The organism is Microcoleus sp. A003_D6, assembly GCF_036702825.1.
GTDB lineage: Bacteria > Cyanobacteriota > Cyanobacteriia > Cyanobacteriales > Microcoleaceae > Microcoleus.
The window spans coordinates 1-57,671 of record NZ_JAUBWA010000014.1 but is presented as its reverse complement, the minus strand read 5'-3'; the positions used below and the strand labels follow the sequence as shown (position 1 = coordinate 57,671).

Genomic DNA, 57,671 nt, shown 5'->3' with positions numbered 1-57,671 from the left:
ACCTTGTACAGTTAATTGTAGATTTTATGTTGATATCAAGTTAATCCACTTAAGAGGATAATCTTAAATTGGATTGCCCCTAAAAATGTTACTGAAAATAACCGATCGCGGGGAAGTCCGTCAGGATAAAAAAAATTTAATAATTGTGTTAAGATTTATGCGCCAGAAGCCCCCTAACCCATGAAAACGGTGGATGGTTGAAATTTTGACCCAGCCCGGGAGACGGCGCTCACGTCCGGTTAATGGCACGATATTCTTAGGGACTCCAGCCACATCGGCCCGCATCTCTACCTAACGCTGCAAGTTGATTTAACCTGAGATGTTCCACCATTGTCAATCATTGTCAATAAGCTTTTTATGAACAGGTAAGATGCCTGTTCCACAAGAAAATCTACTCTTTGTGGAACAGGCATCTTGCCTGTTCTTGAGAATGGTGCAAGATGTGAGTTTAACCGGATTTGATATGAGGGCGATCGCCCGCCACTCCTAAAATTAACTTTTAGGGCCGATTCTCTGTTTGTACAAGCCGACAATCCGATCGATAACTTCGGCAACAGTCAGATTATCTGTTTGAATGGACACAGCATCTGCGGCTTTGCGCAAAGGTGCAACCTCGCGGGTGCTGTCCTTTTCATCTCGCAGGGCGATGTCTTGTTCTAATTGTGCCAAGCTAATATTAGCCCGATCGGTATCTTTAAGTTCTAACAGCCGCCTGCGCGATCGCTCTTGTACCGAAGCCGTCAAAAAAATCTTCAGTTCCGCATCGGGAAACACGTTAGTGCCGATATCGCGGCCTTCTGCTATAATTCCGCCTTTTATGCCGCAGCGCCGCTGTTCCTCCACCAAAAACTGCCGCACGGCGGGAATTGCCGCCATTTCCGAGACGCGGGATGTCACTTCCAAACTGCGAATTGCCTCGGTTACGTCTTCGCCGTTAATCTTCAACATCTTGGATGCGGGATCGAGGTTGTATTCCAAATAGCTGGAACTGATTAATTCGGCGATCGCGCATTCGTCGGAAATCGGCGTGTCTGTTTTCAATGCCAGCCAAGTCAGCGCCCGATACATCGCGCCGGTATCGAGATAAAACAAGTTTAAAGCTGTTGCTGCAAGGCGAGTTACGGTAGATTTGCCTGCTCCCGCCGGGCCGTCGATCGCCACAATTGGTCGGCGGTTGCTGAGAATTATATTGTCAATCAAACGAGTAGAGCCGACTCTGGCTGCTACGGCTAAAAGTCCCGCAGTTTCCACAACCTGCAAAGGGGTCAAAGTGTCGGGATCGACGAGTTCGGCGTATTCGAGCTTGACTGCCGGCTCTCCTGCGACTGCTGCGCGCGCGGCAGCAAGTGCGGCCGCTGCGGTGCGATCCCCTGAAGAAAAAGTTTCCGAGGCTTGTTGCAGGGCGCGGTAGAGTACGGAGGCTTGCTGTTTTTGCTCTGCTGTTAAATACTGATTGCGAGAACTCATTGCCAGTCCCGACTCTTCGCGGACGATCGGACAAGCGACAATCTCTACAGGCAAGTTAAAATCAAAAGCCAGCTTGCGGATAATTGCTAGCTGCTGCGCGTCTTTCTGACCGAAATAAGCTTTTGTCGGCTGCACCAAACTCAAAAGTTTAGTCACAATTGCCGCGACGCCCTGAAAATGACCGGGCCTCGACTTGCCGCACAAAACCGATGTCATCGCCGGCGGCGGCACTACTTGAGTTAATGATGAAAGGTGAATCTCTATCTGTTTTTGGGCGGTTTGCTCTGTTTCTGTACGCGCGGCGAAGCCATCCCGTTGGGAATCGACTGCTTGGTTGCCGAACATTTCCGTTGCTGAGGGAGCAAATATGGCATCAACCCCAGCTTGTTCGCACAACAGCCGATCGTGCTCGAAATTCCGAGGATAATCTTGAAAATCTTCTGTCGGCCCAAATTGCAGCGGGTTGACAAAAATGCTGACCAGGGCGATCGCATTTTCTTGCCTTGCCCGCTGGATCAAGCTCAGATGCCCTGCGTGCAAAGCTCCCATCGTCGGCACTAAACCGACTGTCAAATTAGGTGCAGCAGACTTTTGTAAATTTAAGTAGCAGCGAAGTGCTGCAATGGTAGTAAACAGGCGCACCGATCAACTCTCCTGAAGGCATCCGGCAGAATACAGAATTTATTTGTCAGAATTTGTTCTATCTGACATCTTGCACCACCGTCCAGAACAGGCAAGATGCCTGTTCCACAAAGAATGGTGCAAGATATCAGTTTTATTCTAGAGCGGTTCTCAAGAAAGTAAGGTACTGATTCATTTACGCGCTCACACATCTCAACACTGCTGAGCAATGATGAATGTGTAACGATAGCTTTGCCGCAAGCGGTAAAGGAGGAATCCCTCAAAGTTATAGGCAATAGCCTATAACGCTTTAAACACCTATTTTCACGTCTTGGTTTTGACGCTGGTTTGTCTTAATTGAGTGGTCGATATATCACCACTCAAACGAACCAGACACGGTGCAATACCGATCTCTTTGATTTTACCAAAACGTGATAACCAAGCGCGATTATTTCTATTGTGCGGATAATCACCGTAAAATTCAGCAAATCAATCGACAGGACTAAACTCTTCCAATGCCCTGCGCGGGCCAATGCCCAATGCCCAATGCCCAATGCCCAATGCCCAATGCCCAAGAACACCTCATATTACTGAGAAAGGCTATACTTTCTGCCTTCTACACTTGGGATAAGTTTTGTATTCTGCCTTACCAGAAAGAATTGGTTTAAAGCCGCAACCCTTGTAGGGAGAAATTAGACCTCTTGCAAAAATAACTAGGACGGGCTCTCCGGCCCATCCCACAAAATTTTTTTTCTTGTGGAACGGGCATCTTGCCCGTTCCAGAATTTGATTAAAAGGATTTTTGCAAGAGGTCTATTAAAAGCAGACTATTCATGACTCGAATCTTCTTCCTTCTTTTGTCAAGTGCTGTCAACAGTCAACAGTCAACAGTCAACAGTCAACAGTCAACAGTCAACAGTCAACAGTCAACTGCCAACTGCCAACTGCCAACTGCCAACAGTCAACAGTCAACAGTCAACAGTCAACAGTCAACTGTCAACTGCCAACTGCCAACTGTCAACGTCCACCAGTTGTTTGCTGCGGCCGTTCGATCACTTCGATTTCCACTCTCGCAACGCCGCTGCTCATCATTCCCAGCACGCTGGCGGCGCCGGCGGACAAGTCAATGAGCCGATCGCCCACATAGGGGCCTCGGTCGTTAATGCGGACGACTACGGTGCGGCCGTTGTCGAGATTTCTCACCATGACTCTAGTTCCGAAGGGCAAATTGCGGTGCGCTGCCGTCATATCATTTTGGTTGAAACGCTCGCCGCTGGCGCTGAGGTTGCCGTCAAATCCCGGGCCGTACCAGGAAGCCCAGCCGTTGAGGCGCAATTGAACTGGGCCCATAGACAGGACGGGGGGTTCTGGTTGGGGTTGGCCTGCGACTTCTTCCAGGGGTGGGGCGTTGCCCAGAAGCCTGCGGAGGCGATTTGTTGCTTGGAGGGCGTCTCGGCTAAAGTCGCTGGTGGTGTCTGGGAGGATGGTTTCGGCGTTGATGTTTACCAAGTCCTCGCCGTTTGCCTGGATAATGTAGCGATCGCCTTTTTCCCACTTAACGGTAATGCTGTTCGGATCGATGTTGTTGCGGGCTAGCTGGTTGAGTCTTGCTGCTAAGCTTGATGCCCGCCATACTGGATCGGGTTCTTGATTGCTTGAGTTGCTGGCAATGTTTCCGACTTTGGGATTTTCTTTCTGGCCCGCTACTTTCAACTGACTGCTAGCACGGGCTTGGCTGTCGCCGGTTTCTCCGAAAGGCGTGTTTGTTTCGGGACTTGTGTTGAGAAAGGTGATGACTGGAATGTTTCGCACGTAGACTGTCGCTGCTTGTCGCCCGCCTAAGTCGTGGGGCTGAATTTTGGCGATCGAGTCTCGGTCAATTTCAGCTCTTGCTTGATACTGATACTGTCCGACTTTTTGTGCTTCGACCCGAGTAGCGCTTAACTGCGGGGACGGTTGGGTGGCAATTACTTGCTTGTAAGCCTGAGAGTTTTGCTTGCCGGCACCTGTTGCTTGTGCGTGACAAGATGATGCCGTTCCTACCACAGGAACTAACAGGGCAGCGAGTAGACCACCAACAAATTTTTCCTTCATACGTCCATTTTTGTGAATAGCCATTGCCAACCGAGATTGGAGAATTGGCCGAGAGGCTGGGGCGTCAAGGATTTCTCGAAAAGCCCTTCGCCATTCCCCCGCGAGTCAAAGCAAGGTATCGGGGTGCGTTTTTGCTTTAATGCTTCAGCCCCAAAAATATTTGGCGGAAACTTCCCTGATACTTGACAACTCATAGTCGATCGGCAATTTGTGTTTTGTTCGCGAACTGCAACAGACTACCACAAACTTTTGCGGTTGGGGATCGCTCACAGCACGAAATTTACCCAAAATCGAGCGAATCTTCACAGATATCTGTCTGAGATAATGCTTTGATTTCAGTGCTTACAGCCGTTTTAACGATTCCCGAAAAATTTACAAAAATTTACAAAAATTTAGTGTATTCTGTGGGCGGCCGTTGGGCTAGTGTTAAAAAAGCTGTTTGTCAACTGTTATCGGCATAAACTAAAAATTAGAAATCGATTTGGCGGACTTATGGATTATCGACAAGCAGGTGTGGATGTTGAGGCGGGCAGAGCTTTTGTCTCGCGGATCGGGAGTATGGTCAAAAGCACGCACCGATCGGGTGTTTTGGGCGGATTCGGCGGGTTTAGCGGGTTTTTCAGCGTCCCGGAGGGTTTAAAAGAGCCGGTGATGGTTTCGGGTACTGACGGCGTTGGGACTAAGTTGAAATTGGCCCACGATCTCGATCGGCACGACACGGTAGGTATCGACTTGGTGGCGATGTGCGTCAACGACGTGCTGACATCCGGGGCAGAACCCCTCTTTTTTCTGGATTATTTAGCGACAGGAAAGTTAAATCCCGAACAATTAGCTGCGGTGGTAGCCGGGATTGCTGACGGTTGCAAGCAAGCGGGCTGTGCTTTGTTGGGCGGGGAAACGGCAGAAATGCCCGGTTTTTACTCTTCGGGTGAGTACGATTTGGCGGGGTTTTGCGTGGGAATTGTCGAAAAGAGCAAATTGTTGGACGGTTCGCGGGTGCAGGTGGGAGATGTGGCTGTGGGGCTGGCAAGTTCGGGCGTGCACAGCAACGGTTTTAGTTTGGTGAGAAAAATTGCGGGCGATTTAGGTTTTGATTGGCATTCCCAACCCGAAAAGTTAGGCGGCAAAAGTTTAGGAGAAGTGCTGCTAACTCCGACTAAAATTTATGTTAAACCAGTCCTCGAAGCAATTAAGAGCGGTTTAGAAATTCACGGCATGGCTCACATTACGGGCGGTGGTTTGCCGGAAAATTTGCCCCGCTGTTTGGGAGCAAATCAATCCGTAAAAATTGACAGCAATAGCTGGGAAAAATTGGCAATCTTTGACTGGATTGCTGAAGCGGGCCAAGTTGCTGATTCAGATATGTTCAATACTTTTAATATGGGGATTGGCTTTGTGCTGTTGGTCGCCCCCAGGGAAGTAGAACAGGCTGTTAAATGGTTTGAATCTCAGGGAATTGGTGCTTGGGCGATCGGAGCAGTTATTGACGGTAACGGAGAATTAGTGATGGGGTAAAATTAAATTTTATTGATTGGATTAAAAAAAAACGCCATTTTTTTTAGGGTTAAAGGGTTGACTTTGAAAGTCCGATAGAGTACAATCTAATAATGGGAGTGGTGGCAAAAAAAATATTTTTTCCACCACTCCCATTATCTAAAATATACCACAAAAAATCACGCAAAGTCAATAGGTAATCCTTCTTTTTAGGGCAGATTTTTTAACAAGATTTGATTTTAAAATTAAAGTATTAGTAAAAATAAATATTTGACCAAGAATTTCTTGATGGTACCCGCTACGTGATTTATCCGTGGAATCAATCCAAAATCTAAAATCTAAAATCCTCAAGCCCCCGAATTTATCCGTGGGGTCGCCTCCAAAATCTAAAATCTAAAATCTAAAATCGAATGACGCTCCTGTTAATCGCGGATCGTCTAATCGAGATGTTCGCAAATCCTGAAATGGTTGCTATAGCTGCTTGCCTGGGGAATCTGGGTTAAAAACTATCAAATTTGACAGAATAAAATTCCTAATGCCAGTAAGATTCATTTATTAACGCTCGGTTTAGCCTTATCTTCAAAATCAAATTCAATCCTCTTAAGCAGTAATTGCTGCTCGATCGCACCCCATTCCCGATCCGTTTGAGGCGAATTTAGGTTTGCACTTAACAGCCGGGACTGCAAGCAACCAACCGGATTGGATATCTAACAATCTCCATTGGCAATGTCGGTTTCGCGAGCTACGAAATGCACTTAATCAGAGATGTGAGGAGCAACAATGTCAAAAGTTTTTGGGGAATGTTTCTTGTTTTGCCTAGCTTTATTTGCCAACCTCTTGCTGGTAGAAAGCACAGTTTTTGCAGCAGAAACAACTGCGGCGCCCGTGCAAATTCCTGATGCTGAAAATGCGATCGCCCTTGCGGAACCGCAGCATCAACTTCCCGAACCAACAGACGCCCAAACTCCAGCAGCATCAATTCCCGCGCCGCCGGAAACTCTCGCCTCTGGCGCTACACCGGAAACCTCGGAAAGCGATTTAACCGCAGCATCAGATTCCGCAGCGCCCGCTTCAGTCATTGCTAGCGAGTTAAAGCAATCGGAAATCCCGGAAACTCTGTCAGACAAAAATTCGTCTCAGCAGCCGCAATCGCCATCCCAACCGCTCGATGCCGGCTCTATGAGTCAAGTGACATCAGTATCTCAACTATCCGACGTACAACCTACAGATTGGGCATTTCAAGCCCTGCAATCCCTAGTAGAAAGATACGGCTGCATCGCGGGATATCCAGACGGAACCTATCGCGGCAACCGAGCGTTAACTCGATACGAGTTTGCCGCTGGATTAAACGCTTGCTTAGACCAAGTTACCAAGCTAATTTCTGGAGGAACGGGCAACTTTGTCACCAAAGAAGACTTAGCCGTACTGCAACGATTGCAAGAAGAATTTGCCGCCGAATTGGCTGCTTTGCGGGGTCGAGTCGATGCTTTAGAAGCCCGCACCAGCGAACTCGAAGCCAATCAGTTTTCGACAACTACTAAACTGAATGCAGAGACTATTTTGGCGGTGGGCGATACCTTTGGCGACGGTGCTGTCGGTGAAGATAAAACTAATGCCAACTTTGGCTACCGAGTGCGGTTGAATTTCGATACGAGCTTTACCGGCTCTGACCGCTTGAGAACTCGGTTGCAAGCTAGAAATAGTGCTAGGTACGATCGCACTACCGGTACTCCCATGACTCGCACCAACTTTGACGGGGATAACGGATCGCAAATCATTCTGGATAAAGTCAGCTATCAGTTTACCGTTGGCCGCACCACTGTTGAAATAGGGGCAAAAGGACTTACTTCCGATGATGTTGCTCCGTTAATTAACCCTTATTTTGATAGTGCCGCTCAAGGCGCTGTTTCTCGCTTCGGAGCATTCAACCCCGCTATCTACAATACGCCTGGAGAAACGGGAATTGCCATCAATCACCTATTGACCGACAAACTGAATTTAACTTTGACTTATCTTGCCAATACCGCTGCTGATTCTACAGAGGGCAACGGACTTTTTAACGGTAGCTACGGGGCGATCGCTCAACTTACTTACTCGCCAAGTTCCGAGATCGATTTAGCATTGAGTTACGTGCGAAGCTACTCCCGCAGAGATGATGTTGACCTTTCTCTCGGCACCGGCAGCAATAATGCCAATCAACCCTTCAATCAAAGCGCGACAAGAGGGAATCATTTTGGGGTTGAAGCAAGTTGGCGGCTTTCGCCTCGATTTGCTGTGTCAGGGTGGGGCGGATATGTAGACGCTCAGCAGTTGTCTGACGGGGATGCAAAGGCAGATATTTGGAATGGTGGAGTGACTTTTGCATTCCCTGATTTGTTTGGTGAAGGCAATGTCGGTGGCATTATTGTCGGCATCCCGCCAAAGGTGACTCGCAACGATATTAAAGAAAACAAGGACAATGCTACTTCTATTCACGTAGAAGCTTTGTATCGGATTCAGGTCAGCGATTTTATCAGCGTTACTCCTGGGGTTTATGTGATTACCAATACAGATCACAACAAGGATAACGGTACAACATGGGTGGGAGTTCTGCGGACGAGTTTTAATTTCTAAAATGTTATAGAAAAAGGAAGGCACAACACTGATTTTGACACGGATACACGGATTAATTATTGAGCGTGAGTTACTTTAAGAAGGGTGCGTCAGTTAGCATTATTTTTGCTACAAACCGACAATCTCACAACTGACGCACCGCTGAACAAGTGGTGCGTCAGAATCATACTTTCTGTGCAGATTAAAAATCTCAAACCAAACGCATCCTACCACTGTTATCTATCTTTAGACTGGTGACATAATTGTGAACAATCAAATATTTTGTTGGCGAGGGGATTTTTTAGGAAAATGCTAGAAATGAAACGTTTAAAATTAAAATCAGTGCTGGCGGTGGCGATCGCGATCGCCTTTTGCTTGATTGCGATCGCCAGCCACGCCCAAGCCAACAAGACTTTAACACTGGCGACTTCCCCTGACTACCCGCCCTATGAATTTAAAGATACGGCTGTTAGTGGCAATGAAATTATCGGTTTTGACATCGATATTGCCAAATATATTACTAAAGAATTGGGCTACGAACTTAAAGTAATTGGCATGGACTTTAACGGCTTAATTCCGGCTTTGCAGGCGGGGCGAGCCGATATCGTGATGGCTGGAATGACTCCCACAGCCGAACGGAAAAAAAATGTTGATTTTTCTGACCTTTACTACGAAGCTCAAAATACAATTGTCGCCAATAAAGGCAGCAACCTCACCAAAGCTGAAGATTTAGCCGGGAAAAAAGTAGGCGTTCAACTCGGAAGTATTCAGCAGGAAGCGGTAAAGAAAATGGCTGGGGTGCAGGTGGCTCCTCTGAATAAAATTCCTGACATTATTCAAGAAATTAAATCAAATCGGCTCGCTGCGGGGGTGATCGAAGATACTGTGGCGACGGGTTATGCAGCAGCTAACCCGGACTTGGAATTTAACACAATCCCGAATACTGAAGAAAGCGGTTCGGCGATCGCCTTTCCGAAAGGTTCGAGATTAGTTCCAGAATTCAACCGAGTCCTCCAGCAAATGAAGGACAGCGGTCAAATTAAGGAACTAGCTGCTAAGTGGTTTTCTCGACCGATCGCCCAAGAAACAGCTCAAGCAAATCAGCCTGCGGCACCTGCAAAATTCGGGTTGGATTTTGGCAAAATTGCGCCGAATTTACCTTATATTTTAGGCGGAATCTGGGTAACGCTCACCTTTACCTTGCTGTCGGCATTTCTCGGCTTTCTCTGGGGAATCGTGCTGTCTCTGTTTAAAATTTCTAGCATTAAACCGCTGTTCTGGTTTGCTACTGCTTACACCTCGATTTTTAGAGGAACCCCGCTAATTTTGCAGTTGACTTTAGTTTATTTTGCAACGCCGCAGCTTACGGGCTATAATATATCTGCGCTGCAAGCTGGCGTGATTACTTTTTTCCTGAATTCTGGGGCTTATATTTCCGAAACAATCCGCGCCGGAATTCAAGCCGTAGATAAAGGTCAAAAAGAAGCGGCCGAATCCCTTGGGGTTCCCTACAAACAAATGATGGGCGATATTATCTTGCCACAAGCGTTGAAAAATATTTTGCCTGCATTGGTGAATGAAAGTATTGCTTTGCTGAAGGATTCAGCTTTGGTTTCAGTAATTGGCGTAGAAGATTTGCTGCGCCGCGCTACAATTGTGGGAGCAGAAAAGTATATTTACTTTGAACCTTTGATATTTGTCGGCGCAATTTATTATTTAATGGTACTTAGTTTAACTTGGGGGGCCAATGTACTCGAACGCAGACTCCAAAGTAGCAGTTAAGGTCGATCGCCTGTATAAATCTTTTGGCAATCTGAAGGTTTTGCGGGAGATAACTACTGAGATTCACAAAGGAGAAGTGATTGCCATTATCGGCCCTTCGGGGTGCGGCAAGTCTACTTTTTTGCGGTGTTTGAATTTACTGGAAATTCCGACTTCTGGGCATATATACATTGACGAAGTAGATATTACTTTGCCGAAAACAGATATTATGAAAATCCGCCAGAAAGTAGGGATGGTTTTTCAGCATTTCCACTTGTTCCCGCACATGACTGTGCTGCAAAATGTGACCTATGCGCCTCTAAAGGTGAAGCATATTGCTAAGGCTGAAGCGCGTCTGAAGGGATTGGAATTGTTAGAAAAAGTCGGTTTGTCAGATAAGGCGGATGTTTATCCTTCTAAGCTGTCGGGGGGACAAAAACAGCGGGTGGCGATCGCCCGCTGCTTGGCTATGGAACCGGAGATTTTGTTGATGGACGAACCGACTTCTGCACTAGATCCGGAAATGGTTAAGGAAGTGTTAGATGTGATGAAAGCTTTGGCGCAAACGGGAATTACAATGGCAATTGTGACTCACGAAATGGGTTTTGCGCGGGAAGTCGCCCACCGGATTTTGTTTCTGGATGGGGGAAAGGTGGCGGAAGATGTACCGCCGATCGAGTTTTTTGCTAACCCGAAGTGCGATCGGGCGAAGCAATTTCTGGAAAAGATGCTGTAATTCATGTAAGAATTAGAGTTTTTTACCGCAGAGGACACAGAGGACGCAGAGTTAGAGGAGAAAGAGAAAGTTGCGGTAGGGTGCGTCAGTTTGGAGATGCTCGATCGGCACAAAAAGTATAATACTGACGCACCGTTTGTTGCGTGGTGCGTCAGTTGTAAGATAGTTAGTTTGTGATGAAAATAATGCGAGCTGACGCACCCTACTTCATTGTTACTTGTTGAGGTAGGGTGCGTCAGTTTGAGATGCTCGGATCGGCACAAAAAGTATAATACTGACGCACCATTTATTGGGTGGTGCGTCAGTTGTGAGATTGTTAGTTTGTGATGAAAATAATGCGAGCTGACGCACCCTACTTCATTGTTACTTGTTGAGGTAGGGTGCGTCAGTTTGAGATGCTCGGATCGGCACAAAAAGTATAATACTGACGCACCATTTATTGGGTGGTGCGTCAGTTGTGAGATTGTTAGTTGCGGTAGGGTGCGTCAGGTTTGAGATGTTCGATCGGCACAAAAAGTATAATACTGACGCACCGTTTGTTGCGTGGTGCGTCAGCTTTGAGCCTATTTAAATTAAGCTGAAATTGGCGGCGCTGATTCTGCTAGCAGAAACTCCGTTTAAAGCAGCAATAATTTCTCCTGTTTCCGCAAACTGAATTAAAGTTGTACCGCTGTTTTCATTAACACTTAATTGATCGAATGTCAAGCTATCAGCGAGCATCAGCAAATCTTTTCCAACTTCAAAATCGGAAATAATATCGATACCGGAATTGGTGGAGAGTAAAAATCGATCTATCCCATTTCCGCCAATTAAACTATCATTTCCCGCACCTCCAATCAAACTGTCATCACCGCGATTTCCAAACAAGATATCTGCGCCGTCACTGCCGAGTAAAACATCGCTGCCTTTACCTCCGTAAACGGTATCTGCGCCGCTGTTGCCGTCGATGAAATCGCTGCCGCGTTTGGCCATGAAAATATCGCTGCCACTGCTGCCGATCAGGTTGTCGGCATCGTTTGTACCTTCGATCGCATTTGGAGAATCGCTAACAATTTCTGTTTCCCCCGTTACAACTGGAACTGCTGGCGAACTCAGTGGCTTTGCACTTTGAATTTGAGCGGTTAATGCTGTTTCGGTATTTTCAGCAACAGCCAGATCGATGCTTTTAATTCCCGCAGTGACTGCTTTTAAATCTTGCGAAGTTTCCCCTAATGCTACTTTTTGAACGCGGGCAATTTCGCTGGGAATTTCTGTCGGCTTAAAGTTAGAAACAACCGAGTCAACTCGCTGATTGGCTGCTGCCATAACTGCGGCTGCTTGCTGGGAAATTGGCAAGATTTTTTGCAAGTCCAAATTTGGATCGATCGCCCGCATTTTCCCTGCTGCTTGTTCGATAATTTGCTTTAAAGTATTGGCATTGCTGAAATTGAGAGCGCTGTTAGATTGAATGCGATCGCCAATTGCCTTCACAACTTCCTGAGTAATTGCTGCCATCGAAGCTGTGGAAGCACCGGCAATCAAATTAGCAGTTTGAGTGATGAAGTTTTGCACTTTTACCATTGCTGCCAAAACTTCAACTCCGCCCGGTTGTTGGCTGTTTGTCGCAGCTATAGGGTCGAAATTTAAAAGGTCGATATTAGCAGGCAAAGCCAGGGCCGATCGCACTCGATCGAGCGCAATTTCCGGGTCAGTTCCCCGATCTCTCAAATCTGCAACTAAACTGGTTAATAAGGTGACAACGGTAGCATCCGTGGGGGCTGTTACCGGAGTTTCTAAAGGCAAGCCGGTAGCTGTATCCGTACCGCCGATCGCGACTAAATTTCCTTCACTCGGATCGAGTTCGCCGTTTTTGTTGGTGTCGAATATTTCAAAGGGAATGTCGAGTTCAAATTCACCGCTACTTCCCGTAGTTGTAAATGGTTCGTTAGCGTCGAGAATGCTATTTTTATTGGCATCCAAAAACAGCGTTGCCCCGGCAATGTAACTGTCAATTAACACACCGCTAGGAGTGACATTCAACAAGATTGTATCGCTGGCACTCGCACCAGCTCGATCGGTGGCAGTTAGTTTAATATTCAGCGATTGTAATGTCGAAGTTGTACCGCTGAAAAGGCGGATGTTGGGGTTAAAATTGAGCCAACTCGGTAAGGGTTTACCGTTTTCTAGGGTGGCGGAATAAGTGAGGGTGTCTCCGAGATCGCGATCGACAAAAGCATCATACGGAACTTGATATTCAAACCACGATGAATTGCCTTTGCGCAAGGTGAAATAGTGCCACGGAGTCGTACTCGGCCCTCTGTTGAGTATTGGTGGATTGTTGGGGAGATTTGAGGGCGTTGGTGTAGGTGAAATTAAGGGTGGGGGTGTGGGTGTAATATCGGGTGTTGGTGTCGGGGAATTTGACGGGGTTGGTGTCGGGGAATTTGATGGTGTTGGTGTCGGAGAATTTGATGGTGTTGGTGTCGGGGAATTTGACGGTGTTGGTGTCGGGGAATTTGATGGTGTTGGCGTCGAAGAATTTGACGGTGTTGGTGTTGGTGTCGGGGAATTTGATGGGGTTGGTGTTGGCGTCGGGGAATTTGACGGTGTTGGTGTTGGTGTCGGGGAATTTGATGGTGTTGGTGTCGGGGAATTTGATGGTGTTGGTGTCGGGGAATTTGACGGTGTTGGTGTTGGTGTAATATCCGGTGTTGGTGTCGGGGAATTTGATGGTGTTGGTGTTGGATCGGGTGTTGGCGTAGGGGAATTTGACGGCGTTGGCGTCGGTGTCGGATCGGGAGTTGGTGTAGGAGAATTTGACGCAGTACCCGCATCTAAAATTCGCAGCGTTGCCGTATTTTGGGAACTTATATTTGCATTGAAATCACCCGTGATTCCGAAGGTCAATTCTTCGGTATTTTCTGGCAAGTTATCCGGTAAAATATTAACGGTAAAAGTTTTGCGGGTTTCGCCAGTATTGAAGGTAACAACAGGTGAAAAGTTGGGGGGAAGGTTCCAATCTGTACCCCAAGTTGCCGAACCAGTTGGATAAGTTATTTGTACTTCAGAAGAATTGCTGAGATTGCCGCTGCGAGTCAAACTAATAGTTGCTGGAACGATCGACAATCTGCTTTCATTTACTGAGTAAATCGGTTGGGAAAAACTGACGATCGCACTTTCGTTATTGGGCGTCGGTGTTGGTGTCGCAGGTGTCGGAGTCGGTGTGGGTGTCGCAGGCGTTGGCGTCGGTGTCGCGGGCGTTGGTGTCGGTGTCGGTGTCGCGGGTGTCGGTGTCGGCGCAGGAGTTGGAGTCGGTGTCGGTGTGGGAGTTGGCGCGGTGTCGTTATCGGTAATTGCCACGCTAACAGGCGCGATCGCCATTCCGCTATATTGAGGATCGGTACTGGTGACTGTATGGGCGATCGAACCCCTATGCGCGCCTTCGACAACCGCGTCATCTTTCGCAGTCGCAGTCACGGTTTGAGGCTGATTCCAGTTGGTGCTGTCAAAGACAATTGGGGCGATCGCATCGATTTGATTTCCCGTATTAAAACTAACTGTAACAGGTGCGATCGGCTGCGAATTTAACTGAAGGCTGTAACTTCCCGCCGCACCGCCTTCTGTCGCTGTCGTGGAGGTGCTGCTGATGCTAGCGCCTGCGGTATCGTTGTCGGTATTGGTGAGGCTGACATCGGGAGAATTGAGATTGCTGTAATTGCTGTCGGTACTGGTAGCGGCGGCAGTGATAATTTGATAAGTGCCAGATCCGTCAGCAACGCGATCGTCAACACCGGTGACTGTCACTATTTGCGGTAAATTCCAGTTTGCGGGAGTGAAGCTCAAACTATTAGTAGAAAGCGTTCCTTCGGCGGTATTGTCACTGGTTAAGTCGATGGTGACTGGCGCAGTTGGTAGAGTATTCAAAACTACGCTGAAATTAGCAGTACCGCCCGCTTCTGTTGTCACTAATCCCTCTGTTGGATTGACGGTAATGCCTGCTGTTTCGTTGTCGGCGTTGGTTATAGTGACATCATCCGCATTTAGGTTGTTGTAATCGGTGTCTGTGCTGACAGCAGGGGCAGTGATAATAGTGTAAGTTTGAATGCTGTCTGCTGCGCTGTCATCAACGCCGGTGACTGTTACTGTTTGCGGAATACTCCAGTTAGTTGGATCGAAGGTTAAACTATTAGTAGAAACGGTTCCTTCGGCGGTATTGGAACTGGTTAAACCGATGGTAACTGGTGCAGTGGGAGGCGAGTTGAGGGCGACGGTAAAAGTTGCCGTTCCTCCGGCTTCTGTGGTGTTCAATCCGGCGATCGGATTGACGTTAATGCCTGGGTTATAGTCGTCGTTAAGAATTGTCAGCGTATAGCTAGCAACATAAATTACAGAATCGGGGGCGGCAACAGGACTTGTAATGCGGGGATTTGATATGGTGATAGTAATAGTTTCATCAGGTTCGATCGAAGTATCTCCGATAATATTGATGGGTATCTCCTTATATACTTCACCGGGAAGGAAGCTGAGAGTACCGGAAGTGACGCCAGTGTAGTCCGTAATGCTATCAGCCGTTCCTGTAATGGCATAGTCAACGGTACTGGTGAAGCCATTGTCATTGAATGGGCCGTGACCAACCCTGAAGCCAGCGTAAGCATAGCCTGTGTTGCCTTCAGGTATTGAATAGGTACCGCCAACTCCGTAGGATAAGGTGCCGTTAGCTGGAATCGTCAGCGTAGTTTGTGAAATTGTCCCCGCACCTGCACCTTGCATTGTATCAAATTCGAGAACAATAGTTTCATCTGTTTCAGCTAAATTATCGTTATAAACCTGAAATGGAATATATCTAGTGAGGTCAGTCGTTCCTGCTGGGAAACTAACAAAATTGTTTAAATAATAGTCAGCACCTTCAATAGCGGCGACACTGCCGCCAGGTGTAGCACCACGCTTGATATTTACAAACACGTCCTCAGTTGGAACACCGCTGAGAGTGACAGAAAGATTCAGAAGTGGCATTCCGTCCTGTTCATTAATGGTGTAATTGGAAGCCCCGAAATTTAAAGATGGCCTACTATAAAGAACTGAGACGGAGAAATTGCCCGTCATAACTAAATCGGCGAAAGCATCGCTATTAAAGTTGCCCACTGCAACTGAGAATGGATTTTGCCCCGCATCATAGTTAGTAGCAGGATTAAAGTTACCCGTACCGTTTCCCAGCAAAATAGAGACGTTGTTGGAGTTAGAATTTGCTATAACCAAGTCGGGAAATGAATCTTGATTGAAACTCCCCACTGCAACTGAGGTGGGATTTGACCCCACGTTGTAGTTGGTAGGAGGACTAAAGCTACCCGTACCATTTCCGAGCAAAACAGAGACGTTGTTGGAGTTAGAATTTGCCGTAACCAAGTCTGGGAATGAATCTTGATTGAAATTCCCCACTGCAACTGAAGTGGGATTTGACCCCGTGTCATAGTAGGCAGTAGGAGTAAAGCTACCAATACCATTTCCCAGGAAAATTGAGACATTGTTGGAGCCATAACTCGCCACAGCCAAGTCAGGGAAACTATCGTTATTAAAGTCAGTGACTACAACTGAGCTCGAATTTGACCCCGGGCCATAGCTGGTAGCAGGACTAAAGCTACCCGTACCATTTCCCAGCAAAATTGAAAAGCTGCTGGAACTCTGATTCGCCACAGCCAAGTCGGGAAATGAATCTTGATTGAAATCGCCCACTGCAACTGAGATGGGATAAACGGAGGTGTAATAAGTCCCCACGTCATAGTTGGTAGCAGAACTAAAACTACCCGTACCATTTCCCAGCAAAATTGAAATGTTGTTGGAACTGTGATTCGCCACAGCCAAGTCAGGGAAAGAATCTTGATTGAAATCGCTCACTGCAATCGATCTCGGATTTGACCCTACGTCATAGGTGGTAGGAGGACTAAAGCTACCTGCACCATTGCCCAGCAAAATTGAAATGTTGTTGGAAAAATCATTCGCCAGAGCCAAGTCGGGGAAGGTGTCACCATTAAGGTCACTGATGGTAACGAATACAGAAGAGCCTCCTGTCGGATAGTTTCTGGGTGGCAAGAAGGAATTAAAAATGTGGCTGTAAGCTGCCATTATTTCTGACTCAAAAGCTTTAGCCGCTGTTATTTCCCCGGTTTTTACTTCTAATTCCCAGTCTCCACCTAATTCTTTGCTACCCGTAAAATTGGCTGAAGCGGCAATTTTTGCTGCGGTTAACTCGCTCAATCTTTCCACGAACGATCGCCCGATCGCCCCTGCACCCACCCTGCACCCGTAAATCAAAATCTCCGCATTTGCTGCGAGCTCGCGCCCCCACGTTTCGATTTGCCCTTTCAGCCCGCCCAAACTTTCCCAACTCAACCGAGTATTTCCTAATTGCAAGCACCCCGGCGTCCCGTGGGAAATAATATGCACCTCTGCAAAAGTGCGATCGCGCAATTTTAAACTAATTTGTTCTATCCCGTCCGCTGCGGTATCTAGCAATACAACTTCCGTTCCCGAAATTGCACCGGCAGCCAAGATTTGATAGTCAGATACACTCTTGTCAATAAACGCGATCGCTTTCATATTCTTTCTGATGGTTAAAAATTCTTTAGGTAAGCTTATGCTTTGGGGTGCAGTTTTAGCAAGCGTGGAAATGTTGAGTTTTTTGCTTTAAGAAGCGGCTGTTTCTTCCGTAAAATTACTGAATAAGCAATCTAAATTTATGAATAATTTAAGAAAAAATCGGTATAATTAGCGCGGTACAGAGCCTGTCCGGTAGCATCGGTTGTCTGTGTACGCAGCGTTTCATGTCGCGCAGCGAAACGAAAGTCGAGTCAAGCAATCCCTGGGGAAAGAGATTGCTTCGCTTGGAGTTAGCTATGACACCTTACAGAATACAAATTCATCTATTTTTTATTCCCCGATCGCGCTGCCGATCGAGCTTTGCCAAAACAGCACCCGAAACATCCGCCAGAATGCTAATTATCCGATACAAAGCCACCGCACTCAGAATTATACCCGTAGAAAAGCGATCGGACAGCAGGGCGATCGCCGTTGCTTCAAATACTCCCATTCCCCCCGGTGCTCCCGGTACGACTAAACCGACAACAAACGCAAAACAAAAAGCACCGAACAAGTTGGGAATATTGCTAAAGTTCACCGGAGTTAAAGCCGTTACAGTTAGCAAAAAACCGCAGCCCCGCAATCCCATAAAACACATTTGTCCGATTAACGGCACTAAAGGATAGCGTTTAATTGGCAAATTAATTTGGCGGCGGGACTTGACAAGCAATGTTTTTTTCGCTATATTTGAGGTAGACTCTGTACGAAAATTGAGTGCCTCGCCCGCAGCCTCCTCAGTCTTTGAATTTTCTCCATTATTCTTTGATAATTTCAACCGCTCTACAAAGAGAACGATCGGATTTAAAATTCGGGGATGAATCGCCGTTAAAATAGCAGCAAAACCGACAATCCGCAAAAACCAATTGAATTTGTCAAAACAAATCAACCCAATCAAAACGCCGGCAGAAGCCATCAGCAGCGGTTCCAGCAATACGCTGAGAGTAGCAGCTTTCGGGAAAATTCCTGCCTTTTTGGCTTCCAATATTCGACCCCAAAAATGCCAAATATTCCCCGGCAAATACTTGGCAATATTAGTTTTGAGAAAAACTTGAATCGCCCAGGCGGCATTTACAGGTTGGCGGAATTCCCGCAAAATCAACATCCACACCCAGCCGACAAAAATTAGAGAAAATAAAGTGACGCCGAGGGCGATCGCCAGCAACGGAAAACTTTCGGCTCGAATTTGGATATTCGCGACTTCTCGCCAGTGAGTTAAAAAAGCTTTGGCAATAAATAAAAACGTCCCGCCCAAAATCAAATAGCGCAAATAAGGCTTTAAATGCGATTTCGCGAGGTTGAAAAATTTCTGAATTCGATGCAAGTGTTGTTTTCCCATTTTCCGATCCCGATTTTGAATTTGGGATTATTGATTTCTTAACCACAATTTCATGTTTTAAATCTAAAATTTAGATCCATCGTAATTATACGGAGTACATTTCTATGCCCGGCCCGAGCCCTGACGGTCTTTCCTATCTTTTAGATAATAGCCCCAACAGTTTCGCCTTGACTCCTGGCTTTTTGACTCCTTATCCTAACGGACTTTTTGCCCTGGGAGGTAACGATTTTATTGTCGGTTCGTCGGATGCCGAGATACTTAGCGGTGATGACGGTAACGACAGACTCCTGGGCGGCAGCAATTCCGATACCCTGTTCGGGGGTGTCGGCAATGATTTGCTAAACGGCGGTGTCAACAGCGACATCCTGTTTGGCGATGGCGGCAGCGATACCTTGCAGGGAGGTAAGGGAGGGGACGCCCTCGACGGCGGCGGCGGTAGCGACGTTTTAGTGGGCGATGCGGGCAAAGATACGCTGACAGGGGGTTTGGGCCCAGATACCTTTGTCCTCCGCAGCGATTCAGCAGTCTCCGATCCGGCGGCAGCAGACATTATTACTGACTTTAACAGTTTTGTGGATTCGATCGGACTGACTGACAATCTAACCGAAGCTGACTTGATTCTCGAAGAAATCTCGATCGCCCCCGGTATTTCCAATACATTAATTAAAATTCGCCAATCCAATGCTATTTTAGGCTTGGTAGCCAACGCATCTCCACAAGACCTCGCCTCTACATTCATCTCTGCAACTACCGTATTGGGCAACCAACTCGATCGAGCTCGCGATTTAGGCGTTTTGGGCGGCACTCAAACGATCGCAGACTCGGTTAGCAACGCCCGGCCAGACAGTCTTTACCGCTTTACTTTGCCTGCAACTAGCGACTTTAAATTAACTGTCAGCGGTTTGACGGCAGATGTTGATGTTGCTCTAATTAAAGATATTAACGGCGACAATTCTATTGACTTCACCGATATTATTGCTTCTTCTCAAGAACCGGATTTATCGCCGGAGTCGATCGACCTCAACGCTTTGGCAGCAGGAACTTACTTTGTCCGAGTTTATCAATTCCAAAACAGTACAAACTTTACCCTAAATCTGTCTGCAACCCCTGCAACTGTTTCTGATAACAATGCGAGCAACTTGCCGGGTTTTGACTCTCGTTTCGGCTTTGGTTTGGTGAATGCCGCCGCCGCAGTTGCTAAAGCTGAGGGTGTTGCAACTTTTCCTGACGTTCCCGACTTGGGCGGCGACGAGTGGGGCAGAGATTTAATTAAAGCTCCAGAAGTTTGGGCCCGGGGCTTGACTGGAGACGGCATTGTGGTGGCAGTTATCGACAGCGGAGTTGACTACAATCACCCGGATTTGACCGGGAATATTTGGAGCAATGCGGGGGAAACCGGTGTTGATGCGATCGGTCGCAATAAAGCTAGCAACGGGGTTGATGATGACAACAATGGCTTTGTGGACGATTTTCGGGGATGGGATTTTGTCAACAGCGATAATGACCCGATGGACGATAACAATCACGGCACTCATATATCGGGTTTAGTTGCTGCGAAAAAAGATGGGGTTGGGATTACTGGAACGGCTCCGACTGCGAAGATTATGGCTTTGAAAATACTCGATAGTGCGGGAGTAGGGAAAATTAGGGATGAAATTAATGCGATTAATTATGCGGTGGCAAATGGAGCTAAAATAATTAATGTGAGTTTGGGCGGTCTACAGTTGAACGAGCAAGAATTGAATGTTATTCGAGCCGCTGAAGCTCAAGGCGCGATCGTGATTTCGGCGGCGGGAAATGATGCTCGCCCGCAAGTAGATTATCCGGCTCGGTTTGCTGGGGAGGTAGGAATTGCTGTCGGTGGTGTCACCCGAAATGGCTTGTTTGCCGATTATTCTAACCGCGCGGGAACTGAAGTAATCGACTATTTTGTTGCTCCGGGCGGCGACGGTGGCAGGGCGGATTCTGGTGACGTTTATTCAACTGTGCCGCTTTCTGAACCGGGGATTCCTTATCGATATTTTGCGGGTACTTCAATGGCAGTGCCGCACGTAGCCGGGGTAATAGCTTTGATGTTGCAGGCTAATCCAAATCTGACTCCTGCCCAAATTAAGAGGATTCTTGCAGAAACTGCCAATCGAGCTGTTTGAATTAATTGATATCTTGCACCATTGTCAAGAACGGGTTCTCCGGCCCGTTCCACAAAGAATGAGTTTTCTTGTGGAACAGGCCGAAAAGCCTGTTCCTAATACCAATTTTAAAAAAGAATGCAACAGTATTCTACAAGCCCAATTAAAAATTGGCGGCGTAAGTTAAGTCAAATTGGCGGCACAGGGTGATGCAGCAGTAGTTTGGTCGATCGAATACTAACTCGTAATTCATCTGGCCGTCTATTTTGGTGATGGGCTGCTTTAAGGGGATGCCGTGAATGTCGTATTGGCGGCGTTCTAAGGCACTCCAGTCGATAATTTTGAAGTCGATTTGGTTCTGCAACTCAGTTGCGATCAGATATAGTTCCATCTTGTCTTGAACTTTCCCAGTTAGAGGGATTTTGATTGACACTGACTGGGTGACGAGGGGTTTTTGGTCGTTGGGATGCTTCTGGGTGTGGCAGCTTTTGAGTTCTATATCGTAAGGTTCTACCTTGAATTTCTCTCCGTTGGCGATCGCAGACGAGTGCAAGTCTTTCAGGGACTTTTCTAGGTGAGGGATCAGCCCTAAGTCTGGATCGCACAGCAGTCTGCGAATGTTGGAGGTTTCAGTGACTGTCATTTGAGATTTTTGATGTTATTTTTTGATTCGACCTCTTGCAAAAGTCCTTTTAATCAAATTTTGGAACGGGCTCTCCGGCCCATTCCACAAGAAAAAAACTTTTTGTGGGATGGGCATCTTGCCCGTCCCAGCTATTTTTGCAAGAGGTCTATTCTTAACTTCTAGCTTACCCCGAAAAGCAACCCTATTGAACTATACTCGCGACATACTCCCAAAAAACCCGTTTCTGGGCAGTATGTCGCGGCGAACAAGACTTTTTTTGCCTTAATTTTTTAGATTACTTTTTGGTAATTTTCCAGAGATTGAGCTCAACATTAGCGTCGGCCGGATCTATTTGATAGTTTTGCTGCTGAATTGCCGATCGCAAAGCTGAGGACGGTCTGTATAAAAACAACTCGCCCAAATTGCCGGGAATTTTCGGGGCTTGCGGTTTTTTCAGTGCCAATTCTCGATTTTTATAGCAAGAAGTGTAACAGCGGGGTTCTATTAGCAGTTTGACTTTTGGTTCCAGGTGATAACTCAAAGGCATGATATATGCGATATTGGCATCGCTGATAATTAGGGGATTGCTGGCTTGATTGACAGTCTCAGCTACTTCCAATTCGGCCCGCAGCCAACCGCTGCCTTTATTCCACCAACTATCGGCCCCAGAACTAATTCCAGCAGATATGGTGCCTACAGAAAACAGTGTAACTATAACGATTTTCCACAGTTTTTGCTGTTTGAAGTTATCAAAATTGTTGCTAATTTTGGCAGACAGCAGGTAAGCTACTGCTAGCTGAATTCCCACATAACAAGGAACTAAATATCGCGGATTTGCCGATCGCCTCCCGCCTTTAAGTATATCGGGTACGGCTAAAAATATAGCGGTTGTTGCAATTAATAACAATATCAATAACCACACCCGTTTTGGTGTATGTCGGCACAGGAAATAAAGGGCATAGCCGACTAAAGCTAGAATCGTTATGCCGACGGGAATTAGCAAGGCTAGTTGTGTGGCGTTGGCAGTTCCATCAATCCCTATATCAAAAAAGGCTATGCTGAGGGAACCCACCCACCTGCTGACTAATCTTAAGAGATTTGTCTGTTCTGACCATACTGTTGTGCTTCTAACTTGATTGAAGTTTTCTACAGTATTTACGAAGGAAGGCATGAAGGCGATCCAAGCGATAAAAGCTGCTATATAATAAGCAATAAATGTTTTCACATCGCGCCAGTTGGCAATGATTGCGACGTAGATTGCGTGGGCTGCGGCGACGCAGACAAATAACAAGTGGGTGTAAAATCCCAGTGTTGCTGTGACTGCGTAAAGCGCCCAGGAAATAACGAGGGCGAGAGGATTTTGATTTTCGTCAGGGCGCATTGCTCGCAGCAAGGCTGCACTGGATAAAATAGTAGTTACTGTCCACAAACTGTACTGTCTCGCTTCTTGGGCAAACAAAATGTGATAGGGAGAAATTGCGAAAATTGCGATCGCCATCCACGCTACTGCGGTCGATTCAAATAACTCCCAAGCCAGCCAATAAATGGCAGGAAATACTAACAAGCTAATGACGGCGGCCAAACTTCTCATTGCGGCAACGGAACTGCCGAACCACTGCGCCCAATATCGCGCTAGTACGTAATACAGCGGCGGGTGTTGGGGGTCTTCTGTTGCTAAAGAATTTAGGGTATCGCTTAAAGTTTTTTCGGAATTTATCTGCTGATATTTTTGTAAATCCGAGGGCGAGGTTATTTTTTGGTAGGAAATTTGTTTGATGATTTCGGCTTCGGTGTAGCCAGAAACTCTCAAAGAAGTATATGTTTCGTCAATCCAGTAAAATTTGCGATCGAGATTTGCGAACCGAAAAAATATACCAATAACTAATACAGCGATTATCAGAAAACCCAACCATTTTCGGGCAACATTAAAACGTATTTTTCCAACCATACTTCACTTTTTTTGCAATTTACTCAAAATTATATCTTGATTTTTTAGAGTGTAAATAGTTGGGATTTCATAAGGAGTATTTTTTTCTATTTCAGTTTTTAATTCTGGGGAAGGGACGTACACAAAAATCTCGTTAAAATTTGGGGGAATTTCAACAATTTTAGGCGGCAATACTAAAAATTTAGCTTGGGAATTGATTAAGTAACTCAGACCGAGTAAATTGCCGATCGTATCTACACTGTACACCCACAAGTCTGTTATGAGTAACGGCCGAGAAGCTGAGTTGATTGTGCGGGCGATCGGGATGTTAATATACGATCGGTCTTTATTCCACCAAGAGTCTGATGACAAATAAATGCTACAGGAGATAATTCCAATAGAAAGCAAAGCAGCCACAGCCAGCCTCCACAGCTTTTGGAATTGGACTTTCACTGTAGGAGACGTAATTTTTTCAGCCAGCAGGTAAGCAACAGATATCTGCATTCCTAAATAACAGGGAATCATGTAACGAGTGTTGATAGACCGAATCCCTCCCACAATTAAGTCTGCTGGTAAGAAAATCGCTACTGTCACCGACATCAATGTCACAACAAACAACCAAACACGCATTGGTGTCTGATTTAAAAGCAAATAAAAAGAATACCCAACACTTATTAAAATCATTAAAATAACAGGCAGTGTCAATATCAAATATAACTGCGGCAAATCCGAGTAAAATCCCACATCTAAAAATTGACGACTAATGTTCAAACCCCAGTTTTTTATTAAGTCTAATAGTGGCATTCTTAGAGACTGCCATACTGTTTTTTGACTGGCATTGTCCGAGTTTTTTATAAAAACTACAGTCCAGGGAGATAGAGCAATAAATCCAGCAATTGATGCTAGCAAATAGCCAATAACTGTTTTGTTAAACCGCAATTTTTCTATAATTCCTACATAGATTCCATGCCCTAGCGCCACCATTGCAAATAATAGGTGAGAATAAAATCCCAGTGCTACTGTTGCTGCATAAAGCGCCCAACTGCTGTTAGTTTTTAGCCGCATCCCCCGCAGCAAAGTTGCGCTTGAGAGTAAAACTACTAATACAAACAAGCTGTAAGGTCGAGCTTCTTGAGCGTAAACTATTTGAAAAGGCGATACAGCTAGTAATGAAACTGCCAGCCAAGCTGTCAGCGAGGACTCAAATAATTCTAAGCACAGCCAATACATACAAGGCAATGCGAGCAAACTAAAAACTGCCGACATACTTCTAGTTACAGCCACTGAATCGCCGAACAGTTGCACCCAAAATCTCGTCGCTACAAAATACAGCGGGGCGAGTTGAGGTTCTTCTAATGCTAATCCTTTTACAGTATCGACTACGCTTTTTTCTGAATTAGTCCGCTGATACTTTTGTAAGTATTTAATGTCCCGAATTTCACCGTCAACTACTTGCTGAATAAATTCAGCTTCTGTATAGCCCGAAATCCGCAGGGATGTGTAAGCTTCGTCTATCCAGTAAACTTTATTTCCGAGATTTGCGAAACGAAAAAATATACCTATGACTAATACAACTATAATTAAAAATCGCAGCCACTTGTCAAGTGAATGGTTTTGAGAATTTTGCCGATCGCGATCTTTAGTAGATTCCATTTTATAACTAGCTAATATCGCAGATTTTTTTTCTTTTACCCCAGCGTAAGGTGCGCATTGCGCACCCTACAAACTTAACAGCCAGAGAGAGGACTGAAGTCCTAACTGCCAACAAAGAAATGATTAATCATCCACTCCTTCAATCGGTGCAAAACCCTGCCGCTGAATATTTTCAGTTATGGTGCGGGGTTCGAGGAATTGCAGCAAATAATCCGGGCCGCCTGCTTTGGAACCAACTCCCGAAAGTTTGAATCCTCCGAAGGGTTGCCGCGATACCACAGCGCCGGTGATTCCGCGATTGATGTACAGGTTTCCGACTTCAAAATCAGATGCGGCGCGATCGATATGTGAAGGCGTGCGAGAATACAATCCGCCGGTTAAAGCAAAATTCGTGCCGTTAGCAATGGCGATCGCTTCGGTGAAATTCTTTGCCCGAATCACCGACAAAACCGGGCCGAAAATTTCTTCTTGGGCGAGAGTTGCAGTCGGCGATACTTCCGTAACAATTACTGGGCCGACAAAATAACCTGTTTCCGGTGCAGGCATTTCTAAGGCTATCTTAGCTTCGGCGCGGCCTGTTTCAATGTATTCGCGGATGCGCGACTGGGCGGTGGCATCGATTACAGGGCCGACTTGAGTGCCCGGATTTTCTGCTGCGCCGACATTGAGCGATCGCGTGGCTTCTACCAATCTTGCCACAAAATTATCGTACACCGATTCGACCACAATTACTCGCGAACAAGCGGAACATTTTTGACCGCTATATCCAAATGCGGAATAAACAACGCCTGCAACTGCTTGGTCTAAATCCGCACTTTCATCGACAATAATTGCATTCTTGCCGCCCATTTCAGCAATTACTCGTTTCAGGTGTTTCTGCCCCGGCTGCAAAATCGCGGCATCGGCATAAATCCGACAGCCAACTTCTTGAGAACCGGTGAAAGTAATCATGTGAACGTCGGGATGTTTCACCATGTAAGCGCCCACCGTTGAACCTTTGCACGGCACGTATTGAAATACGCCTTTGGGAATTCCGGCTTCTAGCAAAATTTCTGTGATTTTTGCGGCAATTACTGAGGAAAATTCCGCAGGTTTGAGCAAAGTACAATTACCTGCCACCAGCGAGGCAACTGTCATGCCGACAGGAATTGCTAGGGGGAAATTCCAAGGGGAAATGATTAAAGAAATGCCGCGCGGCTGATAGCTGTAGCGGTTGGTTTCTCCGGCTATGTCGTAATTTTGCCCTTGTTCCAACCGTTCCATTTCGTCGGCGTAGTAGCGGCAAAAATCAATAGCTTCCGAAACTTCGGCGTCGCATTCTCTGACTGGTTTGCCGACTTCAAACACCATCCAAGCTGACAGTTCGTGCCGTCTTTTTTCCATCAATTCTGCGGCTTTTCGCAGGACGCCGGCGCGCTGTCTGACGGGGGTTTTTCGCCAACCGAGAGAGGCATCTTTGGCGGATTGCAGGGCAAGTTTTGCTTGTTCTTCGGAAAGCAATCCGATTTTGCCCACTACTTCTGCGGGGTTGGAAGGGTTGAGGGAATTGACTGTGGTTTCGGTATTTTGATATTCGCCGTTAATTAGGGGTAAATAGGTTTGTCCTAAGATTCCCCGTACTGATTTGATGGCTGCTTCTGCTTGTTTCCGCAATTCGGTATTGGCGTAGTCGGTATCGGCGACGTTGGGAAATACTTTGCTGTAAACTAGCTGGTCATTGACCTTAGCTACTGGCGCGGCTAACAATTGGTCGATCGGCATTTCTTCGGAACTTTGCCGGATAAAGGAACTGTTGGCGGTATTTTCCAGCAAGCGGCGGATCAAATAAGCCATTCCCGGCAGCAAATCGCCGTAGGGGCAGTAGACTCGGACGCGATAACCCCGATCGACTAAAAGTTTAGCCAATTTGTCGCCCATGCCGTACAGTACCTGCATTTCAAAGCGGCGGCGCGGTATGTTGAGAGTTTCGGCAATGGCGATCGCCCTGGCTTGCGATCGTACGTTGTGGCTGGCAATTGCGGCATACAAATATTCGTGATTTTCTAGCAGCAACTGCGTCATTTCTTCAAAGTTGGCATCCGTAGCTGCTTTGTCATTGTAGACAGGCTGCGGCCAATCTTTCTGCATCGCTTTGATAGTTTCCTGATCCCAGTAAGCGCCTTTTACCAGACGCACTGTTAGCGGATTTCCGCGCAATTTTGCCCAGGTAACAATATCTTGCAAATCTTGTTTGCTGTCGCGCAAATATGCTTGCATGGTAATTCCGACATCCGTGCGATCGCGAAACTCTTCCTCTAACAATAACTCTTTGAGAATGCTGAGAGTTAAACTCTTGTAGGCGTACTGTTCCATGTCAAAATGAACGGCGGCACCCAACTCCTTCGCGCGGCGCAGTAAAATGCGAATTCTCTCGCTGACTTTCTCCTCGCTGCCTTTAGCATCCAACGGGTCAAACTGAGAATAAAAAGCGGTTAATTTGACAGATACTTGCACTCGCGGCAAAGTTTCACCGTCAGCTTTGTCAATGGCATCTACCTGCGACCAATTCTTCGCTGCACTGCTCAATTCCGCCATCAATTCCAAATAGCGGTTAAGATAAATTTGCGCCTCAGTTTCAGTAATCACAGCTTCCCCCAAAAGGTCAACTGTAAAACCCATTTTATCTTTGCGAAGCCGTTCTAAGGTTTTAATTACCTGCTTGATATTTTCCCCAGAAATATACTTGTGCGCCAAAGTTTCCACAGCAGGCGCAACCGTTGTCGCCGCCAATTGTCCGGGAATCGAATCAGCGTTAGTAAAACTGAGCAATTTTTTCAAAGCTTCGGGCAATTCTACCTCTTGGGCGGTCAGGTATTCTTGCAAGTGGCGGGCAATTTCCGGCTTGCTGCGGAGGGCGGGCAAACAGTCAATAAATCTAAACAATTGCACCCGCAGTCCGGGGCTGGCCATTGCCCAATCCATCAGTTTGTCGTCCCAGCGCATTTGGTCTTGCAGTTGGCCGAAAAAAGAGCGCTTTTTGTCTTGAGTTGCCTTCAGGATTTCTTTGGCAATTTCTTGGGTTTTTGCTTCGTAGATGCTTGGAGATACTTGTGCGATCATTGGTAATTAGTAATGGGTAATTTGTAATTGGCAACCAGGGCGAGTTGATGTATTTTGTAACTGCCCCCTGATACAATTATACTTGCTATTTAACTTCAATTCTAACACCGTAGTTTGCTTGGCGATCGCCTGAAATTTCAATAGTATAATCGCCGCTGCTGGCTAGTTGACCTTGCCACTGACTTGTGCTATTTGCAGTCCCCACTTTTTCACCGTTAGGAGCAATAATTGCGGCGCTAACATCACCTTCTTGAACCTTTACTGTCATGCTTTGGCCGCTATTGCATTCTAGCAAGTAGCGCTTGGATATGTTGGCTCGCAAACTATTGCTCAGAGTAGTTCCCGTAGCACCGGCTTGAAAGTTTACTCGCTCAGTTACAGGAGTTTCAACCGCAGCGGGAGAAGGAGAAGGCAGCGGCGACGGCGAAGCAAGTTGCCCAAGCGCAGACAGGGAGGGTATTTGAGTGGGAGTGGGCGACGGGGCGGTTGCTGATGGCCGTGCCGTGCCTGGTGCTGGACCCACTCCGGGCAGGCGGTTGGCGGGCGCTGCTGCCACAGGCGGAGGGCTTTGGGGGAGGGGTACGTCCGCAGGCAGTCTGATTTGAATGTTCGCTCTTTCCTGATACATTCTCCACGCTAGCAAACTGCCGAGACTGAGCACGGAACCGACTAACATTCCGCTGAGAAAAACTGCCAAGATTTGCCAAATTCGAGCTGGTTTCGGTTCGTGACTCGCCGTTTGAATTATTGGAGGCGGATAACTTGCAGGTTGAGTTGTTTCCGGCGCGATATCGGCGGCAATTGGAATTGTTTCTGCTTCATCCATTGCAGTTGAAATATCTTCGGGGGCGGCAATTTCAACCGGAGTTTCTGCGGGTTCGGAAGTTGAATCAGCGCTGACAATTTCAGTGCGATCGAGCTCATCGCTGGTAGGAGAAATTGTTTCCGGTTGCTGAGTCAAAATTTGATTTTTTTCCTGTTCGTCGCTCATGGGGCTAAATTTATTTTAGAAAGACCGCTTTTAGATATTTTACGTTACTGGTGCGATCGGCTGCACTGAAATTATCTAGCAGGAGGAAGAAGGCACGAAACGGATTTTGACACGGATACACGGATTAATTATCAAGCGTTAAGCAAAAGTTAGAATGAAAATTGTTCATCTGCATACAAACCTGCCATGATATTAGTCTATATCGTTCAACTTAATTGCTGCTTCAATCTCGTCAGGAAATGCTTCAGCATAAGCCCAGGAATTTTTCAAGTCGCTAGCACTAAGATGCGGATAATCTTCTAAAAGTTGAGCATCAGTTGCACCTAATCGACGAGACTCTACCAATCCCCAAACAGAAATTCTAGTCCCGGCAATCCTGGCATTACCGCCAACTGTACCGGGAGTTTTTTCAATTCCCTGCCAGGTGTTGGCTAAACTTTGAGCTAATATCTGTATTGCTTGAGCTTTCTCAGGCGGAGTCAGGGAAAGCAGTTGCGGTTCTAATTCTTTTAGTGTCATAGTTAATTAGGGGGTTGACTGCTGGGAATATCGTATCTATATTTTAGCGCTTAATCTATTTACTAATAAGAATAAACAAGTGAATTAATTTCCTCTAAAGCTAAGGCTAATGCGGGGTTGGTACATCGAAATCGTTAAACGATAGAACATTATAAGATGTGCCCGCTAAAGCTCTGACTAGCTTTTGGTCGAGAGTTAGCAAAGGCGCGTCAACTTGCTGTGAAAGAGCAACGTAACTGCCATCATAAGCAGAAATTCCATAATTTAAGGCGATATTTGTTGCATCTAAAATCAGTTCAGCAGTAGATACTGCACGCAAGGATAAAGCTCTAAGATTAGCTAAATCTGTTGGAACATCGGCAGCAGCGTAAATTCCAGCACGGACATACTTCCAGATAATATTTGCACACTCAATGTAAAACAGATCGGGTACAAATATTTCAGTCTGTGGAATTTCAAGATGGGTAAACAATAAAACGACTTTAGATGACAGCGGATCGGGGATAAATTGCTTAATTCCCACGCTAGCATCGACTACGCACCTCACAGGATGGGTCATCTGTCGCGATCCTCTCTAATTAAAGCGGTACTATCTAATATCATCCCCATATTCGCCGGACGAGACTCGCGACGGCGGCTGATTTCTGCCAAGAGTTCTGTTACAGACTTTTTACGTTTTCCTGAGAGGGGTTTTGTCTCTGTTGACAACTCTGCTTCTAAAATGGCGATCGCAAACGCGCTAATCGAGCGGTTTTGAGCTGCGGCTAACTCTTGCAGTCTCGCGTACAATTCCTCTGGTATATTTTCTATTTGCAGGGTAGCCATCTGTTAAACTCCTAGCATAGTTTGGCTAAATATTAGCATAGGGAGGCGGGTTTAGGAGGTATCTTGCGATTTACTGTTGGGTGGGGGCGGGTTTACGAGATTGTTCGTTACAGGCGAGTATTGTTGGTGAACCCGCCCCTACAAATTCCTGATTCACGATTCCCGATTCCCCATTCCCCATTCCCGATTCCCAATTAGTAATTATTAGGCAAAGACTGCCAAAAAGGTGGCTCTTCAGGCTTCCTCACAGTATTCGTCGCCGACTGCACGTTTCCTTTCAATTCTTGATAATACCTGTCATCCAGAAAACTAACGCTGACCCCAGCAGGAAGCAGCAGTTGGCGCAATCTTTCCTGAGTGTAATCTACACCCTCAATCATTGGCCCGCGCGGATTTGAAACTAACAACTTGCCGTTAACTGGCACCGAATTGACCATATTGGGCCACCAAGCATAACCGCTGTAGCCAAACATCACCGGAACTTGAATAATTTGGTCGTCTCCGAGTAAAAACTCTCTTTTCAACTTCTCTATAATGGGATTAAGTTTCTGATTTTGCAAATAGAGATTGTGTTGGATTAAAGCCCGATTTTGCAAGGCGGCGCTGACAGTTGTTTGAGTGCTCAAACCGCGATTGATCGTCACATCGCCGTAACCTCTTCCCTCCAATTCTTCCAACAGCTTAACTCCGGCTTCGGGACTGGCGATCGCCATTATATATTTTCCGGGAGTTTGAGTGGGAATAAAATTGATAATTTCATCGACTTGGCGAGTCAAAAGCCAAGAAGTATCAATATCCACTGGCGGCCCTTGAATTCTCTGAGCTTGAATAAAATCAAGTACCTCTGGATTAAAACTAGCATTTCCCGAATTCCCGTAATAAACTCGACCCATTGGGTGTCCGGGAATCGGCGGTGTCACCTGCAAATTGCCGTATCCGTCAGACCACTGACTTACAGGGTCTAAAGAGCGAGGATTGCCAATGTTAAATACTTTCAAATCAGGGTTTTGAGTTGATTTAACAGGCGGGTTTTTCTCTGGATCGCTATTGCTTTTTAGGGCGACATTAAACTGGCGTATTTCGGATTTTTCGGGGAGTTGAACGTAGCCGTTTTTCTGGGTATCTTGCATCCAAGTGCGATCGCCCTGGATAATTTTTACTTGAGCGCCCGTGGGTTCTACGGCTTGTTTGAGTTGGGAGATAAATTCGCTGTTTGCCGAGCCTCTGTCGCTGACTTGAACTTCGGTTACTGGTGCTGTATTGGGCGCTATCATCCAAGGACTAACGCCCATTTGAATAGTTGTGGAAGCGATTTCTTGACCGTTGTTTTGGGCAGTTGCTTTAAGATTAACTTTACCGTTCCAGTTGCGATCGGCAAATTGTTTGGCTTCGACACCTAAAACAATCTCCGTGCTGAAAACTAGGGGTTGAGCACCGGATATATCTACAGGTTGCCAGCCGTCGCCCGTTTTCTGAAAAACGCTGATGTGAGGGCTAGCAATGCTGTCAGCCGTGATAAATAATTGAGAGGTTTTGAAGTTTTCCGACAGTGTTAAGTTAACTTGAGAAAGCATTGCTGCACGGCGGGGAGCGATAACTTTGGTTTGTTGCCAAGTCGGTATCTTGCCGCGATCGTTATTGCGATCGTTAAATAAAATGAGTGCGCCGCTGGACAATGACCATTGTTCTTTTCCGGCGTCATCTTGCTCGTTAATTTGGCCGTCTCTGTTGGTATCTCCCGCAAAGAAAAAGTTCGACGGGGACGCGGCGGGCGTAATTGGGGCGGGAGTTGGTGTTGCAGTTGATTCGGGAGTTGCTGTTGCGGTTGATTCAGGAGTTGGTTGAGGAGTTGCTGGTTGATTGAGTTCTAATTGTTGTCTTTGTTGTTCTTTTAGGGCTAGTTCTTGCTTTTCTAATTCTTGTCTGGTGAGTTCTTTTAGTGCTAATTCTTGCCTTTCTTTTGCTTGGCGGGCGAGTTCTTGTTTTTCTTGTTCTTTTCGGACTAATTCTTGCCTTGCAAATTCTTGTCTTTCTAGTTCTCTGCGGGCTTGTTCTTTTTTCTCTTGTTCTTTTCTCTCTATTTCGCGGCGAGCAAATTCTATTTTTTCTTGTTCTTTGCGGGCGATTTCTTTTACCTGTTCTTCCTCGGCTCTAATTTTCTGTGCAGACCGTGCTAATTGCCATTCGTAGGTAGCGAGAGTGAGATTTCCTTGATATTCGATGGTTTTGTCGATCGCCCGCTCAGCTAAAAAAGAACCGCGAGGAATGAGTCGCAGGTTATTGATAGCAATCTGCCAAAGGCGTTGGGACTCTTCCCAAGTAGCAGGATCGGCTTTAGAAGTGCGTCCGATTACGACTGCTTCGGAGGCTATTTTAGCAGCATAGTCCCAGTTATTTTTGGCTTGTTTTTCTATTTCAATCTGATTTTGAACGTTTTGGAGTTGCTGCGTCAGAGTTTGGGATTGCTGGCGGGGGCTTTCTGGTTGCCAATATTCAGGGGAAAACAGGCTGCTGTCGGGAGTTTTGGCAAGGTTATCTAATTGTACTTTGAGGCGATCGCGCAATTTGTAGAGTTCCGGGAGCGATTGCGGAGTTTCGCCGTCTGGCTGTCGCGCAGAGAGTGCGAGTTGGTAGTTTAGGGAAGGTTGAGCCACTGTTGCGGGGACTGCAACCCAAATAATACCGATGACGACACCGAAAGCATTGATAATGGCGATCGTAATATATTTAACCAAGCGCATATAGTTAATCCTCTGACACCCAGATAATTTTACCTAATCTTGGTGCATTTAGTAAGATTTTACGGTAATTTGGGCGATTCTTGCTCGGGATAGCTACGCTTCACAGCTTTTTTTCACTGCGGCGGGCGGTTGACTCGAATCAATTTACCACTCAATGTTTCTTCAGCAGAAATAGCATCATTAATTCGCCTCGCTAACCTTTGAAAATTTGGGTCTTCCGTGCAAACAACAATACCATTATGGTCAGAATTTTCAATGTGCAATCGCATAAAATGACGGCGATTGCGCGTCAAAACTGTTCGATAATTGCTCGCAGCAAAAGCTAACACATCCTCATCAGGAATTTGAAGGTTTGCATTCCCTGCTTCCCTTGCTGTTAATACATCGTGACCCAAAGCCCGCAGTAATTCCACAACGGCTAGCGGGAAGTTTTCATCTGTGTAAAAGCGTGCCAAATTTTAATAAACCTCGCTTTCTTCCATAACTTCATCGTTTTCTTTGATTGCTTGTTCAATTTCTTCTGGGTAAGCATCAGCATAAGCCCACGCATTTACCAAGTCAGCGGCGGTTAGATCGGGAAATGATTCTAGGATGATACCATCGGAAGCACCTAAACGTCGATCGCACACCAGCGACCAAACGGGTATGCGAGTATTGCCGATACAAGCATCGCCTCCGCACACACCAGGAGTTTTTTTAATGCCTAGAGAACCGTTGCTTAAGGAGGCGAGTAAAATTTCTATAACGGCTGCTTTATCGACGGCTGTTAAAGATGCCCAATCGATTTTTGATTCGGTGAGGGTCATAGTTCATTCCTATTTTTTGGGGAATATATGTTTAATATTTTAGCTTAAATCGGGTTTGGGCGATTCCCTACGGGATAGCTACACTTCAGGGCTTTTTTCACTGCGGCGGGCGGTTGACTCGAATCAATTTACTTGTGAGATTTTCTTCCGCAGAAATAGCATCATTAATTCGGGTCGCCTGTCTTTCCCAGTTGCTATCTTGAGTACAAATGATAATACCAGCATGGTTGGGTTGTGAGCGATGCAGTCGAATGAAATCCCCTCGATTGAGAGTCAAAACTGCTCGCTCATTACTCACTGCAAAAGCCAATACATCCTCATCAGGAATCCCTAATCCTGCATTTCCGGCTTCTTGAACTGTTAATACATCGTGACCTAAAGGTCGAAGAAACTCAACTACTGGCAACGGATACTGTTCGTCTGCATAAAGTCGCGCCATGTTTTAGGCTTCCTCATTTTCTTTGATTGCTTGTTCAATTTCTTCTGGGTAAGCATCAGCATAAGCCCAAGCATTGACTAAATCAGCCGCCGTCAAATGGGGATAGCACTTAAAAAGTTCCGCATCGCTGCATCCGAGACGGCGATAACCCACCAGTACCCAAACTTGTATGCGAGTATTGCCAACACAGGCATCGCCACCACACACGCCGGGAGTCTTTTTAATGCCTAAAGAACCGTTGGTTAAAGTTTGAGTTAGGATGCTGATTAGTTTAGCTTTATCTGCCGGATTTAAGGTTAAGACTTGAGTTTCTAATTCTTGTATAGTCATAAGTGCGATCGTTCGGATTTGATATTAGTTAGATTATAGCAAATTTCCGCCATGTTTTAGGGTTCCTCATTTCTAGCGATCGCTGCTTCAATTTATTCGTTGATTCGCGATCGAATAATTTGCAATCTCGTAGGGGCGGGTTTTACCAACCATAATTGTTTCAAACTAATTATCTCGTAAACCCGCCCCGCCCGATGCTTTTCTGTGAGTCTACCAAATCTAGATCCCCCCTAGCCCCCCTTAATAAGGGAGGGACAAGAGTGCAGTCAAAGTCCCCCTTTTTAAGGGGGATTTAGGGGGATCTAGACTTGGCTACCAGCGAGATATCAAGAGGCTTTTAATCTTAACTTGTCACCTCTGGGCACTACCGTGTCCTTACCCGTACCTACGATCGCAAAAAAATGGTATACTTTCATATTAATCTCCTACCTGGAAAACAACATATCACTGTTGTAGAAATTCTTCATTTACTCCATTATTCCCTAAAACTATCAACAAAATTCATGAAATTTCGCTTTTGCTGGCTAATTTTTACCCTCATCGGACTCTCCTTAACAAGTTGCTCCCAGCCGAAGTCATCTCAAGAAATTGCTGAAACAGTTAACAAGAGCCTTGTTCTGATTTACTACGAAAATCAAGGCGGACACGGTACCGGGTTTATTGTACCAGGTAAAAAGGGAGTTTGCACTGTTCTCACGGCCGGTCATGTAGTTAAAGGCTATAGTTTGAAACTGCAAACTTATCAGGATAAACAAGGTCATACAACTGACACTATTCAAACAAGTCCCAATTTTGATTTAGCAGTGGTGACGTTTAAGTCTGCCGGGGAAAATTGTCCTTATCCGAGTGTCAATTTTGGTGATTCTAACGAGCTGAAAGTAGGAAATAAAATCTATATTTATGGTTTTCCTGTTCTTCAAAACGAAGATTTAGCGCCGGAATTTTTGGAAGGTTCAGTATCGAGGATTAATGTTGTCTTGACGGAGGGATATGGAATTAACTATACAGCTCAAGTTTCTGTTGGCATAAGTGGTGCGCCTGTTTTAGATGCTAGCGGTAAAGTGGTGGCAGTTCACGGGCAGGCAAAGGATAAATTGCCGAGGGGAATTCCGATTCAAACTTATCTGGCAAATCAGTCTTGGGAAAATCAACCCCTTGCTAAAGCAGACTATACTAAACTGGAACAGTTATTGGCAGCCGGGAAGTGGAAAGAAGCAGATGGGGAAACTGCTAACAAAATGTTGGAAGTGGCGGGGAGAAAAACACTAGGTTTGCTACGTTGGGAAGATGTCGAAAATTTTTCCTGTCCTGATTTGCGGGCGATAGATCGACTGTGGGTAAAATATAGTAATGGACGCTTTGGATTTTCGGTGCAGAAGCAGATTTATCAAAGTCTGGGTGGTACAAAAGAGTATGATAAGAAAGTATGGGTAGCTTACGGTGAGGCTTTAGGCTGGAAGAAAGGAGAAGAATGGCTGGTGTACTCTCAACTAACTTTCAGTACAAATGCACCATCGGGTCACCTACCGGCGGGACCGTTGGGGGTACGAGTTTTGTTCTGGGGTTCGATCTTCTTCTATCGTGCAGAGACTTGTAAAGCGTAACCTATAAAGGCTCCAAGTTTTTATTAAGAATTGTGAGGGAGTCAAAATCCACGAAGTCATGCGGTGTCTGAGTTTCCGATACCTGGCACTGTGACTTACCAGCCAGGATGTTGCCAGCAACTTGAGGGTTATAACAATTAGCCAAAATAAACTTTTCAGTGAACCAGGACTTACGCACTCCCACCAAAGAAACCGGGTTTTTTTCCGAATCTGCGGGATGTAACGAAGTATTTTCGTAAAAAACCCGGTTTCTGAACCCCATGCGTAATTCCTATAAGTTTAATATCACTTAGCAGAATTAGATCCAGCAATCAGATCCTCTTCAGCCAAAAAAGGAGTTAAATCAATCTCTGGCGAAGACGGAGAAAACTTAGAACTTGCCAACTTACCCTCGCTATTTTGATAAACCCCAGTACCGTTCAACAAATTTTCAGTCATATCTCGCATTGCGTTATAAGCCTCTGTTTCGCTACCGGGCTTCAACGTCACCAACAGCGGACAACCCTCGCCACTCAACTTAGTTTTCGCGCAAATCACATATTGATTCGGCGTCTTAGGATCGTCTCTATAAGCTAACCGAATCAAACCATCTTTGCGATAACCATTCAATCGTTCAGAAATTTCTTCGCAACGTTTTAGAGGCGTATAATCACCGCCTAAAGTTGTAACCATTTTTAGCCAAGGTTGTTGACCTTTATCGTGACGGTACATGACAGTCCAAACTTCACTACCCCGCTGAGTATCTGGCTGATTTTGGCAGGAAAAACGAGCATCTTTCCCAAACAACAGAGGCGGCCAACCTTGAACAATAGCAATTCCCGCACCGCCAACAGCCGCTAACAAACCTAGTACACCGATAGTCAGGTTTGCGACGTTAAAGAACTTTCCACTATTACTCACGGTACAGAATCCTCGATAAAATTTTGAGAGACAACAAGAGCGATAATTAAGTTGAAAAGTTCTACATCAGCCAAGTAACGCATTCCCGAAAACTTGCCGGATGTCGAATAATGCTATTATAGTATTATGAAGTCACCACAACAGTTTACAGCAATCATTGAACGAGAAGGCGACGGATATATATCCCTTTGCCCAGAACTTGATATTGCCAGCCAAGGTGACAATATAGAAGAAGCCCGACAAAATTTCATCGAGGCGCTAGAACTATTTTTTGAAACAGCAGATCCTTCTGAAGTAAAGAATCGGTTGTATAGCGATCGCCTTTAACTACAACTTACGAAAATCATAAACCACTATTGTAGAAATTATTCGCAGGAATTACGCACTCAAACAAAAGAAACCGGGTTTTTCAGGGAATCTGTGGCTGTGTACGAAGTATTGTCACAAAAACCCGGTTTCTGCCTTCCCACGAGTCAGTCTTATATTCATTTAGTCGCTTTCTCCCTAAATGGAAGTAAAAATCGTGAAATTGCCCTGTTATTTCCTAATTTTTATCCTTATGGGATTGTCCTTAACAAGCTGCGGACAACCGAAGTTATTTCAAGAAGTCGATCGAAAATTAAAAAAGAGTAATGCGATCGAACAACACAATTTTAACTTGCAAGCGGACGATCGCACCGTCGAACGAACTAACAACATCCAAGCAAGCCAGAAGAGTGGGAAGTTCGATCGAACTACCAACTCACCGGAAGAAAGTGCGATCGTGTTAGGAATTTTCGGGTTTTGTTTGATGTGTTATTTATTAGTTTGGAAGTTTCGCGGGAGGGAAGAAGCTAACAGGATGCTGAGAAGAATCAGAAGAGTAAAATGAGAATATAGCCTTTCTCAAAAAGATGAGGTATGACTGACAGCTTATATAATAACTAAACTAAGAGGGCTGAAGCCCAACTACGTACCTCATCTTTCTGAGAACCGCTATAGATACTTGCTAAACCTCATTTTTTCTTGGTGCGGTTGCGTTTCCTCGATTCAGCCGCCGCATTTTTTGCTTTTTTTTGCTTTTCTTTACTTGCCTTAGATTCATTGACAGCACTACCACTTATCGGTTTGCTGAAAAGTCCCGATGTATCGGAGTTTTTAGCTGCCATTATAGGAGCAATGCTAGCATTATATATCTCCTGAAATTGTGTGAGACCTTCCCCCGTACTCATATCAAACCCTGCTTGATGACCGAGCGTTACAAAGGATTTGGCTAATCCAAATTTAGAGGAATCTTCCATAATCTCCTTAAATTCCGGCTCGATCTCCCGCAGGTATTTGATAATTGAAGTGGCATTTCGCAGTTTAAATTCTCGCTTCAAAAATTCCCAGAACGCCAATAATTCTGGGATAGCATTTTCACCTTCTTCCGGCGAAAGCAAACTCACTTTCCTGGGAAACAACTCTTCGACTACAGTTTCCACATCTTCCACTTTCATGCGAGGCAGCGTAAAACCTTCATAGCCGAAACCGTAATAAATGAACTGCGAGATCCAAAATCCAACGTCTGGATAAGCTTTACAGTATTCTTCTCCTTCGGGAGAATTGACAAATAGCTCGATTAGCGTTTCCTGATAATCTTCCAGGATCGGTTCTGCATCGTCATAATCTAGGCCGTCTAGTTGGCGGATGTTAAAAGGTTGATCTGACATAGTTGAAATTTTTTTAATTTAATTGACCTTAGCTCTAAGGTTAGTACAATTTTTGCAGTTCTATTAATTCTTTAGGTTTTTATTATATTTACAAAATCTCCGATCGCAGGTATATTTGACTAGCACCGATCGCCCGTGACTATTTAAACCAAGCTAGCATGGCATAGGGCGATCGCCCGTCTCCACCGAACAGCGAAAGATGTGATATAATCTCAAGTAAAACTATAATTGTTTGAGCTTGGCAGTCCGCCACTTCAAATTAGGAAGTCAACACAACAGTTTACAGCAATCGTTGAACGAGAAGGCGACGGATATGTATCCCTTTGCCCATAACTTGATATTGCCAGCCAAGGTGACAATATAGAAGAAGCCCGACGAAATCCGATCGAGGCGCTAGAACTATTTTTTGAAACAGCAGATCCTTCAGAAGTCCAGAATCGCCTGTATAGTAAATTTATGGAACACGAGCGAAAATCATGCAATTAGAAGATTACTTTGAATTCTTAACACCAGAAGATATCCGCATCAAAGGAACCCGCGTAGGTATCGAACACATTCTCTACGAATACATTTACCGCAACCAAAATCCCGAAGCCATAGCTCAAAAATTTCGGACAGTTACTATGGCTCAAGTTTATGCTACGATTTTGTACTATCTAGAAAATCAAAAAACTGTAGGTAAGTATGTAGGAGACTGGTTAGAATATTGCCTCAAAGCTGAAGCTGAGTACGATCGCAATCCATCACCTTTTGTCTTAAAAATGCGTCAGCTTAGGGAACAAAATAAGAAATCGCAACAACTAGATCGAATTTATTAGTTATGTTTATTTAATGCTATTATAATATTAACTAAAAGTTGTAATAAATCGCCTTTTGTTACCATGCAACCCGATAACAGTGATAGCAGTGAATCTACCAGCGAGCCGCCACGCAAAAGATGCGAATATAGTGGAGAATTCTTGTCTCCCGATCCTACGAGTAACTTTAAAATTTGTGCTTATAAATGCAAGGGTTACGCAGCTTTAGCAACATTCCCTTGGCCCAAAGATCGCCCCTGTCCTCAATCTTTTGACGAAAACTTTCCAGGGCCGTAAAAGTTCACAGAAAAAACGGAGAACGAAAATGTCTGACTTAGAAAAAGGTCTAGCCGCTTTTAATACCCAAGATTATACCCAAGCCTTTAGCTTGTTAAAAGCGCTAGCAGAACAGGGAAATGCTGAATCCCAGTGCATAATTGCCAGTATGTACCATTTAGGATTAGGTCGAGAAAGGATAATATTAGAAGCAATTAAATGGTACATCAAATCCGCTGAACAAGGCTATGGTGTTGCTTCCAACAACTTAGCAGGAATTTATCTTTGCGGTGCTGATGGCGTAGCAGCCGATCGCGCTGAAGCAGAAAAATGGTTTCAAAAAGCCAGAGAACAAGGATTTTTACATACACCCATCTCCACTGACTATTTGAACCAAACCCTTAGCTTGCGGGGCCCGACGCCATCGCCCGTCTCCACCGAAAAGCGAAATATGTGATATAATCTCAAGTAAAAGTATAATTGTTTGAGCTTGGCAGTCCGCCACTTCAAATTATGAAGTCAACACAACAGTTTACAGCAATTATTGAACGAGAAGGCGATGGATATGTATCCCTTTGCCCGGAACTCGATATTGCCAGCCAAGGTGACAATATAGAAGAAGCGCGACGTAATCTGATCGAGGCGCTGGAACTATTTTTTGAAACAGCAGATCCTTCTGAAGTCAAAAATAGGCTGCATAGTGAATTTTTTGTGACTCGTGTAGAGGTGAGCGTTGGGTAAACTGAGAGTTCTATCAGCGGCTCAAGTTTGTCAGATTTTAGAACAATATGACTTTGTTCAAGTGCGCCAGCGCGGAAGTCATATTATCATGCAGCAGCGACTACCTAATACAACTGTAACAGTGCCTGTGCCAAATTATTCAGAAATTAAAATTGGCACTTTGCAGTCTATTATTCGGCAGTCAGGATTACCTCGATATCTTTTTGAAGTAAACGAGTAGCCTAGATTAGCATCTCTACAAACCCAAAACAAAAACCCGGTTTATCCAAAAAACCGGGTTTAATCATCTGCGTTAATCCGCGTTAATCAGCCTTAATCTGCGGTTGCAAAATCCTACAACTGCTTCACCTCAGAAACCAACTTCGCAACCACATCCTTAGCGCTACCAAACAACATCATCGTCTTATCCTTGTAGAACAACTCATTGTCAACACCCGAAAAACCAGCACTCATCCCGCGCTTAATCACGATCGTATGCTTAGCCTTATCAACCTCCAAAATCGGCATCCCATAAATCGGGCTCGCCGTATCGTGACGCGCCGCCGGATTCACCACATCATTAGCCCCGATTACCAACGCCACATCCGTTTCTTCAAACTGCGGATTGATATCGTCCATATCGTACAACTGCGGATAAGGCACGTTTGCTTCCGCCAACAGCACATTCATGTGCCCCGGCATCCGCCCAGCCACCGGGTGAATCGCGTATTTCACGTCAACACCCATTTTTTCCAAACCGTCGGCTAACTCGCGCACGGCGTGCTGTGCTTGCGCTACAGCCATTCCGTAACCCGGAATAATTACCACCGATCGCGCATAACCCAACATCATCGCACTTTCTTCGAGATTGATGCTGCGAACAGTTTTGTCAGTAGCACCAGCAGCCCCAGCAGCAGCCCCAGCAGCAGCCCCAGCACTACCAAACGCGCTAAACAGCACGCTACCAAGCGATCGATTCATCGCCTTGCACATGATTTGCGTCAAAATAATCCCCGACGCGCCCACCAATGCACCAGCGATAATCAGCATATTGTTCATCAAAATGAACCCAGCCACACTCGCCGCAATCCCCGAATAAGAGTTAAGCAGCGAAACCACAACAGGCATATCACCGCCACCAATCGGGAGCACAAACATGATTCCCAGAATATTGGAAATCGCCACCAAACCCAGGAATACCGGCACATCCTCCGGATTCGCCAGCATATAACCGCTGCCGGCTAAAAGCGCGATCGCCAGCATGGCATTAAACGGCTGTTGCAGCGGAAACGTCATTGGCGCACCCGGTAGCAATTCTTGCAGTTTCGCAAACGCCACAAGGCTACCAGTGAAAGTAATTCCGCCAATCAACACGCCCAAAAGGATCGTAATTGTCGTGTCTGGCGCAGGCGATGCCGGGATGCTGAGATAGCGCCAGAATTCGCCCACAGCAACGAGTGCAGAAGCCGCGCCCCCGAAACCGTTAAGCAAACCCACCATCTGCGGCATATCCGTCATCGCCACGGTTTTTGCCATAATTGTTCCCAAAATGGAACCGATGATAATTCCGACAGCAATCAATTCGTAGCTGATGACTTGCTTTTCCAGCAACGTACCGACGATCGCAATTAACATCCCGATCGCAGCTAACACATTTCCTTGACGGGCGGTTGCAGGGGAACCCAACTGTTTCAAACCGATAATAAACAAAGATGCTGCAACTAAATAACCTAGTTGAATGCCACTGGGCAGAAAATCGCTCACGCTTTAACCTCTTTTTTCTTGAACATTTGCAGCATTCGATCGGTTACTAAGAAACCGGCGACAACGTTAATTGTGGCCAGGGCGATCGCGATCGTCCCCAATATCGAAGTAACAGTCACATTGCCTTGGCCGGAAATCAGAATTGCACCTAAAACCGCAATTCCCGAAATCGCATTCGATCCCGACATCAAAGGTGTGTGCAGCGTCGGCGGGACTTTATTAATTACTTCAAATCCCACAAACGACGCTAGAGTAAACACCACTAAACCTGCAATCAATCCTTCTGCCATAACAATTGGTAATTGGTAATTGGTTATCAGTCATCAGTCATCAGTCATCAGTCATTAGTCATCAGTCATCAGTCATCAGTCATCAGTCATCAGTCATCAGTCATCAACTGTAAAAGCTTTACCGTTTCCCAACCAGGTCAAACGTATTCACAGACTGCTGTTTACTGCCGAGGCTCGATCCCCCCTAGCCCCCCTTAAGAAGGGGGGGACAAGAAGCATTCAAAGTCCTCCTTCTCAAGGGGGATTTAGGGGGATCTGGCCTTGGCTACAAACAAGATTCATCAATGGTTTTATATTTAATCTGAGACTCATAAAACCAGACATCTCCCCACTAATGACTGCTGACTGTTGACTGTTGACTAATGACTATTAACTGCTGAAGCCTCAGCAGTCAAAGCATCCCGCACTCGCTGGTTGCTAATCTCACCGTTGCGAGCCACACAGGAACCAGCGATTATATCGTCTTCAAAATTCAAATTTAGTTCCTGATCTTTCAGCATCAACTGAAGTAAAGCCGAGATATTCTTCGAGTAAGTTTCGCTAGCGTGTACCGGCATCGACGAGGGCAAATTAATCGGGCCGATGACATTAACGCCGTTCCATTCAACATCTTTCCCGGCTTCAGAGCATTCGCAATTGCCGCCTTGTTCGGCCGCGAGGTCAACAATTACCGATCCGGGCTTCATTTGAGAAACCATTTCTCTAGTAACTAAAATAGGTGCTTTTCTGCCAGGAACTTGAGCAGTTGTAATTACTGCATCGGAAGCGCTGACGTGTTGGGTGAGCACTTGACGGGTGTGTTCTTTAGCCACTTCCGATAATTCTTTAGCATAGCCGCCTGCTGCTACAGTTTCTTCCTTGAATTCGACATCAACAAATTTAGCGCCCAAGCTTTGCACTTGTTCTTTTGTTTCCGGGCGGATGTCGAATGCTTCCACGACAGCGCCCAAACGGCGCGCAGTGGCGATCGCCTGCAAGCCCGCAACGCCCACACCCATTACCAAGACTTTCGCGGGGCGAATCGTACCCGCCGCCGTTGTCAGCATCGGAAAATATTTCGGCAATGCGCAGGCTGCGATCAGTACGGCTTTGTAACCGGCGACGTTAGCCTGAGATGACAGCGCATCCATGCTTTGAGCGCGGCTGGTGCGCGGGATCATTTCCATGCTGAATGCCGTTACTTTGCGATCGGCCAAACGCTGTACTAAAGCCGGATTTCCCAGAGGATTCAAAAATCCGATGAAAACACCTCCTTCCCGGAGTTGGTGAACTTCTGATTCTTGCAATTCCCCGATTTTCACGACGACATCGGCTTCGCCCCACAGCGTCGCGGTATCGGCGACAACCTGAGCTCCCGCTTCTTCGTAAGCAAGATCCGAGAAAAAGGATTTTGCGCCGGCACCGGCCTCAACCCAAACTTCTACGCCCTGTTTGACTAATCGGGCCACAGCGTCGGGTACTAAAGCCACCCGGCGTTCGCCTGCTTCTATTTCTTTTGCGATCGCTAATTTCATGAACTCTCCTTATTTAAGCCTTCCCAGGGCGGTTGAAACCGCTCCTACACAGACAAAACCTGCCTCCGCAGGTTTCTTGAAGTGCGATTTTTAATCGCCCGATGCCTTGCTTTACATTGAAGCAGCCGTTCCCCTAAACTTCTCTCGTTGATAGTAAAGCCGATCGCCCAAATTCGAGCCGTATCTTTAACTTATCTTATACATTCAAATTCGCTAGATTGTTAAATTTGCAACCGATTATGATATAATTTCATGTCTCCTGATTTTGTAGTTTGAATGTCAGTTATCAGTATTACGCAAAAAATAATTGACGATCGAGCAATTTGTTCCGAGGTTCCCAGATTCAGCGTTTCGCAGACTGAGGATGGAGGCACAGAAAAGCCTCGGGTTCTAACCAGCCCCCAGATTGATTCTCAAAGCAGACGGGAGTAAATTTAAAATCTAAAATCTAAAATCTAAAATCTAAAATCGGGTCGCCCTCATCAAATTGCTGAGACATTCGATATATTGTAGGCACGATCGCAAATTTCGGGCGATCGATATTTAAGGTTCACCAAGAGTTTAATTAGAGGAGTTGTTATGCGACGATTATTTTCAGCACTAGCGGTTACAGGTTGCTTGCTGACTGGATTGCCCGCCATCAGTTTAGCCCAAGGAATGCCGGGATTCACGATTTTCGGCGGCCCCGATCGAGCCAATCAGTTAAACTATCGCTTGGATTACGGCAAAGCGGGGATGAGCGGCGATAGATATCGGCTGCGAATTCCTTCCAAAAAAGTAAGTCTGGCGATCGCCCAACTGAACATATCCTATCCAGACTACTACAAAGGCGAATTCGACCAAAAAGACATTAAAGTGCGCGTCAAAGACAAAACAATCCAATTGCAAGAAGTAATCTGGGACAAAGAAAATCGTTTCATAGAAATTTATCCCGCAGAACCAATTCCTGCCGGCAACAATGTTGAGGTTGTACTCTCCAACGTCAGAAACCCATCTCCGGGCGGAATGTACAATTTCAACGTCCGCATCCGCACCCCCGGAGACGTTCCCTTGCTGCGTTACCTCGGTACTTGGCTGTTGAGCATTGATTAGAAGCAGCGCGATCGGGTTGCGAGCATAAAATGCTCGTTTCCTGATTTTGGAGAACCGAAAAATAGAACCTCCGGCTCATATAGCAATCCTAAACGATCGGTAAAATGAGTTTAGCGATAATCCCGCCGTACCATTTGTGTCAACTTAGGATTGAAACCCATAATAAATGTCGTTTGTAGTCGAGTCTATATCTCCCTAAATCCCCCTTAAGAATGACGGCGAAAGATCGCAATCTTATCCCCCCTTATTCAGGGGTGATAGCAGGGTGGTTTTATTGTGGGGAGAAGAAATCTGAAACGACAGAAAGCACCGCTCAAAGCTCGCGTCTGGGACGCAACTGTTATATTAATAAAGGTACGTAGTTGGGCTTTAGCCCTCTTTATATATACGTCTAAAGAGGGCTAAAGCCCAACTACGTACCTATTTCTAGGATGACAATTAATCCACCCTGCCTTATTCAGGGGGGCTAGGGGGATATCGCAGTTAGATACAAACAAGAGAAACAGAGGGTTTTAGTCTTAATTTGACACCAAGGGCGCGGGGAAACTACCCTAAAAAATATTGACAAATCCAATAGGATTGCTCTAGCCGTACTTGCAGCATGAATCTACTAGCAAAAATCAAAACAATAAAACTTCCTCCAGCGCTGCGATCGAGAAATTATCGCCTGTTTTTTGCAGGACAAGGCATCTCGCTGATTGGCAATTGGATGACGCAAGTCGCTACTGTTTGGCTTGTCTACAATTTGAGCGATTCACCTTGGATGCTCGGCGTGGTGGGATTTACAAGTCAAATCCCCACATTAATTTTACTGCCTTTTGCAGGAGTTTTAATCGATCGCTGGAACCGCCACCGAGTCATAATTGCCACTCAAATATTAGCAATGGTTCAATCCTTAGCGCTAGCATTTTTAGCGCTAACAGGAGTCGTGAACATTTGGCAGATCCTGGTACTGAGTTTCTTTCAAGGTGCAATTAATGCCTTTGACGCGCCCGCACGGCAAGCTTTTGTGCCCGAACTCGTAGAAAAGAAAGAATATTTAGCAAATGCGATCGCCATTAATGCTTCGATGTTCAACGCAGCCAGACTAATCGGCCCAGCAATAGCAGGTTTGCTGATAGCTACAGTCGGCGCAAGTTATTGCTTTCTCATTGACGGACTCAGCTACATCGCTGTAATTGCAGGCTTATTAGCGATGCAGATCAAACCCCGTAAAATTGCCGCAACTAATACCAAACCCTTACAAAGATTAAAAGAAGGATTCATTTATGCCTTCGGGTTTCCCCCGATTCGAGCAATTTTACTGCTATTAGCATTAGTCAGTTTGGCCGGAATGTCGCACACAGTATTAGTCCCGATTTTTGCCACCAAAATCCTGCACGGCGACGCCCAAACTCTCGGCTTTTTGATGGCTGCTTCGGGAGTCGGAGCCTTTACGGGAGCGATTTATTTGATTTCGCGCAAAAGTATAGTTGGCCTCGGCAAATGGATTGCGATTTCACCGGCAATTATGGGATTCGGGCTGATAGGTTTTGGTTTGTCCCGCATCTTGTGGCTGTCATTAATCATGATGTTGTTCGTTGGGTTTGGTTTCATTTTGCAATTTGCAGGAGGAAACACATTTTTGCAAACAATTGTAGAAGACGACAAACGCGGAAGAGTGATGAGCATATACACAATGGCATTTTTTGGAGTAACACCGTTTGGGAATTTAGTTGCCGGCGGATTGGCAAATTATATCGGCGCTCCCAATACAGTCATCATTGGGGGTATAATTTGTATTTTAGGCTCCATCATTTTTACCAAACAGTTGCCTGCTTTAAAAAACTTAGTCCGGCCACTTTATCAAAAAATGGGTTTAATTTCGCACTAAGGAGTTAGCGTCCAATCACAAAAGCCAACATTAAACAACATTCCCAAAGCCAATATCTGACTGTATCTCCAGCAATCCTCAACAACTTGTAAACTTCTCTCTTCTCTTCTCTTTCTCTGCGCCCTCTGCGCCCTCTGCGGTTAAAAAATCCAAATTAATTACGCAACCAGAGGTTAAACCAATGGCAAATAGCAGTGCAATACCACAGCAGCAGAGCGACGATCGAGTTCCCTTAAAAACCTGGATCGGCGTCATGGGAACAATACTCGGCGCTTTCATGGCAGTTTTGGACATCCAAATCACCAACGCATCTCTCAAAGACATTCAAGCAGCTTTAGGCGCAACCTTAGAAGAAGGTTCTTGGATTTCCACCGCATATCTAGTCGCAGAAATTGTAGTAATTCCGCTGACTGGTTGGCTGTCGCAGGTGTTTTCAGTCCGCCGCTACATCTTGGTAAATGCCGCTTTCTTTGTCTTCTTTTCCATGTCCTGCGCTTGGGCGTGGGATTTGAATTCAATGATTGTATTTCGGGCGCTTCAGGGATTGACGGGGGGCATTTTAATTCCGATGTCTTTTACGTTTTTGCTGACAAATTTACCGCCCAAAAAACTACCTGTCGGCATGGCACTGTTTGCACTGACAGCTACTTTTGCACCATCCATCGGGCCGACATTGGGAGGATGGCTGACTGAGAATTACGGTTGGCAATATGTCTTTTATCTCAATTTGGTTCCAGGGCTGCTGCTGCTAGCCGCTGTGTGGTACGCAGTTGACCCTAAGCCGATGCAATTGTCACTGCTAAAAGGGGGTGACTGGTGGGGAATTGTCTCGATGGCGATCGGCTTGGGTTCCCTGCAAGTTGTGTTAGAAGAAGGCAGCCGCAAGGACTGGTTGAGTTCGGATTTTATTGTGCGTTTAAGCATAATTGCAGCAATATTTCTCAGCGCTTTTTTCTGGATTGAATTAACTCGAAAACAACCGTTTATTAACTTGCGATTGCTGACTCGCCGCAATTTCGGCTTAGCAAGTATTGTGAATATTTCCTTGGGGGTGGGATTGTACGGTTCGGTGTACATTTTGCCGCTGTATTTAGGTCAGATTCAGCAGTACAATGCCATGCAAATTGGCGAGGTGATTATGTGGGGCGGCGTGCCGCAGTTATTCATCGTGCCGATGGTGCCAAAATTGATGCAGCGAATCGATATGCGGCTGATGATTGGTATCGGTGTGAGTTTGTTTGCGGTGAGTTGTTTTATGAATGCCAGCATGACTCACGATACGGGTATCGATCAGTTGCGTTGGTCGCAATTAGTCCGGGCAATGGGGCAGCCTTTAATTATGGTGCCGCTGTCAACTATTGCCACTGCTGGTATGGAGAAACACGAGGCTGGTTCGGCTTCGGGTTTGTTTAATATGATGCGAAATATGGGAGGTTCGATGGGGATTGCGGCGTTAGGAACTTTGGTCACGCAACGCGAGCAATTTCACTCGAATAGATTGGGAGAATCTGTTTCTTTGTACAATTCGGCAACGCAGGAGCGAATTAATCAAATGACTCAGTATTTTGTGAGTCGCGGTGCAGATTTAAGCGTGGCCAAAGACCAAGCAATTAAGGCAATTGATAATATTGTCCGCCGCGAAGCTTATGTAATGGCTTTTAATGATTGTTTTTACTTTGTGGGAATTGCTTTGCTGCTAAGCGGGATTGCTATTTTGGGTTTTAAAAAGGTGAAAGCTGGTGCGGGTGCTGGGGGAGCTCATTGATTCTGTAGGGCGCGGAGTGCGCTGCATCTTTGGGGCGGGCAGGATGCCCACCCCACAATAATTTTAAGAGTTTTCAAAATGCAAACTAAATGTTTTTTAGCTTATTTACCATTCTTGTTGAGCTTCTGCTTCTGCTTGGATTAAATTTTGCCGCAGTTGCCCCCAATTTATTTGATGAGAGGGCAAATCTTCGAGGAGTTTTCCGCGCTGTAAATGCAGGACTCGTGTGCTAAATTGCTCTGCTAATTCTAATTGGTGATTGACCATTAAAATTGTGGTTTGATTGTTAGTTAGCTGTGTTAATACTTGCAAAATGTGGGCGGCTTTTCCTGCGTCTAGGGCGGATGTTGGTTCGTCTAAAAGCAAGATTTTTGGTTCCAGAATGATGCCGCGGGCGATCGCCACTAACTGCTTTTGGCCAGTGGAAAGCTGCAATTCCGTGCGATCGAGCCATTCTTGGGGTATGTGCAGTTGTGCGATCGCCCCGCTAATTCTCTCTGCAATGTTTGATGAATTGACGCCCCGCAGCTTCAAAGGATAAGCCAACGCTTCTCGCACCGACATCCCCAAAAGCTTGGATTCTTGCAGGATGAGGGTGATTTGTCTGCGGAGTTCGATCGCCGGAATTTGTCGGTATTCCGTATTTTCCAGATAAATCGAGCCGCTGGTGGGGCTGCTGAGTCGGTTTAACAACCGCAACAGCGTTGTTTTGCCAGCCCCCGAAGGGCCGACAATTGCGATGCGATCGCCCTTGTGCACATCAAACGAGATATTGTCTAATAAGTAGCTAGAGGCGATCGGTGTTTTCAAACTTACACCATCAACACGCAATTGAGGAATTGTTTCTGTATTATTTTGTGAATAATTAGGCATTGAATTAATTAAAAATCTAAAAAACCGGATACCCAGATCCCCGACTTCTTTAACAAGTCGGGGATCTAACAGCTAAATTAATCCGTGTATCCGTGTCCGAATCCGTGTCGTGCCATTCTTCCTTCTCAAACTTTAACAGCTTTTTCTAAAGGAAAACCCAGATTTTCGCGCTGTTCCAAATAAAGCTGAGCAACTCGCCGCGCCAAGTTGCGAATTTTGGTGATATACCGAGTTCTTTCCGTTACCGAAATCACACCTCTAGCGTCGAGTAAATTGAAAGTGTGAGAACATTTTAGCACATAATCAAGACTAGGCAAAACCAATCCTTTTTTTGTCAATTGTTCGGCTTCTTGCTCGTACAACCCAAATAGAGTAAACAGCAATTCTGGATTGGAAGCTTCAAAGTTATAAGTACACTGTTCTATTTCTCCTTGCAGGTGAACGTCGCCGTAAGTTATGCCATCTTTCCACTGAATTTTCGTCATCGCATCAACTTCTTGGAGATACATTGCGAGGCGTTCTAGCCCGTAGGTAATCTCAATCGAAACGGGGCGACAATCTATGCTACCGCACTGTTGAAAATAGGTAAATTGGGTAATTTCCATCCCATCAAGCCAGACTTCCCAGCCCACACCCCAAGCTCCGAGGGTGGGCGATTCCCAGTTGTCTTCTACGAAGCGAATGTCGTGGTCTTCTGGGCGAATTCCTAATGCTCTGAGGGAGTCTAAATAGATGTCTTGGATGTTGGGAGGAGAGGGTTTAATTAAAACTTGATATTGATAGTAATGTTGGAAGCGGTTGGGATTTTCGCCGTAGCGTCCGTCGGTGGGGCGGCGACAGGGTTCGACGTAGGCGACAGACCAAGGTTCGGGCCCAATTGCTCTGAGAAAGGTGTGGGGATTCATGGTTCCTGCACCTTTTTCTGTGTCGTAGGATTGGGCGATCAGGCATCCTCGATCGCTCCAGAATTTGTTTAAGGTGGCAATGACTGATTGAAAGTTCACTGGTTTAAATATGGTTAGTAGGTGTCTAAGCTTATTTAAGCATACTCAAGGCACGGTTTATTCAAATAAACCCTGCCGAAATTAGATAAGACAGGATTTATAGCGAATTGCCCTACTCTGCTTTTTCCTGTTTGAGTTTTTCGATTTCCGCGATCGGTAGTAACATTCTATCAAGAACTGATTCCCATGTTTTTAGCGAGATTTTTACTGCCCTTTCTTTACAAGCTATTACCATTTCGTTTGCTGAGAGATAATTCAATAATTCCCCTTCGGTTCTAAATATTGCTTCCCATTCTTGCTGAAGACTTAAACTTTCAGCCCATACTTGTAAAACCCGATCTACAAAACATCGAAGTACATTGTAGGATTCTTGGTCATAAACTCTCTCAATTTTGGGAGTTTCAATTTCTAACATCTGAATATTTTTTTTCAAAGTTTCAAAATCAACACTACTAAAAATTTCTAACTCATGAATAATAGGCACCATTTCTTGAGCTAAATAAATAACTTTATTCTGAGGGCGATCGCGATAGCCACCTAAGGTACCGAACTTTCTCAATACCTCATTAAGCTCGTCAGAATGTGCTATTCTATCAATTAATCTTGAAAGGTAATCCATACAGTCTCCCAGAGCCATATTATGGATAATATCTGGAGACAAGGCACAAGCAATGTACATAGCTGCCGCTCTTTTTATAACAGGTTTAAAATCTCCTGTTGCTTTATTTGTTGAGGAATGTGCCCAGTTCAACCAAGCAGTAATTTTACCCGCGGCACTCAATTTTTGGACTTCTGATTCCATGTTCAATATTAGAATACTGGCATCATCCAACATTTCTGTAGTCAAAAAAAATACTTCTTTCCATTGATTCTCATTAACATGATGAGCTAGTGCTTGCAATGTTGCTTTGTTTTCGGAGTCACGACTGTGAATCTTTGCAAAGAAGTAAGCAGTAAAATATTCCTGAAATGTTAGATGCGAAAATGACCATATTTTTTGCGATCGCTCAATTAACAACCCATGCTGCGCTTCCATTGCCTTCAACACCGATCGACTATCTCGCTGGCCAATCCCTAAAAACTCCGCAATATATCCCTCAATCTCCGTCTGCTCAAATAACACATACTGCGTCTGCTCAAACTTCTTCACTGCCAGATAGCTTAATAACTCCAACTTTCGCTCCACCGACAAATCCCGATAAATCTCATCCCGATCGATCTCCCGCGACTTGTCCCAATGCTCTAGCAATAACTCCAACCCTTCTTCATAAAGCTTAGAACGCTTCGAGTAAAACTTCCCCGTCTGCTGAAACACCGCACAAGTCAAACTCAGCAAAATCGGCGTAATTGCTAACTCCTGAATCGGCTTATTCGACTCCAAAAAAAGCTGTTTTAAAAACTCCTTTGCCTTCGCCAGTCCCGCCGACTCATCCCCCATCACCGTCTTAAACCAATTTTCTGAAAACAATTGCACCTGCATTTCATTAAAATCCGCCACCTCCACAAACTGAAAGCGTAGAGATTTCCAGTCCATTTCGCCAGTAAAACTCTGCGTTCTACAAGTCACAATTACTTGCACCTGCGGATAGTCACGAGCAAACTTCTTAATTTCCTCGGTGATATTCTTCCCATTCTCCCCCGTCACCTCATCCAACCCATCCAGCAGAAGCATCGCCCGACCTTGTTTGAGTAGGGTTTCTGTATCTGATAACTGCCAACACTTCTCTAGATAAGGCTTTAGCGCATAGAAAACCTCACGTCCATCCTTCACAAAATCCCGCAGCCTAATCAAAACCGGAATCCGGTGCGCTTGTAAATTCCCTGCATTACACTCCGTTACCCCTCGCTGCAAATATGTGGTTTTGCCCGAACCCGGTTTGCCCACCACTATTAGGTTTGTATTCTTCGCCAGCACCTCTAAGCCTGACACCCGTTCCTGTTCCTTACCCAAGCCAATGCGATCTAAACCGCGAGCGCTGGGATTGTTCATGAAATCTTGTGACAAGTCATCGTATTCCGACTTACGACTACTGCTGAGCTTTTCCAGAATATTGACATCCACAAACAAGTCACCCAAAGGCACCCAACGATCGACACCCCAAAGTGGCATAGTTCCGTGCAACCGTTGGATGTCATCGTGGAGGCGCGATCGTACATCCTGAACTAACGCATCCAGATTAGAGTCTTTGTTTTGCACCGCTTCTGCTGCTTCTGGCTCAGCAATGTCTTCCCACTTTAGCCCTAGCTCCGTGCATACATTCATGAAAACATCGCAATCAATTGGGTTGCCTTGCAGCAAACTCCAGATGGTTTGTCGAGAACAATGCACAGCACCAGCCAGGTAAGTTTGTCCTCCTTGTTTTCGTTTCAATGCTTTTCCGATGTCTTTAATACCTTGTGTAGAAGCTTGGAGTGTTCGTCGTGCCATTAACAAACCTAGAAATTTATCCTCTCAATTATGGCAAATCTGACAAGTCTGACAAGTCTGACAAGTCTGACAAATAGTCAAACTCTTACTCTGACCATGCTTCCGAGCCTTTTTGAAACGATGTAAGAGTCGATTTCAAACTACTCCTGATGAAACTGTCCAACAAAAATAAACTGCTGAAAGTAACCGAGTTTGCAGTAGTGGGCGTTGCCACTTGCCTCAATCCCCACGCAGGATTTCTGCTGTTTATGCTCAAGCTGTGCTTTCAAATTCTGACTGCATTGCAGAAAGACGATCCGAGTGAAACAGACAAGGACAAACGGACAACTCGGTGTTTGCCCGATCGCCAGCAATCCGATCGAGAGGCAGCAATTGCCCCGCGATCGCTACCTCATACTCCAGTTAAGTCTACCAAGGAGCAAAAGTTAAGTTAGTCTCGCGATTTGTACGTGCGATCGCTCCTCAAACTATCGAGCGATCGCCCGTTTGTTATAATCAAAGTAATTTTCATTTTGATGCTAAAGCTGCTTCATAATTTCGATTTTGCACTAGGATGGATAAAGCAGCCGAGAAACTTTAACTAGGAACTTATTTTTATGACTCATCCCACCCTTAGCCGCGAAGCAATCGCTCAGCGTGGCAAAGAGATATACCAACAACGCATCCGTACCCATATTGAAACAACAGAGAATATCGGTAAAATTATCGCGATCGATCTCAATACTGGTGAATATGAGATTGACAAAGATTTGCTAGCAGCTTGTCATCGCCTGCAAGCCAAACAGCCTAATGCCATCACTTGGGCAGAGCGCATCGGTTATGATGCTGTATACGCAATCGGTGGAACATTGGTTAGGACAGCATTGTGATTAATGGAATAGTTGTTGGGCTTCAAGCACGCATGGGAATTATTCTCTACCCTCCGGGACGTGCAGAAATAGAAATCGAATGTGTTATTGATACAGGCTTTGAAGGCTTCTTAACTTTGCCGCCTACTGTAGTTGCAGAACTTCAGTTACCTTACGTGGCACCAATTAATGCAAATTTGGCTGACAACTCCAGCATTGTAACCAACGTTCATCAAGGCACGATCCTGTGGAATGGGGTGCAGCGAGTGATTCCGGTTTTAGCAATGGGTCGTCGTCCTCTCGTCGGGACAGCACTTTTAGAAGATTATCATCTTAGTATTGATTTTTGCGAAGGAGGAACGGTACTGGTAGATGACATCATGTAAGTTGTGTATCGAGTAGCTTGAGGAAAATCAGTATTTTGTCCTCGCTCAACCTTTGAAACTCTCCATTCATTAAATGAGATACTTCTAGCTGTGAAATGCCAAGAAGTTGACTAATTTCCCGTTGTTTCAAGTTCCCTTGTTTCAGGATACGGATTACTTGAATCCCTATTTTGCCCCGCGTAAAAAGTTCATCTGCATCCTCCAGTCCGAGGTCAGCGAATACGTTGCCACTGCTTTCTTCAAAAATCGGTTCTTGTGTCATGGTTGTTCCTCTCTTGGCATGGTATAGTACCCATCTTCGATTCCCATCGACAACTCATGAAAACAGACACGATTTTCTATAGCCTGTTTCAAGAATTCCCCAGCTTCTTCTTTGAACTGATCGATCGCCCTCCAGACGAAGCCGCCGCCTATGAATTCACCTCCCGCGAAATCAAACAACTCGCATTCCGCATCGATGGGTTATTTCTCCCCAAAACCGAAGAACCTGAAAAACCATTTTACTTGGCGGAAGTTCAGTTTCAACCCGATCCCGACTTGTACTACCGCATCTTCGGCGAACTCTTTCTCTATCTGCGACAATACAAACCCCTCAATCCTTGGCGCGTCGTTGTCATCTATCCCAATCGCCGCATCGAACACGAACAGATGCTGCAATTTCAGGAACTCTTAACCAGTCAGCGGGTGCAACGGATTTACCTCGATGAATTGCCAGAAGCCGCAGATCGATCGCTGGGAGTCAAAGTTGTTAAACTGGTAATCGAGCCAGCAGAGACAGCAGCAGAACAAGCACGGCAGTCGATCGCAATGGCCCGACAGCAGTTGTCCGATCCAACCGTTCTACGCGATTTAATCAGCCTGATCGAAACAATTATCGTCTACAAACTCCCCCAAAAAAGCCGCGAGGAAATTGCCATGATGCTAAATTTAAGCGAACTCAGACAAACTCGATTTTATCAGGAAGTCAAGCAAGAAGGCTTAGAAGAAGGACTCGAACAAGGTGAGCGGCAGGCGAAGTTAGAAGCCATTCGTCGCACGATCGGGTTGGGGATAAATTTAGAGACGATCGCGCAATTATTAGATTTGTCTCTCCAATTTGTTCGCCAAACAATTAACAAAATCCAACGGGAATCGATGTCACTCCCCGAAAAAAATATTGACTCATTTATCGAACTATTAACTCAGCAGCGATCGCTCTTCGGGGCCGCACAATTAACCGAACTAGCCCAGCTAATTGAACCCTTATCCGATGAGATCGATGTCCTTTCAGAAGCGATTTCATCCTGGGCTGAAAAATACCCTTCAATTCAGGAAGCTCAAGCCCAACTGCTCGAACCACTACCGCCGGCTAAGGCATCAGAAACAACCGCAGAAAGTCCAGAAAGTAGGATATCTCAAATTGGCGATCGCCTTAACAAACAAGCTCTCAAAAATGCCATTTTATTGTTATAATGCGGCGGTTGAAACCTCTACTACACAAACAAAGCCCGCCTTCGCGGGCTAAGAAATAAAGAGGGGGATTTAAGTTAAATTGCCACTAAAAAACAGAATAGTCAGAACCCCGACTTATTCAAGAAGTCGGGGTTCTGACAGTGAAAAAGTTGAGATTACTTTCTAGTTTAGTCTGCGGGAGCGAGGGAAACTAACAGAGTGATGTTGTCAACGCCGATGACATAAACCGTGTCTCCGGGTGTGAGGGTGATTTGGCGATCGCACCGTGCGGGCCACCAGCTACCTTGGAAGCGGACGCGACCTGTTTGATTCGGGTAAATCGATTCATCGACGACTGCTTCTTCGTTGAAATAGACAAAATTAGTGTTGATGTAGTTGTCCATTAAGATATTGTTTTCCGTGCTGTAGGTGTGAACAGAAAAAATAGAACCGAAAGCTTTTACTAAGTTGAACATTTCCCTGACTCCTTTTGTATTAATATATATGGAAGTTTAATCGCCTATTTATGCTATTTGAAAGGTTGCATTTCCTGGTTGTTGATGCTCTGATTTAGTCTGCCGGAGCCAGGGAAACTAACAGAGTGATGTTGTCAACGCCGATGACATAAACCGTGTCTCCCGGTGTGAGGGTGATTTGGCGATCGCACCGTGCGGGCCACCAGCTACCTTGAAAGCGGACGCGACCTGTTTGATTCGGGTAAATCGATTCATCAACTACTGCTTCTTCGTTGAAATAGTTAAAATTGGTGTTGACGTAATTTTTGATGAGCATATTGTTAGCGGCGCTGTATCCTTGGGTAGAGAACATCGAGCCGAAAGCTTTTACTACGTTGAACATGATATTTACTCCTGTTGTGTTAAAATATGTGGATGTGTAATTGTCTGTTTATGCTATTTGAGAGGCTGCATTTCCTCGCTTGAGATTGATTGATTGCCCTGATATTTCATTGTTCTTGCCTTCCGTCGTTCGATCAGGATAAAAGGCAAATAATTCTTGAAAAATTGAAGGGATTTGAGAAGCGGTTGCGGGGAGTATAAATCCAGTAATTCCGAGGTATTGAATTAAGGATTTCATGGTTGAGCAGTTGGTGGGATTTGCCTGACGGGTAGATGTTGTTAGCTACATTAGAGATTGGCTGATTCCGCATTGCTGCTGCTGTGAAAATGTTTTATTTTTGGGTTTGATGATTTTTTGAATCGGTTGTGACTCGCTTGCTTTACACTTACTAATTTATAAAAAGTTGAAGGTGTGTGGTGCGATCGGTCTGACACTTTCCGTCTCTGGTACTGGCACAGGACAGTAAGCAACGGCCAAACAACGATTAATCAATAGTTTGAGGCTAATTATCTGGCTGGTAGCTGTGCCAATTTAGCAAAGTGGACTACCGCAAACGGTGAATTCTGAGTTTACGCAAAGTCGATCGCCCAATCCGGAACATCCGTACATATCTAGCCCGTGACTTATAGGTTCGTAGTGAGGACTTCAGCCCAATGGCACTGAAAAAGACTTAATCACGTTCGCAGTTTAGCTTTCAAGACAGAGCGAGGTTCCTGCATTCGAGGATATGGTTTCGGTCTGCGTTTTAAAACCCTAGGTT

48 protein-coding genes are annotated in these 57,671 nt (G+C 45.6%); 19 read left to right on the top strand and 29 right to left on the bottom strand.

Annotated elements, in window-relative coordinates; genetic code table 11:
* Positions 1–492: 492 nt before the first annotated feature.
* A complete protein-coding gene (locus QUB70_RS06630; protein WP_332979133.1) occupies positions 493–2,109 on the bottom strand; it encodes a bifunctional pantoate--beta-alanine ligase/(d)CMP kinase in 1,617 nt (538 codons plus the stop codon).
* A 996-nt stretch (positions 2,110–3,105) separates the two neighbouring features.
* Complete coding sequence (locus tag QUB70_RS06625; protein WP_332979132.1) at positions 3,106–4,182, bottom strand: septal ring lytic transglycosylase RlpA family protein; 1,077 nt, start codon at positions 4,180–4,182, stop codon at positions 3,106–3,108.
* A gap of 492 nt (positions 4,183–4,674) precedes the next feature.
* Between QUB70_RS06625 and purM the strand changes: the two genes are divergently transcribed.
* The 4 genes from purM to QUB70_RS06605 all read left to right on the top strand — a co-directional run bounded on the left by purM (position 4,675) and on the right by QUB70_RS06605 (position 10,765).
* Positions 4,675–5,697, top strand: coding sequence for a phosphoribosylformylglycinamidine cyclo-ligase (purM, locus tag QUB70_RS06620; RefSeq protein ID WP_332979130.1), 1,023 nt, complete (start codon positions 4,675–4,677; stop codon positions 5,695–5,697).
* A gap of 759 nt (positions 5,698–6,456) precedes the next feature.
* Positions 6,457–8,289 (top strand): iron uptake porin, encoded by a 1,833-nt coding sequence (locus QUB70_RS06615; protein WP_332979128.1) that lies wholly within the window; start codon positions 6,457–6,459, stop codon positions 8,287–8,289.
* Between the two features lie 297 nt (positions 8,290–8,586).
* The gene (locus QUB70_RS06610; protein WP_332979126.1) at positions 8,587–10,050 is read left to right on the top strand and encodes an ABC transporter substrate-binding protein/permease; all 1,464 of its coding nucleotides are present in this window, start codon (positions 8,587–8,589) and stop codon (positions 10,048–10,050) included.
* A complete protein-coding gene (locus QUB70_RS06605) occupies positions 10,016–10,765 on the top strand; it encodes an amino acid ABC transporter ATP-binding protein (RefSeq protein ID WP_332979125.1) in 750 nt (249 codons plus the stop codon). The genes QUB70_RS06610 and QUB70_RS06605 overlap by 35 nt, the downstream gene beginning before the upstream one ends.
* A gap of 567 nt (positions 10,766–11,332) precedes the next feature.
* Here the strand turns inward: QUB70_RS06605 and QUB70_RS06600 are convergent.
* Both QUB70_RS06600 and QUB70_RS06595 read right to left on the bottom strand, forming a co-directional pair.
* Positions 11,333–17,338 carry a DUF4347 domain-containing protein gene (locus QUB70_RS06600; protein WP_332979123.1) on the bottom strand — a complete coding sequence of 2,002 codons (6,006 nt, stop codon included), beginning with the start codon at positions 17,336–17,338 and terminating at the stop codon, positions 11,333–11,335.
* A 319-nt stretch (positions 17,339–17,657) separates the two neighbouring features.
* On the bottom strand, positions 17,658–18,713 hold the full coding sequence (locus QUB70_RS06595) for a UPF0104 family protein (protein WP_332979122.1): 1,056 nt from the start codon (positions 18,711–18,713) through the stop codon (positions 17,658–17,660).
* Positions 18,714–18,817: 104 nt separating this feature from the next.
* On the opposite strand from QUB70_RS06595, the gene QUB70_RS06590 reads away from it, so the two are divergent.
* Complete coding sequence (locus QUB70_RS06590; RefSeq protein WP_332979121.1) at positions 18,818–20,863, top strand: S8 family serine peptidase; 2,046 nt, start codon at positions 18,818–18,820, stop codon at positions 20,861–20,863.
* 142 nt (positions 20,864–21,005) lie between these two features.
* Here the strand turns inward: QUB70_RS06590 and QUB70_RS06585 are convergent, their stop codons facing one another.
* From QUB70_RS06585 to QUB70_RS06525, 13 genes are all read right to left on the bottom strand, one after another.
* Positions 21,006–21,485: a hypothetical protein gene (locus QUB70_RS06585; RefSeq protein WP_332979120.1), complete on the bottom strand. Its 480-nt coding sequence runs from the start codon at positions 21,483–21,485 to the stop codon at positions 21,006–21,008.
* A 277-nt stretch (positions 21,486–21,762) separates the two neighbouring features.
* On the bottom strand, positions 21,763–23,415 hold the full coding sequence (locus QUB70_RS06580) for a glycosyltransferase family 39 protein (protein WP_332979119.1): 1,653 nt from the start codon (positions 23,413–23,415) through the stop codon (positions 21,763–21,765).
* Positions 23,416–23,418: 3 nt separating this feature from the next.
* A complete protein-coding gene (locus QUB70_RS06575; protein WP_332979117.1) occupies positions 23,419–25,047 on the bottom strand; it encodes a glycosyltransferase family 39 protein in 1,629 nt (542 codons plus the stop codon).
* Between the two features lie 123 nt (positions 25,048–25,170).
* Positions 25,171–28,146 carry an L-glutamate gamma-semialdehyde dehydrogenase gene (pruA, locus tag QUB70_RS06570; RefSeq protein ID WP_332979115.1) on the bottom strand — a complete coding sequence of 992 codons (2,976 nt, stop codon included), beginning with the start codon at positions 28,144–28,146 and terminating at the stop codon, positions 25,171–25,173.
* Positions 28,147–28,231: 85 nt separating this feature from the next.
* Positions 28,232–29,137 (bottom strand): hypothetical protein, encoded by a 906-nt coding sequence (locus QUB70_RS06565; protein WP_332979113.1) that lies wholly within the window; start codon positions 29,135–29,137, stop codon positions 28,232–28,234.
* A gap of 192 nt (positions 29,138–29,329) precedes the next feature.
* The gene (locus QUB70_RS06560) at positions 29,330–29,656 is read right to left on the bottom strand and encodes a DUF433 domain-containing protein (RefSeq protein WP_332979112.1); all 327 of its coding nucleotides are present in this window, start codon (positions 29,654–29,656) and stop codon (positions 29,330–29,332) included.
* A 106-nt stretch (positions 29,657–29,762) separates the two neighbouring features.
* Positions 29,763–30,215, bottom strand: a complete 453-nt coding sequence (locus QUB70_RS06555) for a type II toxin-antitoxin system VapC family toxin (protein WP_332979111.1) — start codon at positions 30,213–30,215, stop codon at positions 29,763–29,765.
* Positions 30,212–30,481 carry a FitA-like ribbon-helix-helix domain-containing protein gene (locus tag QUB70_RS06550; RefSeq protein WP_332979110.1) on the bottom strand — a complete coding sequence of 90 codons (270 nt, stop codon included), beginning with the start codon at positions 30,479–30,481 and terminating at the stop codon, positions 30,212–30,214. The genes QUB70_RS06555 and QUB70_RS06550 overlap by 4 nt, the downstream gene beginning before the upstream one ends.
* Positions 30,482–30,675: 194 nt before the next feature.
* Positions 30,676–33,222 carry a protein-arginine deiminase family protein gene (locus QUB70_RS06545; RefSeq protein WP_332979109.1) on the bottom strand — a complete coding sequence of 849 codons (2,547 nt, stop codon included), beginning with the start codon at positions 33,220–33,222 and terminating at the stop codon, positions 30,676–30,678.
* A gap of 113 nt (positions 33,223–33,335) precedes the next feature.
* Complete coding sequence (locus QUB70_RS06540; protein ID WP_332979108.1) at positions 33,336–33,677, bottom strand: DUF5615 family PIN-like protein; 342 nt, start codon at positions 33,675–33,677, stop codon at positions 33,336–33,338.
* A 3-nt stretch (positions 33,678–33,680) separates the two neighbouring features.
* On the bottom strand, positions 33,681–34,028 hold the full coding sequence (locus QUB70_RS06535) for a DUF433 domain-containing protein (protein WP_332979107.1): 348 nt from the start codon (positions 34,026–34,028) through the stop codon (positions 33,681–33,683).
* A 97-nt stretch (positions 34,029–34,125) separates the two neighbouring features.
* Entirely contained in the window at positions 34,126–34,467 is a 342-nt protein-coding gene (locus QUB70_RS06530) for a DUF5615 family PIN-like protein (RefSeq protein WP_332979106.1), read from the bottom strand.
* A gap of 3 nt (positions 34,468–34,470) precedes the next feature.
* Positions 34,471–34,797, bottom strand: a complete 327-nt coding sequence (locus QUB70_RS06525; RefSeq protein WP_332979105.1) for a DUF433 domain-containing protein — start codon at positions 34,795–34,797, stop codon at positions 34,471–34,473.
* A gap of 503 nt (positions 34,798–35,300) precedes the next feature.
* On the opposite strand from QUB70_RS06525, the gene QUB70_RS06520 reads away from it, so the two are divergent.
* Positions 35,301–36,401 (top strand): GUN4 domain-containing protein, encoded by a 1,101-nt coding sequence (locus QUB70_RS06520; RefSeq protein ID WP_332979104.1) that lies wholly within the window; start codon positions 35,301–35,303, stop codon positions 36,399–36,401.
* 1 nt (position 36,402) lies between these two features.
* Here QUB70_RS06520 and QUB70_RS06515 read toward each other — a convergent pair whose 3' ends face one another.
* Together QUB70_RS06515 and QUB70_RS06510 are read right to left on the bottom strand one after the other, a co-directional pair.
* The gene (locus QUB70_RS06515) at positions 36,403–36,663 is read right to left on the bottom strand and encodes a hypothetical protein (protein WP_332979103.1); all 261 of its coding nucleotides are present in this window, start codon (positions 36,661–36,663) and stop codon (positions 36,403–36,405) included.
* A gap of 23 nt (positions 36,664–36,686) precedes the next feature.
* Positions 36,687–37,301: a COP23 domain-containing protein gene (locus QUB70_RS06510; protein WP_332979102.1), complete on the bottom strand. Its 615-nt coding sequence runs from the start codon at positions 37,299–37,301 to the stop codon at positions 36,687–36,689.
* A gap of 126 nt (positions 37,302–37,427) precedes the next feature.
* On the opposite strand from QUB70_RS06510, the gene QUB70_RS06505 reads away from it, so the two are divergent.
* Together QUB70_RS06505 and QUB70_RS06500 are read left to right on the top strand one after the other, a co-directional pair.
* Positions 37,428–37,628, top strand: coding sequence for a type II toxin-antitoxin system HicB family antitoxin (locus tag QUB70_RS06505; protein WP_332979101.1), 201 nt, complete (start codon positions 37,428–37,430; stop codon positions 37,626–37,628).
* Between the two features lie 232 nt (positions 37,629–37,860).
* Positions 37,861–38,172, top strand: coding sequence for a hypothetical protein (locus QUB70_RS06500; protein ID WP_332979099.1), 312 nt, complete (start codon positions 37,861–37,863; stop codon positions 38,170–38,172).
* 124 nt (positions 38,173–38,296) lie between these two features.
* Here the strand turns inward: QUB70_RS06500 and QUB70_RS06495 are convergent, their stop codons facing one another.
* Positions 38,297–38,992, bottom strand: coding sequence for a hypothetical protein (locus tag QUB70_RS06495; RefSeq protein ID WP_332979098.1), 696 nt, complete (start codon positions 38,990–38,992; stop codon positions 38,297–38,299).
* 476 nt (positions 38,993–39,468) lie between these two features.
* Between QUB70_RS06495 and QUB70_RS06490 the strand changes: the two genes are divergently transcribed.
* The 4 genes from QUB70_RS06490 to QUB70_RS06475 all read left to right on the top strand — a co-directional run bounded on the left by QUB70_RS06490 (position 39,469) and on the right by QUB70_RS06475 (position 41,026).
* Positions 39,469–39,810: a DUF433 domain-containing protein gene (locus tag QUB70_RS06490; RefSeq protein ID WP_332979097.1), complete on the top strand. Its 342-nt coding sequence runs from the start codon at positions 39,469–39,471 to the stop codon at positions 39,808–39,810.
* Positions 39,811–40,114: 304 nt separating this feature from the next.
* A complete protein-coding gene (locus QUB70_RS06485) occupies positions 40,115–40,522 on the top strand; it encodes a tetratricopeptide repeat protein (protein ID WP_332979095.1) in 408 nt (135 codons plus the stop codon).
* A 56-nt stretch (positions 40,523–40,578) separates the two neighbouring features.
* Entirely contained in the window at positions 40,579–40,806 is a 228-nt protein-coding gene (locus QUB70_RS06480; RefSeq protein ID WP_332979094.1) for a type II toxin-antitoxin system HicB family antitoxin, read from the top strand.
* Entirely contained in the window at positions 40,799–41,026 is a 228-nt protein-coding gene (locus tag QUB70_RS06475; RefSeq protein ID WP_293192941.1) for a type II toxin-antitoxin system HicA family toxin, read from the top strand. Before QUB70_RS06480 ends, QUB70_RS06475 begins: the two co-directional genes overlap by 8 nt.
* Before the next feature lie 113 nt (positions 41,027–41,139).
* Here the strand turns inward: QUB70_RS06475 and QUB70_RS06470 are convergent, their stop codons facing one another.
* The 3 genes from QUB70_RS06470 to QUB70_RS06460 all read right to left on the bottom strand — a co-directional run bounded on the left by QUB70_RS06470 (position 41,140) and on the right by QUB70_RS06460 (position 44,353).
* A complete protein-coding gene (locus QUB70_RS06470; protein ID WP_332979092.1) occupies positions 41,140–42,549 on the bottom strand; it encodes an NAD(P)(+) transhydrogenase (Re/Si-specific) subunit beta in 1,410 nt (469 codons plus the stop codon).
* The gene (locus QUB70_RS06465) at positions 42,546–42,839 is read right to left on the bottom strand and encodes an NAD(P) transhydrogenase subunit alpha (protein ID WP_106150865.1); all 294 of its coding nucleotides are present in this window, start codon (positions 42,837–42,839) and stop codon (positions 42,546–42,548) included. Before QUB70_RS06465 ends, QUB70_RS06470 begins: the two co-directional genes overlap by 4 nt.
* Positions 42,840–43,198: 359 nt before the next feature.
* Positions 43,199–44,353 (bottom strand): Re/Si-specific NAD(P)(+) transhydrogenase subunit alpha, encoded by a 1,155-nt coding sequence (locus QUB70_RS06460; RefSeq protein ID WP_332979091.1) that lies wholly within the window; start codon positions 44,351–44,353, stop codon positions 43,199–43,201.
* Positions 44,354–44,932: 579 nt separating this feature from the next.
* Between QUB70_RS06460 and QUB70_RS06455 the strand changes: the two genes are divergently transcribed.
* From QUB70_RS06455 to QUB70_RS06445, 3 genes are all read left to right on the top strand, one after another.
* Positions 44,933–45,445, top strand: coding sequence for a DUF2808 domain-containing protein (locus tag QUB70_RS06455; protein ID WP_332979090.1), 513 nt, complete (start codon positions 44,933–44,935; stop codon positions 45,443–45,445).
* Between the two features lie 601 nt (positions 45,446–46,046).
* The gene (locus tag QUB70_RS06450; RefSeq protein WP_332979089.1) at positions 46,047–47,318 is read left to right on the top strand and encodes an MFS transporter; all 1,272 of its coding nucleotides are present in this window, start codon (positions 46,047–46,049) and stop codon (positions 47,316–47,318) included.
* 181 nt (positions 47,319–47,499) lie between these two features.
* The gene (locus QUB70_RS06445) at positions 47,500–49,083 is read left to right on the top strand and encodes an MDR family MFS transporter (protein ID WP_332979088.1); all 1,584 of its coding nucleotides are present in this window, start codon (positions 47,500–47,502) and stop codon (positions 49,081–49,083) included.
* A gap of 105 nt (positions 49,084–49,188) precedes the next feature.
* Here the strand turns inward: QUB70_RS06445 and QUB70_RS06440 are convergent, their stop codons facing one another.
* From QUB70_RS06440 to QUB70_RS06430, 3 genes are all read right to left on the bottom strand, one after another.
* Positions 49,189–49,956, bottom strand: coding sequence for an ABC transporter ATP-binding protein (locus QUB70_RS06440; RefSeq protein WP_332979087.1), 768 nt, complete (start codon positions 49,954–49,956; stop codon positions 49,189–49,191).
* A 125-nt stretch (positions 49,957–50,081) separates the two neighbouring features.
* Positions 50,082–50,960: a glycine--tRNA ligase subunit alpha gene (gene glyQ / locus QUB70_RS06435; protein WP_332979086.1), complete on the bottom strand. Its 879-nt coding sequence runs from the start codon at positions 50,958–50,960 to the stop codon at positions 50,082–50,084.
* 112 nt (positions 50,961–51,072) lie between these two features.
* Complete coding sequence (locus tag QUB70_RS06430; RefSeq protein ID WP_332979085.1) at positions 51,073–53,388, bottom strand: NACHT domain-containing protein; 2,316 nt, start codon at positions 53,386–53,388, stop codon at positions 51,073–51,075.
* Between the two features lie 149 nt (positions 53,389–53,537).
* On the opposite strand from QUB70_RS06430, the gene QUB70_RS06425 reads away from it, so the two are divergent.
* From QUB70_RS06425 to QUB70_RS06415, 3 genes are all read left to right on the top strand, one after another.
* Positions 53,538–53,822 (top strand): hypothetical protein, encoded by a 285-nt coding sequence (locus tag QUB70_RS06425; protein ID WP_332979084.1) that lies wholly within the window; start codon positions 53,538–53,540, stop codon positions 53,820–53,822.
* A gap of 162 nt (positions 53,823–53,984) precedes the next feature.
* Positions 53,985–54,257 carry a hypothetical protein gene (locus tag QUB70_RS06420; protein WP_332979083.1) on the top strand — a complete coding sequence of 91 codons (273 nt, stop codon included), beginning with the start codon at positions 53,985–53,987 and terminating at the stop codon, positions 54,255–54,257.
* The gene (locus tag QUB70_RS06415; RefSeq protein ID WP_332979082.1) at positions 54,254–54,622 is read left to right on the top strand and encodes a clan AA aspartic protease; all 369 of its coding nucleotides are present in this window, start codon (positions 54,254–54,256) and stop codon (positions 54,620–54,622) included. Before QUB70_RS06420 ends, QUB70_RS06415 begins: the two co-directional genes overlap by 4 nt.
* Here the strand turns inward: QUB70_RS06415 and QUB70_RS06410 are convergent.
* Entirely contained in the window at positions 54,615–54,884 is a 270-nt protein-coding gene (locus QUB70_RS06410; RefSeq protein WP_332979081.1) for a helix-turn-helix domain-containing protein, read from the bottom strand. The genes QUB70_RS06415 and QUB70_RS06410 overlap by 8 nt on opposite strands.
* Positions 54,885–54,940: 56 nt before the next feature.
* On the opposite strand from QUB70_RS06410, the gene QUB70_RS06405 reads away from it, so the two are divergent.
* The gene (locus tag QUB70_RS06405; protein WP_332979079.1) at positions 54,941–56,074 is read left to right on the top strand and encodes an Rpn family recombination-promoting nuclease/putative transposase; all 1,134 of its coding nucleotides are present in this window, start codon (positions 54,941–54,943) and stop codon (positions 56,072–56,074) included.
* Positions 56,075–56,241: 167 nt separating this feature from the next.
* Here QUB70_RS06405 and QUB70_RS06400 read toward each other — a convergent pair whose 3' ends face one another.
* Positions 56,242–56,529, bottom strand: a complete 288-nt coding sequence (locus tag QUB70_RS06400) for an NfeD family protein (RefSeq protein WP_332979078.1) — start codon at positions 56,527–56,529, stop codon at positions 56,242–56,244.
* A 94-nt stretch (positions 56,530–56,623) separates the two neighbouring features.
* Positions 56,624–56,911, bottom strand: a complete 288-nt coding sequence (locus tag QUB70_RS06395; RefSeq protein WP_332979076.1) for an NfeD family protein — start codon at positions 56,909–56,911, stop codon at positions 56,624–56,626.
* Between the last annotated feature and the right edge of the window lie 760 nt (positions 56,912–57,671).

Coding starts and splice junctions, on each gene's coding strand:
- QUB70_RS06450 (WP_332979089.1), top strand. CDS start 46,047: ATGAATCTACTAGCAAAAATCAAAACAATAAAACTTCCTCCAGCGCTG.
- QUB70_RS06425 (WP_332979084.1), top strand. CDS start 53,538: ATGAAACTGTCCAACAAAAATAAACTGCTGAAAGTAACCGAGTTTGCA.
- QUB70_RS06430 (WP_332979085.1), bottom strand. CDS start 53,388: ATGGCACGACGAACACTCCAAGCTTCTACACAAGGTATTAAAGACATC.
- QUB70_RS06530 (WP_332979106.1), bottom strand. CDS start 34,467: ATGGCGCGACTTTATGCAGACGAACAGTATCCGTTGCCAGTAGTTGAG.
- QUB70_RS06615 (WP_332979128.1), top strand. CDS start 6,457: ATGTCAAAAGTTTTTGGGGAATGTTTCTTGTTTTGCCTAGCTTTATTT.
- QUB70_RS06555 (WP_332979111.1), bottom strand. CDS start 30,215: ATGACCCATCCTGTGAGGTGCGTAGTCGATGCTAGCGTGGGAATTAAG.
- QUB70_RS06545 (WP_332979109.1), bottom strand. CDS start 33,222: ATGCGCTTGGTTAAATATATTACGATCGCCATTATCAATGCTTTCGGT.
- QUB70_RS06440 (WP_332979087.1), bottom strand. CDS start 49,956: ATGCCTAATTATTCACAAAATAATACAGAAACAATTCCTCAATTGCGT.
- QUB70_RS06455 (WP_332979090.1), top strand. CDS start 44,933: ATGCGACGATTATTTTCAGCACTAGCGGTTACAGGTTGCTTGCTGACT.
- QUB70_RS06550 (WP_332979110.1), bottom strand. CDS start 30,481: ATGGCTACCCTGCAAATAGAAAATATACCAGAGGAATTGTACGCGAGA.
- QUB70_RS06590 (WP_332979121.1), top strand. CDS start 18,818: ATGCCCGGCCCGAGCCCTGACGGTCTTTCCTATCTTTTAGATAATAGC.
- QUB70_RS06395 (WP_332979076.1), bottom strand. CDS start 56,911: ATGTTCAACGTAGTAAAAGCTTTCGGCTCGATGTTCTCTACCCAAGGA.
- QUB70_RS06410 (WP_332979081.1), bottom strand. CDS start 54,884: ATGACACAAGAACCGATTTTTGAAGAAAGCAGTGGCAACGTATTCGCT.
- QUB70_RS06610 (WP_332979126.1), top strand. CDS start 8,587: ATGAAACGTTTAAAATTAAAATCAGTGCTGGCGGTGGCGATCGCGATC.
- pruA (WP_332979115.1), bottom strand. CDS start 28,146: ATGATCGCACAAGTATCTCCAAGCATCTACGAAGCAAAAACCCAAGAA.
- QUB70_RS06480 (WP_332979094.1), top strand. CDS start 40,579: ATGAAGTCAACACAACAGTTTACAGCAATTATTGAACGAGAAGGCGAT.
- QUB70_RS06465 (WP_106150865.1), bottom strand. CDS start 42,839: ATGGCAGAAGGATTGATTGCAGGTTTAGTGGTGTTTACTCTAGCGTCG.
- QUB70_RS06495 (WP_332979098.1), bottom strand. CDS start 38,992: ATGTCAGATCAACCTTTTAACATCCGCCAACTAGACGGCCTAGATTAT.
- QUB70_RS06515 (WP_332979103.1), bottom strand. CDS start 36,663: ATGGGGTTCAGAAACCGGGTTTTTTACGAAAATACTTCGTTACATCCC.
- QUB70_RS06585 (WP_332979120.1), bottom strand. CDS start 21,485: ATGACAGTCACTGAAACCTCCAACATTCGCAGACTGCTGTGCGATCCA.
- QUB70_RS06490 (WP_332979097.1), top strand. CDS start 39,469: ATGCAATTAGAAGATTACTTTGAATTCTTAACACCAGAAGATATCCGC.
- QUB70_RS06565 (WP_332979113.1), bottom strand. CDS start 29,137: ATGAGCGACGAACAGGAAAAAAATCAAATTTTGACTCAGCAACCGGAA.
- QUB70_RS06625 (WP_332979132.1), bottom strand. CDS start 4,182: ATGAAGGAAAAATTTGTTGGTGGTCTACTCGCTGCCCTGTTAGTTCCT.
- QUB70_RS06500 (WP_332979099.1), top strand. CDS start 37,861: ATGGGATTGTCCTTAACAAGCTGCGGACAACCGAAGTTATTTCAAGAA.
- QUB70_RS06605 (WP_332979125.1), top strand. CDS start 10,016: ATGTACTCGAACGCAGACTCCAAAGTAGCAGTTAAGGTCGATCGCCTG.
- QUB70_RS06595 (WP_332979122.1), bottom strand. CDS start 18,713: ATGGGAAAACAACACTTGCATCGAATTCAGAAATTTTTCAACCTCGCG.
- QUB70_RS06505 (WP_332979101.1), top strand. CDS start 37,428: ATGAAGTCACCACAACAGTTTACAGCAATCATTGAACGAGAAGGCGAC.
- QUB70_RS06460 (WP_332979091.1), bottom strand. CDS start 44,353: ATGAAATTAGCGATCGCAAAAGAAATAGAAGCAGGCGAACGCCGGGTG.
- QUB70_RS06525 (WP_332979105.1), bottom strand. CDS start 34,797: ATGACTATACAAGAATTAGAAACTCAAGTCTTAACCTTAAATCCGGCA.
- QUB70_RS06445 (WP_332979088.1), top strand. CDS start 47,500: ATGGCAAATAGCAGTGCAATACCACAGCAGCAGAGCGACGATCGAGTT.
- QUB70_RS06580 (WP_332979119.1), bottom strand. CDS start 23,415: ATGGTTGGAAAAATACGTTTTAATGTTGCCCGAAAATGGTTGGGTTTT.
- QUB70_RS06560 (WP_332979112.1), bottom strand. CDS start 29,656: ATGACACTAAAAGAATTAGAACCGCAACTGCTTTCCCTGACTCCGCCT.
- QUB70_RS06405 (WP_332979079.1), top strand. CDS start 54,941: ATGAAAACAGACACGATTTTCTATAGCCTGTTTCAAGAATTCCCCAGC.
- QUB70_RS06420 (WP_332979083.1), top strand. CDS start 53,985: ATGACTCATCCCACCCTTAGCCGCGAAGCAATCGCTCAGCGTGGCAAA.
- QUB70_RS06400 (WP_332979078.1), bottom strand. CDS start 56,529: ATGTTCAACTTAGTAAAAGCTTTCGGTTCTATTTTTTCTGTTCACACC.
- QUB70_RS06485 (WP_332979095.1), top strand. CDS start 40,115: ATGTCTGACTTAGAAAAAGGTCTAGCCGCTTTTAATACCCAAGATTAT.
- QUB70_RS06535 (WP_332979107.1), bottom strand. CDS start 34,028: ATGACCCTCACCGAATCAAAAATCGATTGGGCATCTTTAACAGCCGTC.
- QUB70_RS06575 (WP_332979117.1), bottom strand. CDS start 25,047: ATGGAATCTACTAAAGATCGCGATCGGCAAAATTCTCAAAACCATTCA.
- QUB70_RS06600 (WP_332979123.1), bottom strand. CDS start 17,338: ATGAAAGCGATCGCGTTTATTGACAAGAGTGTATCTGACTATCAAATC.
- purM (WP_332979130.1), top strand. CDS start 4,675: ATGGATTATCGACAAGCAGGTGTGGATGTTGAGGCGGGCAGAGCTTTT.
- QUB70_RS06520 (WP_332979104.1), top strand. CDS start 35,301: ATGAAATTTCGCTTTTGCTGGCTAATTTTTACCCTCATCGGACTCTCC.